The 57,671-nt window shown below is 36.1% G+C and carries 64 protein-coding genes and 1 other annotated feature (2 of these 65 only partly in view); of the genes, 58 read left to right on the top strand and 6 right to left on the bottom strand.

Going from position 1 to position 57,671, the window contains the following annotated elements:
• The 22 genes from D9842_RS13150 to D9842_RS13040 form a co-directional block, all read left to right on the top strand.
• Positions 1–21 carry the end of a YczE/YyaS/YitT family protein gene (locus tag D9842_RS13150; protein ID WP_180320391.1) on the top strand. The gene continues 660 nt to the left of window position 1, outside the view, so 21 of the gene's 681 nt are visible here — the last part of the coding sequence; its start codon lies beyond the left edge, outside the window; the stop codon is at positions 19–21.
• Between the two features lie 10 nt (positions 22–31).
• Complete coding sequence (cymR, locus tag D9842_RS13145) at positions 32–448, top strand: cysteine metabolism transcriptional regulator CymR (RefSeq protein WP_121662937.1); 417 nt, start codon at positions 32–34, stop codon at positions 446–448.
• 45 nt (positions 449–493) lie between these two features.
• Positions 494–1,633 carry a cysteine desulfurase family protein gene (locus tag D9842_RS13140; protein ID WP_121662936.1) on the top strand — a complete coding sequence of 380 codons (1,140 nt, stop codon included), beginning with the start codon at positions 494–496 and terminating at the stop codon, positions 1,631–1,633.
• A gap of 23 nt (positions 1,634–1,656) precedes the next feature.
• On the top strand, positions 1,657–2,769 hold the full coding sequence (gene mnmA, locus D9842_RS13135; RefSeq protein ID WP_121662935.1) for a tRNA 2-thiouridine(34) synthase MnmA: 1,113 nt from the start codon (positions 1,657–1,659) through the stop codon (positions 2,767–2,769).
• Positions 2,770–2,888: 119 nt separating this feature from the next.
• Positions 2,889–3,548 carry a tetratricopeptide repeat protein gene (locus D9842_RS13130; protein WP_121662934.1) on the top strand — a complete coding sequence of 220 codons (660 nt, stop codon included), beginning with the start codon at positions 2,889–2,891 and terminating at the stop codon, positions 3,546–3,548.
• A gap of 25 nt (positions 3,549–3,573) precedes the next feature.
• Entirely contained in the window at positions 3,574–5,958 is a 2,385-nt protein-coding gene (recD2, locus tag D9842_RS13125) for an SF1B family DNA helicase RecD2 (RefSeq protein ID WP_121662933.1), read from the top strand.
• Positions 5,959–5,984: 26 nt separating this feature from the next.
• Positions 5,985–6,461 (top strand): PRC-barrel domain-containing protein, encoded by a 477-nt coding sequence (locus D9842_RS13120; RefSeq protein ID WP_121662932.1) that lies wholly within the window; start codon positions 5,985–5,987, stop codon positions 6,459–6,461.
• A gap of 16 nt (positions 6,462–6,477) precedes the next feature.
• The gene (locus D9842_RS13115; RefSeq protein ID WP_121665060.1) at positions 6,478–6,669 is read left to right on the top strand and encodes a hypothetical protein; all 192 of its coding nucleotides are present in this window, start codon (positions 6,478–6,480) and stop codon (positions 6,667–6,669) included.
• 14 nt (positions 6,670–6,683) lie between these two features.
• Complete coding sequence (locus D9842_RS13110) at positions 6,684–6,815, top strand: YrzQ family protein (RefSeq protein ID WP_121662931.1); 132 nt, start codon at positions 6,684–6,686, stop codon at positions 6,813–6,815.
• 112 nt (positions 6,816–6,927) lie between these two features.
• A complete protein-coding gene (locus D9842_RS13105; protein ID WP_121662930.1) occupies positions 6,928–7,989 on the top strand; it encodes an AI-2E family transporter in 1,062 nt (353 codons plus the stop codon).
• Positions 7,990–8,032: 43 nt separating this feature from the next.
• Positions 8,033–8,237, top strand: a binding site (T-box leader).
• Between the two features lie 85 nt (positions 8,238–8,322).
• Positions 8,323–10,962, top strand: coding sequence for an alanine--tRNA ligase (gene alaS, locus D9842_RS13100; protein WP_121662929.1), 2,640 nt, complete (start codon positions 8,323–8,325; stop codon positions 10,960–10,962).
• 78 nt (positions 10,963–11,040) lie between these two features.
• Positions 11,041–11,307: an IreB family regulatory phosphoprotein gene (locus D9842_RS13095; protein ID WP_026558655.1), complete on the top strand. Its 267-nt coding sequence runs from the start codon at positions 11,041–11,043 to the stop codon at positions 11,305–11,307.
• 1 nt (position 11,308) lies between these two features.
• The gene (gene ruvX / locus D9842_RS13090; RefSeq protein ID WP_121662928.1) at positions 11,309–11,725 is read left to right on the top strand and encodes a Holliday junction resolvase RuvX; all 417 of its coding nucleotides are present in this window, start codon (positions 11,309–11,311) and stop codon (positions 11,723–11,725) included.
• Positions 11,726–11,749: 24 nt separating this feature from the next.
• Positions 11,750–12,037, top strand: coding sequence for a DUF1292 domain-containing protein (locus D9842_RS13085; protein WP_121662927.1), 288 nt, complete (start codon positions 11,750–11,752; stop codon positions 12,035–12,037).
• A gap of 158 nt (positions 12,038–12,195) precedes the next feature.
• Positions 12,196–13,320: an endolytic transglycosylase MltG gene (gene mltG / locus D9842_RS13080; RefSeq protein ID WP_121662926.1), complete on the top strand. Its 1,125-nt coding sequence runs from the start codon at positions 12,196–12,198 to the stop codon at positions 13,318–13,320.
• A 243-nt stretch (positions 13,321–13,563) separates the two neighbouring features.
• Positions 13,564–14,208, top strand: a complete 645-nt coding sequence (locus D9842_RS13070) for an O-methyltransferase (protein ID WP_121662924.1) — start codon at positions 13,564–13,566, stop codon at positions 14,206–14,208.
• A 22-nt stretch (positions 14,209–14,230) separates the two neighbouring features.
• Positions 14,231–15,160, top strand: a complete 930-nt coding sequence (locus D9842_RS13065) for a peptidase U32 family protein (RefSeq protein WP_121662923.1) — start codon at positions 14,231–14,233, stop codon at positions 15,158–15,160.
• Between the two features lie 33 nt (positions 15,161–15,193).
• Positions 15,194–16,462: a peptidase U32 family protein gene (locus D9842_RS13060; RefSeq protein WP_121662922.1), complete on the top strand. Its 1,269-nt coding sequence runs from the start codon at positions 15,194–15,196 to the stop codon at positions 16,460–16,462.
• Between the two features lie 5 nt (positions 16,463–16,467).
• Complete coding sequence (gene udk, locus D9842_RS13055) at positions 16,468–17,103, top strand: uridine kinase (RefSeq protein ID WP_098797911.1); 636 nt, start codon at positions 16,468–16,470, stop codon at positions 17,101–17,103.
• A gap of 297 nt (positions 17,104–17,400) precedes the next feature.
• Positions 17,401–17,874 carry a transcription elongation factor GreA gene (gene greA, locus D9842_RS13050; protein ID WP_098797910.1) on the top strand — a complete coding sequence of 158 codons (474 nt, stop codon included), beginning with the start codon at positions 17,401–17,403 and terminating at the stop codon, positions 17,872–17,874.
• 112 nt (positions 17,875–17,986) lie between these two features.
• Positions 17,987–19,747, top strand: a complete 1,761-nt coding sequence (locus tag D9842_RS13045; RefSeq protein ID WP_121662921.1) for a peptidoglycan D,D-transpeptidase FtsI family protein — start codon at positions 17,987–17,989, stop codon at positions 19,745–19,747.
• A gap of 109 nt (positions 19,748–19,856) precedes the next feature.
• Positions 19,857–20,555, top strand: a complete 699-nt coding sequence (locus D9842_RS13040; RefSeq protein WP_162987424.1) for a YrrS family protein — start codon at positions 19,857–19,859, stop codon at positions 20,553–20,555.
• Between the two features lie 56 nt (positions 20,556–20,611).
• On the opposite strand, the gene D9842_RS13035 is transcribed toward D9842_RS13040, so the two are convergent.
• A complete protein-coding gene (locus D9842_RS13035; protein WP_121662919.1) occupies positions 20,612–20,818 on the bottom strand; it encodes a DUF2536 family protein in 207 nt (68 codons plus the stop codon).
• Positions 20,819–21,009: 191 nt separating this feature from the next.
• Here D9842_RS13035 and mtnN point away from each other — a divergent pair, with 191 nt between their 5' ends.
• The 3 genes from mtnN (at position 21,010) to D9842_RS13020 (ending at position 22,766) form a co-directional block, all read left to right on the top strand.
• Positions 21,010–21,702, top strand: coding sequence for a 5'-methylthioadenosine/S-adenosylhomocysteine nucleosidase (mtnN, locus tag D9842_RS13030; RefSeq protein WP_121662918.1), 693 nt, complete (start codon positions 21,010–21,012; stop codon positions 21,700–21,702).
• Between the two features lie 130 nt (positions 21,703–21,832).
• Positions 21,833–22,066: a YrhC family protein gene (locus D9842_RS13025; protein ID WP_121662917.1), complete on the top strand. Its 234-nt coding sequence runs from the start codon at positions 21,833–21,835 to the stop codon at positions 22,064–22,066.
• 553 nt (positions 22,067–22,619) lie between these two features.
• A complete protein-coding gene (locus tag D9842_RS13020) occupies positions 22,620–22,766 on the top strand; it encodes a YrzI family small protein (protein ID WP_121662916.1) in 147 nt (48 codons plus the stop codon).
• Positions 22,767–22,915: 149 nt separating this feature from the next.
• Here D9842_RS13020 and sigK read toward each other — a convergent pair whose 3' ends face one another.
• Positions 22,916–23,641 carry an RNA polymerase sporulation sigma factor SigK gene (gene sigK, locus D9842_RS13015; protein ID WP_121662915.1) on the bottom strand — a complete coding sequence of 242 codons (726 nt, stop codon included), beginning with the start codon at positions 23,639–23,641 and terminating at the stop codon, positions 22,916–22,918.
• 210 nt (positions 23,642–23,851) lie between these two features.
• Here sigK and D9842_RS25930 point away from each other — a divergent pair, with 210 nt between their 5' ends.
• Positions 23,852–24,010, top strand: a complete 159-nt coding sequence (locus tag D9842_RS25930; protein WP_162987423.1) for a hypothetical protein — start codon at positions 23,852–23,854, stop codon at positions 24,008–24,010.
• 198 nt (positions 24,011–24,208) lie between these two features.
• On the opposite strand, the gene D9842_RS13010 is transcribed toward D9842_RS25930, so the two are convergent.
• Positions 24,209–24,349, bottom strand: coding sequence for a sporulation histidine kinase inhibitor Sda (locus tag D9842_RS13010; protein ID WP_121662914.1), 141 nt, complete (start codon positions 24,347–24,349; stop codon positions 24,209–24,211).
• Between the two features lie 407 nt (positions 24,350–24,756).
• On the opposite strand from D9842_RS13010, the gene D9842_RS13005 reads away from it, so the two are divergent.
• The 8 genes from D9842_RS13005 to D9842_RS12970 are packed head-to-tail and all read left to right on the top strand — an operon-like array spanning position 24,757 to position 29,796.
• Positions 24,757–25,272 carry a YqeG family HAD IIIA-type phosphatase gene (locus tag D9842_RS13005; protein WP_373995109.1) on the top strand — a complete coding sequence of 172 codons (516 nt, stop codon included), beginning with the start codon at positions 24,757–24,759 and terminating at the stop codon, positions 25,270–25,272.
• 4 nt (positions 25,273–25,276) lie between these two features.
• Positions 25,277–26,383: a ribosome biogenesis GTPase YqeH gene (gene yqeH, locus D9842_RS13000; RefSeq protein ID WP_121662912.1), complete on the top strand. Its 1,107-nt coding sequence runs from the start codon at positions 25,277–25,279 to the stop codon at positions 26,381–26,383.
• 19 nt (positions 26,384–26,402) lie between these two features.
• Positions 26,403–27,245, top strand: coding sequence for a shikimate dehydrogenase (gene aroE, locus D9842_RS12995; protein ID WP_121662911.1), 843 nt, complete (start codon positions 26,403–26,405; stop codon positions 27,243–27,245).
• Positions 27,239–27,532 carry a ribosome assembly RNA-binding protein YhbY gene (gene yhbY / locus D9842_RS12990; protein ID WP_121662910.1) on the top strand — a complete coding sequence of 98 codons (294 nt, stop codon included), beginning with the start codon at positions 27,239–27,241 and terminating at the stop codon, positions 27,530–27,532. Before aroE ends, yhbY begins: the two co-directional genes overlap by 7 nt.
• 18 nt (positions 27,533–27,550) lie before the next feature.
• Positions 27,551–28,123 (top strand): nicotinate-nucleotide adenylyltransferase, encoded by a 573-nt coding sequence (locus D9842_RS12985; protein ID WP_121662909.1) that lies wholly within the window; start codon positions 27,551–27,553, stop codon positions 28,121–28,123.
• Positions 28,113–28,685 (top strand): bis(5'-nucleosyl)-tetraphosphatase (symmetrical) YqeK, encoded by a 573-nt coding sequence (gene yqeK / locus D9842_RS12980; protein WP_121662908.1) that lies wholly within the window; start codon positions 28,113–28,115, stop codon positions 28,683–28,685. Before D9842_RS12985 ends, yqeK begins: the two co-directional genes overlap by 11 nt.
• A complete protein-coding gene (rsfS, locus tag D9842_RS12975; RefSeq protein ID WP_121662907.1) occupies positions 28,685–29,041 on the top strand; it encodes a ribosome silencing factor in 357 nt (118 codons plus the stop codon). Before yqeK ends, rsfS begins: the two co-directional genes overlap by 1 nt.
• Positions 29,038–29,796: a class I SAM-dependent DNA methyltransferase gene (locus D9842_RS12970; protein WP_121662906.1), complete on the top strand. Its 759-nt coding sequence runs from the start codon at positions 29,038–29,040 to the stop codon at positions 29,794–29,796. Before rsfS ends, D9842_RS12970 begins: the two co-directional genes overlap by 4 nt.
• A 60-nt stretch (positions 29,797–29,856) precedes the next feature.
• On the opposite strand, the gene comER is transcribed toward D9842_RS12970, so the two are convergent.
• Positions 29,857–30,690, bottom strand: a complete 834-nt coding sequence (gene comER, locus D9842_RS12965) for a late competence protein ComER (protein WP_121662905.1) — start codon at positions 30,688–30,690, stop codon at positions 29,857–29,859.
• Positions 30,691–30,779: 89 nt separating this feature from the next.
• Between comER and D9842_RS12960 the strand changes: the two genes are divergently transcribed.
• The 3 genes from D9842_RS12960 to D9842_RS12950 all read left to right on the top strand — a co-directional run bounded on the left by D9842_RS12960 (position 30,780) and on the right by D9842_RS12950 (position 34,472).
• Positions 30,780–31,412, top strand: coding sequence for a helix-hairpin-helix domain-containing protein (locus D9842_RS12960; protein ID WP_121662904.1), 633 nt, complete (start codon positions 30,780–30,782; stop codon positions 31,410–31,412).
• An 85-nt stretch (positions 31,413–31,497) separates the two neighbouring features.
• Entirely contained in the window at positions 31,498–32,058 is a 561-nt protein-coding gene (locus D9842_RS12955) for a ComE operon protein 2 (protein WP_121662903.1), read from the top strand.
• 149 nt (positions 32,059–32,207) lie between these two features.
• Positions 32,208–34,472, top strand: a complete 2,265-nt coding sequence (locus D9842_RS12950; protein WP_121662902.1) for a DNA internalization-related competence protein ComEC/Rec2 — start codon at positions 32,208–32,210, stop codon at positions 34,470–34,472.
• Positions 34,473–34,522: 50 nt separating this feature from the next.
• On the opposite strand, the gene D9842_RS12945 is transcribed toward D9842_RS12950, so the two are convergent.
• Positions 34,523–34,657: a YqzM family protein gene (locus D9842_RS12945; protein ID WP_121662901.1), complete on the bottom strand. Its 135-nt coding sequence runs from the start codon at positions 34,655–34,657 to the stop codon at positions 34,523–34,525.
• Positions 34,658–35,046: 389 nt separating this feature from the next.
• Between D9842_RS12945 and holA the strand changes: the two genes are divergently transcribed.
• Positions 35,047–36,069, top strand: a complete 1,023-nt coding sequence (holA, locus tag D9842_RS12940; protein WP_121662900.1) for a DNA polymerase III subunit delta — start codon at positions 35,047–35,049, stop codon at positions 36,067–36,069.
• Positions 36,070–36,160: 91 nt separating this feature from the next.
• On the opposite strand, the gene rpsT is transcribed toward holA, so the two are convergent.
• A complete protein-coding gene (rpsT, locus tag D9842_RS12935) occupies positions 36,161–36,427 on the bottom strand; it encodes a 30S ribosomal protein S20 (protein ID WP_121662899.1) in 267 nt (88 codons plus the stop codon).
• Between the two features lie 233 nt (positions 36,428–36,660).
• Here rpsT and gpr point away from each other — a divergent pair, with 233 nt between their 5' ends.
• The 20 genes from gpr to yqfD all read left to right on the top strand — a co-directional run.
• Positions 36,661–37,770: a GPR endopeptidase gene (gene gpr / locus D9842_RS12930; protein ID WP_121662898.1), complete on the top strand. Its 1,110-nt coding sequence runs from the start codon at positions 36,661–36,663 to the stop codon at positions 37,768–37,770.
• A gap of 99 nt (positions 37,771–37,869) precedes the next feature.
• The gene (spoIIP, locus tag D9842_RS12925) at positions 37,870–39,069 is read left to right on the top strand and encodes a stage II sporulation protein P (RefSeq protein WP_121662897.1); all 1,200 of its coding nucleotides are present in this window, start codon (positions 37,870–37,872) and stop codon (positions 39,067–39,069) included.
• A 22-nt stretch (positions 39,070–39,091) separates the two neighbouring features.
• Positions 39,092–39,439: a YqxA family protein gene (locus tag D9842_RS12920; protein ID WP_121665059.1), complete on the top strand. Its 348-nt coding sequence runs from the start codon at positions 39,092–39,094 to the stop codon at positions 39,437–39,439.
• A 170-nt stretch (positions 39,440–39,609) separates the two neighbouring features.
• Positions 39,610–41,433, top strand: a complete 1,824-nt coding sequence (gene lepA / locus D9842_RS12915) for a translation elongation factor 4 (protein ID WP_285843002.1) — start codon at positions 39,610–39,612, stop codon at positions 41,431–41,433.
• A gap of 110 nt (positions 41,434–41,543) precedes the next feature.
• Positions 41,544–42,683, top strand: a complete 1,140-nt coding sequence (gene hemW / locus D9842_RS12910) for a radical SAM family heme chaperone HemW (protein ID WP_257536070.1) — start codon at positions 41,544–41,546, stop codon at positions 42,681–42,683.
• Positions 42,684–42,823: 140 nt separating this feature from the next.
• Positions 42,824–43,855 (top strand): heat-inducible transcriptional repressor HrcA, encoded by a 1,032-nt coding sequence (gene hrcA, locus D9842_RS12905; protein ID WP_121662894.1) that lies wholly within the window; start codon positions 42,824–42,826, stop codon positions 43,853–43,855.
• A 104-nt stretch (positions 43,856–43,959) separates the two neighbouring features.
• Positions 43,960–44,538 carry a nucleotide exchange factor GrpE gene (gene grpE, locus D9842_RS12900; RefSeq protein WP_121662893.1) on the top strand — a complete coding sequence of 193 codons (579 nt, stop codon included), beginning with the start codon at positions 43,960–43,962 and terminating at the stop codon, positions 44,536–44,538.
• A 33-nt stretch (positions 44,539–44,571) separates the two neighbouring features.
• The gene (gene dnaK, locus D9842_RS12895) at positions 44,572–46,401 is read left to right on the top strand and encodes a molecular chaperone DnaK (RefSeq protein WP_121662892.1); all 1,830 of its coding nucleotides are present in this window, start codon (positions 44,572–44,574) and stop codon (positions 46,399–46,401) included.
• A 157-nt stretch (positions 46,402–46,558) separates the two neighbouring features.
• Positions 46,559–47,680, top strand: a complete 1,122-nt coding sequence (dnaJ, locus tag D9842_RS12890; RefSeq protein ID WP_121662891.1) for a molecular chaperone DnaJ — start codon at positions 46,559–46,561, stop codon at positions 47,678–47,680.
• Positions 47,681–47,711: 31 nt separating this feature from the next.
• Complete coding sequence (prmA, locus tag D9842_RS12885) at positions 47,712–48,650, top strand: 50S ribosomal protein L11 methyltransferase (protein ID WP_121662890.1); 939 nt, start codon at positions 47,712–47,714, stop codon at positions 48,648–48,650.
• A gap of 17 nt (positions 48,651–48,667) precedes the next feature.
• Entirely contained in the window at positions 48,668–49,423 is a 756-nt protein-coding gene (locus D9842_RS12880; RefSeq protein WP_121662889.1) for a 16S rRNA (uracil(1498)-N(3))-methyltransferase, read from the top strand.
• A gap of 5 nt (positions 49,424–49,428) precedes the next feature.
• Positions 49,429–50,787 (top strand): tRNA (N(6)-L-threonylcarbamoyladenosine(37)-C(2))-methylthiotransferase MtaB, encoded by a 1,359-nt coding sequence (gene mtaB, locus D9842_RS12875; protein WP_121662888.1) that lies wholly within the window; start codon positions 49,429–49,431, stop codon positions 50,785–50,787.
• Positions 50,788–51,286: 499 nt separating this feature from the next.
• Entirely contained in the window at positions 51,287–51,955 is a 669-nt protein-coding gene (gene deoC / locus D9842_RS12870) for a deoxyribose-phosphate aldolase (RefSeq protein ID WP_180320428.1), read from the top strand.
• Between the two features lie 249 nt (positions 51,956–52,204).
• The gene (rpsU, locus tag D9842_RS12865; protein ID WP_015595024.1) at positions 52,205–52,378 is read left to right on the top strand and encodes a 30S ribosomal protein S21; all 174 of its coding nucleotides are present in this window, start codon (positions 52,205–52,207) and stop codon (positions 52,376–52,378) included.
• 14 nt (positions 52,379–52,392) lie between these two features.
• The gene (locus D9842_RS12860) at positions 52,393–52,839 is read left to right on the top strand and encodes a GatB/YqeY domain-containing protein (RefSeq protein ID WP_121662886.1); all 447 of its coding nucleotides are present in this window, start codon (positions 52,393–52,395) and stop codon (positions 52,837–52,839) included.
• 266 nt (positions 52,840–53,105) lie between these two features.
• Positions 53,106–54,422 carry an NfeD family protein gene (locus tag D9842_RS12855; protein ID WP_373995108.1) on the top strand — a complete coding sequence of 439 codons (1,317 nt, stop codon included), beginning with the start codon at positions 53,106–53,108 and terminating at the stop codon, positions 54,420–54,422.
• Between the two features lie 33 nt (positions 54,423–54,455).
• Complete coding sequence (gene floA / locus D9842_RS12850; protein ID WP_121662885.1) at positions 54,456–55,448, top strand: flotillin-like protein FloA; 993 nt, start codon at positions 54,456–54,458, stop codon at positions 55,446–55,448.
• Between the two features lie 68 nt (positions 55,449–55,516).
• The gene (locus D9842_RS25925) at positions 55,517–56,056 is read left to right on the top strand and encodes a hypothetical protein (protein WP_162987421.1); all 540 of its coding nucleotides are present in this window, start codon (positions 55,517–55,519) and stop codon (positions 56,054–56,056) included.
• A gap of 70 nt (positions 56,057–56,126) precedes the next feature.
• Positions 56,127–56,414, top strand: a complete 288-nt coding sequence (gene yqfC, locus D9842_RS12835; RefSeq protein ID WP_121662882.1) for a sporulation protein YqfC — start codon at positions 56,127–56,129, stop codon at positions 56,412–56,414.
• Between the two features lie 157 nt (positions 56,415–56,571).
• On the top strand, positions 56,572–57,671 hold the 5' portion of the coding sequence (yqfD, locus tag D9842_RS12830) for a sporulation protein YqfD (RefSeq protein ID WP_121662881.1). The gene runs 88 nt beyond the window's last position; 1,100 of the gene's 1,188 nt are visible here — the first part of the coding sequence; its start codon is at positions 56,572–56,574; its stop codon lies beyond the right edge, outside the window.

Raw genomic sequence — 57,671 nt, 5'->3', positions numbered from 1 at the left:
TTACTAGACCGTGGTATGTAGGGGGATTATTATGAAAATATCAACAAAAGGACGATATGGATTAACAATTATGATTGAGCTTGCTAGAAAGCATGGTGAAGGCCCAACTTCATTAAAAAGCATTGCACAGGCTCATGATTTATCAGAGCACTATTTGGAACAATTAATTGCACCTTTAAGAAATGCACGTCTTGTAAAAAGTATTAGGGGGGCTTATGGTGGTTATATTTTAGGTGATGAGCCTTCAAATATTACATCTGGGGATATTATTCGGGTTCTTGAAGGGCCTTTAAGTCCTGTTGAAGTATTAGAGGATGAAGAACCTGCAAAAAGACAGCTTTGGATTCGAATCCGTGACGCTGTAAAAGAAGTGTTAGATAATACAACGCTTGAAGATTTGGCTAGCTATACAGACGGAGATCAAGAGCCGTATATGTTTTATATTTAGAAACTTGTTAACCGACTAGATATTTAATAGGAAGGAGGTAGGGAAATGAAAAAAGTTTATTTAGATCATGCTGCAACTTCTCCTATTCACCCTGATGTTGCAGATCAAATGATGAAGGTGATGACTGATACGTTCGGTAATCCGTCTAGTATTCATTCTTTTGGAAGAGAAGCAAGGAGAATTCTTGATGAGTCAAGAAGAATGCTTGCAAATAGTATTGGTGCAAGTCCAGGAGAATTGATTTTTACAAGTGGTGGGACAGAAGCTGATAATTTAGCTATTATCGGAACAGCACTTGCCAATCAAGAAATCGGTAAACATATTATAACAACTGAAATAGAGCATCATGCAGTTCTACACACTTGTAAATACCTCGAGAAAATGGGTTACGATATTACTTACCTTCCTGTTAATGAAAGTGGATTAATTTCTGTAGATGACCTCAAGCAACACATAACAGACCAAACAGTGCTTGTTTCAATTATGTTTGGTAATAATGAAGTGGGTTCAATTCAGCCAGTACGTGAAATAGGAAAACTTCTAAAAGAATATCCTGCGTATTTTCACACAGATGCTGTTCAAGCTTATGGTATTGAAGAAATCAACGTCCAAGAGTTGGGGGTAGATTTGTTAACTGCATCTGCACATAAGATCAATGGACCTAAAGGTATTGGGTTCTTATATGCAAAGGCCGGAATTAAACTTCAGCCTTCATTATATGGTGGCGAGCAGGAGCTGAAACGACGGGCTGGTACTGAGAATGTTGCAGGAATTAGCGGATTCAGTCGTGCAGCAGAAATTGCTACATCCAATCGCGAAGGTAAGCGAGAAGAATTTATGAAATATAAGCAAGAAATGATCTCCATTTTTAAAGAACATGATATACAATTTGAAGTGAATGGTGAATTGAGTGGTTTACCTCACGTTCTAAATATTTACTTTCCAAAAACTCAAATTGAGTCTCTGTTAGTAAATCTGGATTTGGCAGGTATTGCTGCTTCAAGTGGTTCTGCTTGCACAGCTGGTTCTGTTGATCCATCTCATGTATTAGTATCTATGTTTGGAAAGGATTCGGATCGTATTATATCTTCTGTTCGCTTTAGTTTTGGTTTGGGCGTATCCTTAGAAGATATTAGATATGCTGCTTATGAAATATCAAAGATTGTAAAAAGAGTGACAGCTTAGAGTAACATGGAGGTGAATAATGGATGACAAAAGATCCTAAAGATATAAGAGTAGTCGTAGGAATGTCGGGAGGAGTTGACTCATCTGTTGCTGCTCTACGTTTAAAAGAGCAAGGTTATGATGTTATCGGAATTTTTATGAAAAACTGGGATGACACAGATGAAAATGGTGTATGTACTGCAACAGAGGATTATAATGATGTGATTGAGGTTTGTAATCAAATTGGTATTCCGTATTATGCAGTGAATTTTGAAAAGCAGTATTGGGACAAGGTATTCACATATTTTCTGGATGAATATAAAGCAGGTAGAACGCCAAACCCTGATGTGATGTGTAATAAAGAAATTAAATTCAAGGCATTTTTAGAACATGCCATGTCACTTGGTGCCGATTATTTAGCAACAGGTCATTATGCAAGAGTGGAATATCGAGATGGCGAATATAAAATGCTGCGAGGCGTTGATGAAAATAAGGATCAAACCTATTTTTTAAACCAATTAGGGCAAGAGCAATTGTCTAAGGTCATGTTTCCATTAGGAGATATCGAAAAACCTCTTGTGCGTGAAATGGCAAAGAAAGCTAATCTTGCTACTGCAACGAAGAAAGATAGTACGGGAATTTGCTTTATCGGTGAAAGAAACTTTAAAGAGTTTTTAAGTGGATATCTTCCTGCACAGCCTGGTATGATGAAGACCCTTGACGGAGAAGTGAAGGGAAAACACGATGGACTGATGTATTATACAATTGGTCAAAGACATGGACTAGGAATTGGTGGAAGTGGTGAACCATGGTTTGCTGTAGGTAAAGATCTAAAGAAAAATGTGTTATATGTAGATCAAGGCTTCCACAATGACTTACTATATTCTGATAGCATAACTGCAACAAATATGAGCTGGGTTTCAGATAAACAAGTAACTGATTTAACATGTACAGCTAAATTCCGTTACCGTCAACAAGATAATGAAGTTACAGTCAAAATGATTGATGAAAAAACCGCTAAGGTAACATTTAAAGAACCGATTCGTGCTGTAACACCTGGACAAGCAGTTGTGTTTTATGATGGTGATACATGCTTAGGTGGCGGAACAATCGATGAAGTTTTCAAAAACGGTGAAAAATTATGGTATGTTGGGTAAGGGAGAAAATTTTGGTTTACTAAATGTTTCTGATACTAGAAGGGGTTGACACACAATGAGTCAGCCCTTTTTATCTGTATCCCATATATTACTACATACTAGATAAAGGAAGGATTAAGATGGATATTAATCAACGTGGTATTGAAGCAATGCAAAAAGGAGAATTCGAGGAAGCAGCAACTCTTTTCTCGGAGGCAATTGAGCAAAAACCGAATAACCCAATTAGTTATATTAACTTTGGTAATCTTCTTTCTGCAGTAAATGAACCAGAAAAGGCATTGAAATTTTATGAAAAAGCAATTGAAATAAATGAAGATTCTGCAACAGCTTATTATGGAGCAGGAAATGTCTACTTCAATCAAGAAAACTATGATGAAGCAAAAAATATGTATGAACAAGCATTAAAGAAAGGTCTAGATCAAGGTGATTTACACTTTATGTTAGGAATGTGTTTATTTAACCTTGGTCAAAACCGTTTAGCTCTTCCTTATTTTCAACGAGCAGTAGAGTTAAATGAAAATGATAGTGATGCAAAATTCCAGTATGGTTTATGCTTGGCGCAGCTTGAATTAATTGATGAGGCACTAGTGCAATTTGAAGAAGTAATCGAACTGGACGACCAACATGCCGATGCTTTTTATAATATAGGAGTAGCATATGCCTTTAAAGAAAAAAGTGAAAAAGCAATTGAAATGCTGAATAAAGCATTAGAAATCCAGCCAGACCATATGTTGGCAGGACATGCATTAAAAATTATGAATGGAAATATGGAGAAATAAATTCTCTGAAGGGAGAGGCAAAAAAATGCAGGAGAGTGCAGATTTATTTGGAGAAAAAGAGCGCTATGTCAAAGGACTAGTTAAGGTTGTTATCTTTCATAATGAACAAAATCTTTATTCAGTGCTAAAAGTAAGAGTACATGAAACGAGTGAAGATATAGAAGATAAAGAAATAACTGTTACTGGTTACTTTCCCCTCCTGCATGAAGATGATACCTACACTTTTTTTGGGTCGTTTACAAATCATCCTAAGTTTGGACTACAATTTCAAACCGAACATTTTCGAAAGGAAATTCCTCAAACAAAAGAAGGGATCATACAATATCTTTCAAGTGATCTTTTTAAAGGTATCGGAAAAAAAACAGCGGAAGCAATCGTTGAAAAATTGGGTGAATCCGCTATTTCGAAAATTTTACAAAACCCCTCCATTTTGGATGATATTCCTAAGGTGAATAAAGATAAAGCAAAACAATTGGTTGATGCGCTAATTTCTCATCAAGGTCTTGAGCAAATCATGATTGCGCTAAATCAGTTTGGATTTGGTCCACAGCTTGCGATGAAGATCTATCAAACTTACCAAGATGAAACATTAACCATCATTCAGGAGAATCCTTATCAATTGGTACAGGATGTAGAAGGAATTGGTTTTGTTCGCGCTGATGAGCTTGGAGAACACCTTGGTATTTCGGGGAAAAGTGCTGAACGTATTAAAGCAGCTTGTCATTACAATGTCGAGCACCTTTGCCTACAGGAAGGTCATGTTTATGTGACAACTGAGCAACTAATTGTTAAAACAAAGGAACTCCTTGATCACTCTAAGAAAGAAACCATTCACGAGTCTGATATTGCAAATGAGATCATTGCACTAGGTAAAGAGGGGAAAATGATTGTTGAAGAAAACCGTGCTTACCTTCCATCACTCTATTTTGCTGAACAGGGATTGGTGAAAAATATTAATAAGATCCTTGATCAAACAGAATACGAGGATTTATTTCCTGAATCTGAATTTTTATTATCTCTGGGGAACCTCGAGGAAAGAATGAATGTGCAGTATGCACCAACACAAAAAGATGCTATTCAGAAGGCGCTAATGTCACCAATGTTACTACTAACTGGAGGCCCTGGTACAGGAAAAACAACCGTTATAAAAGGGATTGTAGAATTGTATTCAGATTTACATGGATGTTCTCTTGATCCTAAAGATTACAAAAAGGAAGAGCCTTTTCCAATTGTACTCGTAGCTCCAACAGGGAGAGCGGCAAAACGTATGAGTGAAGCCACAGGAATGCCGGCGGTCACGATTCACCGTCTTTTAAAATGGAATGGTGCGGATGGTTTTGAACACGATGAAGAAAACCCGATTGCAGGCAAACTTCTGATCATTGATGAGGTCTCAATGGTTGATATATGGATTGCCAACCAATTATTTAAAGCTTTGCCTAAAGAAATTCAGGTTATCATGGTAGGCGATGAGGATCAGCTTCCTTCAGTTGGTCCTGGTCAAGTGCTTCGTGATTTATTGGCCTCTCAAGTGATACCAACGGTTCGTCTGACAGATATTTACCGTCAGGCAGAGGGATCTTCTATTATTGAACTTGCCCACGATATAAAGGAAGGAAGACTTCCACAAAATATTGCGGCACCAACTTCGGACCGTTCGTTTATTAGATGCTCACAAGTTCAGATGAAAGAAGTCATAGGTAAAATCATACAAAGTGCACTGAAAAAAGGATATACAGCGAGAGATATACAAATCCTGGCACCAATGTATAGAGGACCTGCTGGTATTGATCAGCTAAATAAATTACTTCAAGAGCTTTTTAATCCAAAAGCATCTGGTAAAAGAGAATTGAAGTTCGGGGATGTTGTGTACCGAAATGGTGATAAAGTACTGCAGCTCGTGAATCAGCCAGATAGCAACGTATTTAATGGAGATATTGGAGAGATTGTATCCATTTTTTATGCAAAAGAAAATACCGAAAAAGAAGATATGATCGTAGTTTCATTCGATGGTAATGAAGTAACGTATACGAAACAAGATTTTAATCAATTTACGCATGCCTTTTGTTGCTCCATTCATAAATCACAAGGAAGTGAGTTTCCAATTGTGATTATGCCTATTGTTAAAGGATACTATCGAATGCTAAGACGAAACTTAATTTATACAGCAGTAACAAGAAGTAAAAAATCTCTTGTTTTATGTGGGGAGTTAGATGCTTTAGAGTGGGGCATTAAAAATAATGAAAGTTCCGAAAGACAAACAAGCTTAATGTTAAAGCTTGGAGCGGATCAAATAAAAGATCTAGAACTTGATGAATTACAAAAACAATTGCCATTCCCTCTTGAGGATGCAAATATTGGCATGGAAAACCTTACACCGTATGACTTTATGGAAGCTAGCGAAATATAAAAATGTTCGGAAAGGTGGAGATGACTTTGCGGACATTTTCGAAGCTAAAGGGACTTCCAGTATATTGTAGCAGTAGTGCGGACCTTCTTGGTCATGTAACGAATGTTTGCTTATCTTCCAAGGGATTTATACTCGGACTTATGATGGACGGCAAGGGCCTTTTTCAGCGTGATCGCTTTGTTCCTCTTGATTCAATTTATGCAGTAGGAGACAACGGCGTTATGGTTGAAGAAAGAGACAAGCTTCTATCAATACATGAAATGAAAAAACAATATACGTATAACACTTATGATGATCTTTGTAATAAAGCAGTTCTCACCAAAGAAGGGGAAAAGCTTGGATTATTAGAAGACGTATATTTTTCAGAAAAAATGGACACAATTGAGGCATACGAACTGACGGACGGATTTTTTGCTGACATCGCTGAAGGTAAAAAGGTGGTTAAGGCTTCCGGTGAACCACTATCGATTGGCAAAGATGCGATCGTCATTGAACTTTATTAAAAGAGGTGTGCTTAGATTGTTTTCATGTCCGAATTGTAGAAGTAAAGACCTTGGAAAGATCGGTGTAAACCAATATTACTGCTGGAGTTGCTTTATTGAACTATCTGTTTCAAAAGGAAAAATATTAACACATCAAGTTGAGGAAGATGGGACACTTAGCTCACTTGATGATTTATTTTCTGAGGATGAACGATCAATAAGCATGTAAAGGGGAGATTGGTCTTGAATCGAACTTTAACCTCATTAATAACTATGGGTGTAGGGGCAGCAGCATATCATTTATCACGTAATACAAACATGATGAATAATCGTTCTATGAAGAAAATGAGAAAACGTGTTATGAAAATGTTTTAATTGTAAGGAGCTGGCGAATTCGTCAGCTCCTCTTTTCTTAAAGATTACATGAACCTTGTACATAAAAAACGTAATCACCCTCCACAATAAATAAGAAAGAGGGGGAGTGACTATGAGAGACAATCAAATAAAATGGTTGTTGCGGATTACCATTTTATTATTAGGCTTGTTAACAGTATTTGTGTTTTTTAAGCTATATTCTATTTGGGCTCCGTTTTTTCTAATGTTTAAAGCTATTTTTATCCCTTTTCTTATTAGTGCATTTATAACATATTTACTGCATCCGGTCATAGAAAAGCTACATCGAACTGGAATGCCGAGACCCATTTCAATATTAATCATTTATTTATTATTTTTTGGTTTGCTAGGATACGGTTTTTATAAAGGTGTACCTGTATTGGTTAATCAATTACGAGATTTATCTGAAAACTTCCCACAGTTCTCAGCAACTTACAACAGATGGATTGATTCTATTCATGATCAAACAGACCGTTGGCCAGATGGAATACATGATCGAATTGAACGGATGTTTGAGCAGACAGAAGAGTGGTTAGCATTAACAATCGAAAGAGTGATCAATAGCTTAAGGAGCTTATTTGATTATGTGCTTCTTCTTGCGATTATCCCGTTTTTAGTTTTTTATATGTTGAAAGATTATGATCAAATTAAAAAAGCTGGTTGGTATCTTACCCCGCGAAGATGGAGAAATGAAGCGATTCAATTTCTAAAAGATATAGATCATTCATTAGGAAGCTATATTCGTGGCCAGCTGTTTGTTTGTTTGATCATTGGAACAGTTGCATTTTTATCTCTTTGGTTTTTTCATGTGAAATATCCATTAATACTTGGCTTATTAATTGGTGTAACAAATATCATCCCTTATTTTGGACCAGTGATTGGAGCGGTACCAGCCTTAATTATTGCTGCTACAATGTCAACAAAAACAGTCATTATAGTAGTGATCATCATTTTTGGGCTGCAATTTATAGAAGGAAATATTCTAGGGCCCTTAATAGTTGGGAAAAGCCTCCATATGCATCCAATCGTCATTATGTTAGCCTTATTGGCTGGTGGAGAAATAGCGGGTGTTGTAGGATTAATGCTCGCTGTTCCTATTGTAGTCATTTTAAGGGTTGTTATTGTTCACCTGGCACAATTTAGACGACAACATTGACATTTGAATAAGGCTTGTCTATAATTCTCGATAGTACAATAATGAAAAAACAATGAAGGAAAAAAGTACGTTGTGACCGCTTTAAAGAGAGGAATTTCCCTGGCTGAAAGAAATTCTAGAGTAAGGACAGCTGAAAGCTATTCCTAAGTGCAGAAAAACCTGCCGTCAAAACCACGTTACGGTTTTTAAAGTGATGGACTTTTGGTCCATAATCAGGGTGGTACCGCGAGCTAACTCTCGTCCCTGTGCAAAGAGGTAATTCTTTACACAGAGACGAGAGTTTTTTGTGTTAAGAAAATTCTAAAATAACACCTAATTTTAAGGAGGATACATATGAAACACTTACAATCTGCAGAAGTACGTCAAATGTTTTTAGACTTCTTTAAGGAGAAAGGTCATACTGTTGAACCTAGTGCATCTCTAGTTCCGCATGAAGATCCAACATTACTTTGGATTAACAGTGGGGTTGCCACATTAAAAAAATATTTCGATGGTCGTGTGATTCCAGCAAATCCGAGAATTTGTAATGCACAAAAATCAATTCGAACGAATGATATTGAAAACGTAGGAAAAACTGCTAGACATCATACATTTTTTGAGATGCTTGGTAATTTCTCAATTGGCGATTACTTTAAGGTAGAATCAATCGAATGGGCATGGGAATTCTTAACAGACGAAAACTGGATTGGGTTTGATCCTGAAAAATTATCAGTAACGATTCATCCTGAGGACAACGAAGCATTCGATATTTGGAAAGATAAAATTGGTATTCCTGAAGAGAGAATTATTCGTTTAGAGGGGAACTTCTGGGATATTGGTGAAGGACCTAGTGGACCAAATACCGAGATCTTCTATGATCGTGGTGAAGAATACGGAAATGACCCTGAAGATCCTGAGTTATATCCTGGTGGAGAAAATGAACGTTATCTTGAGGTATGGAACTTGGTATTCTCACAATTTAACCACAATCCTGATGGTACATATACACCACTTCCTAAGAAAAACATTGATACAGGAATGGGACTTGAGCGTATGGTCTCTGTCATTCAAAATGTACAAACAAATTTTGATACAGATTTATTCATTCCAATTATTAAAGCAACTGAGCAAATTTCAGGTGAAGAATACCGTAAAGATAAAGAAAAAGATGTGTCATTTAAAGTTATTGCCGACCATGTTCGAACAGTAAGCTTTGCGATAAGTGATGGGGCTCTCCCTTCTAATGAAGGTCGTGGATATGTATTGCGACGCCTGTTAAGAAGAGCGGTACGCTATGCAAAGCAAATTAATATAAACCGTCCATTCATGTATGAGCTTGTTCCAGTTGTTGCTGAAATTATGGTTGATTTTTATCCAGAAGTCAAAACAAAGACTGAATTCATTCAAAAAGTGATTAAAAATGAAGAAGAGCGTTTCCATGAAACATTAAATGAAGGGCTAGCCATCCTTAGTGAAGTAATCAAAACGCAAAAAGAAAAAGGAAATAATGAAATTCCAGGAGAGGATGTATTCCGTCTATATGATACGTATGGATTCCCTGTTGAGTTAACTGAGGAATATGCTGAAGAAGAAGGCATGAAAGTTGATCATGCTGGCTTTGAAGAAGAAATGGGTAGACAACGTGAACGAGCTCGTGCAGCTATGCAAAAGGTTGATTCTATGCAGGTTCAAGGTGGCATGCTTGGGGAAATTAAAACGGAAAGTGAATTTGTTGGATACAATCAGCTAACTGTAAACAATTCAGAAGCTGTTGTAATTGTGAAAAACGGTGAAGTTGTTCAAGAAGCACACGAAGGTGAAGAAGTCCAAGTAATCCTTAATAAAACACCATTTTATGCTGAAAGTGGCGGACAAATTGCTGATGAAGGAACGCTTACTAGTGATAAAGCAATGATCAAAGTGAAAGATGTTCAAAAAGCTCCTAACGGCCAGAACCTTCATAATGTTATTGTAGAAAGTGGTACCCTTCAAACTGGGGATACATTAACAGCCTCAGTAGCTGAAGAAAATCGTACTGGTATTGTAAAAAATCACACAGCAACACATTTATTACATCAAGCACTTAAAGATGTGCTTGGTACTCATGTAAATCAGGCAGGTTCGTTAGTAACAGTTGATCGTCTTCGATTTGACTTCTCACATTTTGGGCAAGTGAGCCAAGAAGAGCTGTCACGAATTGAACAGATTGTAAATGAGCAAATCTGGAAAAGTATTGATGTAAATATTGACTTTAAATCTTTAAATGAAGCCAAAGAAATGGGAGCAATGGCACTATTTGGTGAGAAGTACGGGGAAATTGTTCGTGTTGTTCAAGTTGGAGACTACAGCTTAGAGCTATGTGGAGGATGTCATGTCGATAATACATCTTCAATTGGTCTATTCAAAATTGTAACAGAAACAGGTATCGGCGCTGGAACTAGACGTATTGAAGCTGTTACAGGAAAAGCAGCATATCAATATATGAATGAGCAATATGAAAAATTAAAAGAGGCTGCTGAGTTATTAAAAGCAAATCCAAAAGAAATTGTTTCAAGAATCAGCGGTTTATTACAAGATTACCGTGCACTTCAACGCGAAAATGAATCATTAACAACTAAGCTCGGAAATTTAGAAGCTGGTAGCATCGTTGATCAAGCTAAAACGATAAATGGAGTAACGGTACTAGCTGCAAAAGTTAATGCAAAAGACATGAACAGCCTGCGTGGCATGATGGATGACTTGAAAAATAAGCTCCAATCAGCTATTGTAGTTCTCGGAGCGGCTGAAGATGGAAAAGTAAACCTGATTGCTGGTGTTACAAAGGATTTAGTTGATAAAGGATATCATGCTGGTAAATTAATTAAAGAAGTAGCGGAACGTTGTGGTGGAAAAGGCGGCGGACGCCCTGACATGGCACAAGCAGGTGCAAAACAACCAGAAAAATTGGAAGAAGCGCTAAAACTTGTCGATGAATGGGTTGATTCCGTTTTATAATTACGAAAAGTAGTGTAAAATGTAGGTAAGATTGGACAAGCAGATTCCGATTATGAATCTGAGAAAGAGGTGCGAACGGTGAGTTCATTTGATAAAACAATGAAATTTAATTTTTCTGATGAAACGGTCGAAACCAATGTAAATGAAGTTCTTTATACTGTATACGATGCGTTACAAGAAAAAGGCTATAATCCAATTAATCAAATTGTTGGATATTTACTTTCGGGTGATCCTGCCTATATTCCCCGTCATCGCGACGCACGGAATTTAATTCGCAAACTTGAGCGAGATGAATTAATTGAGGAGCTAGTAAAATCTTACTTACAAAAAAACCGAGAGGCATAATATGCGAATTTTAGGATTAGATTTAGGCTCAAAAACACTTGGAGTTGCTGTGAGTGATGAGCTAGGGTGGACAGCCCAGGGAATTGAGACGATTAAAATAAATGAGGAAAGTCGAGACTATAAATTAGGACGACTTGCTGAAATCATTGAGCAGCATAATGTAGAAAAGATTGTTCTAGGAATGCCCAAAAATATGAATGGGACAATAGGACCAAGAGCTGAAGCAAGTCAGCGATTTGCTGATATTTTGACAAAGAAATTTGGTCTCCCTGTCGTACTCTGGGATGAACGCTTAACAACAATGGCTGCTGAAAGAATGCTCATTTCTGCTGACGTTAGTCGTAAGAAAAGGAAACAAGTCATTGATAAAATGGCTGCTGTTATGATTTTACAAGGCTACTTAGATAGTCTAAATTAACAAAATATACTATGAGGTGAAAAAATGGATCACGGTGAAAAACAAATTACAGTAATTGATGAAAATGGAAATGAACAGCTTTGCGAGGTATTATTTACGTTTGAATCAGAAGAATTCAAAAAATCTTATGTACTTTATTATCCAGTAGGCGCTGATGAAGATGACAGCGAAGAGATTGAAATTCATGCATCAAGCTTTAATCCCCATGCTGATGGAGAAGATGGTGATCTAGAACCAATCGAAACTGACGAAGAGTGGGACTTAATTGAAGAAATGTTAAATACGTTTCTGGATGAAGAAGAGGAAGAATAAAATGTTAGGGACAAAAGAAATCATTCTTTTGTCCCTTTTTCTTTGTTTTTTTTTCGGATCATTGTGCTAATACTATGAATTTTCTCCTTGTCTTAAAAAAATTGCCGAAACATCATGAACATTGTAGTATAATAATTGGGATGAGAGGGGGATACAACATGTCTGATGATTCGAAAAAAGATACATTCCGCGAAAAGTTACTGGAAAAACAAAGTGAAGCGAAGGTTGTAAGAAAGATTGTTTTAACAGTATTCATCGTTCTTCTAATTGTTTTTTCAGGGGTAATCGGTGGCGGATATCTATATATTAAGTCTTCGTTACAGCCGATAGATCCTAACGATCAAACAGCAATTGATGTCACTATACCGATTGGATCATCTGTTTCTAGTATTTCAAAAATATTAGAAGAGAGCGGCATTATTAAAGATGATCGAGTCTTTAAATATTATATAAAATTCAAAAATGAATCAGGTTTTCAGGCTGGTGACTATCAGCTATCAAAATCAATGACAATTACAGATATTATTTCAACACTAAAAAAAGGGAAAGTCATGGATGAGGCTGTTTTTCAAATTACCATACCCGAAGGAAGACAACTTACAGAGATTGCCTCTATTATTGCAAACAATACACCTTATACAGAAAAAGAGGTTTTATCCACTCTAACGGACAAGACTTTTATTGATTCAATGAAGGCAAAATATCCAGACTTATTAACAGATGATATTTATCAAGAGAATATTAAGTATGCTTTGGAAGGATATTTATTTCCTGCAACTTACCCATACTATACAGAAAAACCAACATTAGAAGAAGTTCTGGAACCAATGGTACAAAAAATGAGTGAAGTTGTAGCAAAGTATATTCCGCAATTACAGGAAAAAAATATGACTGTGCACAGATTAGTTACAATGGCTTCATTAATTGAAGAAGAGGCAACAGAAAAAGCTGATCGTGAAAAAATATCAAGTGTATTTTATAATCGAATGGAAATAAAAATGCCATTGCAAACAGATCCGACGGTGTTATATGCATTAGGAGAACATAAAGATCGTGTATTATATGCCGACTTAGAGGTGGATTCACCTTATAACACCTACCAAAATCGTGGATTACCTCCGGGACCGATTGCAAATGCCGGAGAAGTTTCATTTATCGCTGCGCTTAACCCGGAAGAAACAGACTTCTTATACTTTCTTGCTACAAAGCAAGGAGACGTCATTTTTACTAAGAGTCTAGATGAGCATAACAAAGAAAAAAATAAGCACATTACAAATCAATAGAGGAAAAGAAAGGGATCGTGAATTAACTATTCGCTTTCCCTTTCTTATTGTGGTAAAATATATCGAGTTGTTAATTGAAACCAAAATTTTAATAAATGCTAAAACAAGAGTTCTCATGTATGGGGCTCTTCTTTTCGTGATTTGATATCATCTTAGTTTATATTAGCGCTATATGACTCTTGCAGGTATAAGTCGATCTTCCTCAAGTTTTCAATTGGCGCTTTAAATCTGCAGGAGGGCAACATGTTACCTAATGACGTGATCATGTATGTGGAGAACTTAATTCCTGAAAGTCCACAATTTGTTAAAGAAATAGAACAGTATGCACAAGAGCATGAAGTACCGATAATGGAGAAGATAGGTATAGAAGTACTTTTGTTGCTTTTATCTATGCAAAAGCCAACGAAAATTTTTGAAATTGGAACGGCTATCGGTTATTCAGCTATTCGTATGGCACTACAATTGCCACAAACACAGATTATTAGTGTTGAAATGGATGAAGAACGCTTTGAAGTAGCTCAACAAAATATTAAACAACTTGGACTAGAGAATAGGATTATCACCTATCTTGGAGATGCCTTAACACTAGCTGATGAGATAGAGAAACATGGTCCATTTGATGCTATGTTTATAGATGCTACAAAAGCTAAATATAAGAAGTTTTATGATTTATATGAACCAATGCTGTCTAAAACAGGGATGATTTATACGGATAATGTGCTATTTAAAGGAACCGTTGCAAGAGATCGTTCAGAACTGAGCACAAGAAGACAACGTACACTTGTTAGGAAATTAGATGAATATAACAAAATGTTGTCTACGTTAGAAGGCTATGAAACAACATTCATTCCAGTTGGAGACGGAATTGCCGTAACTAGAAGAAAATGAAAGGTAACGAGGTGGTTGGAAAATGACTAAACCAGAATTATTAGTAACACCAAAACAAGTAGACGATATTCTCCCTTTAATTCATGCTGGTGCAGATGCATTTGTTATTGGTGAACAAAAGTTTGGTCTTCGACTTGCAGGTGAATTCTCACAAGACCAAGTGAGAGAAACAATTAATATCGCTCATAAACATAATAAAAAAGTGTACGTTGCAATGAATGCGGTTTTTCATAATGAATCAATAGAAGAGGTTGAAAAATATTTATCCTTTTTAAATGAGATTAAGCCAGACGCTGTTATTTTCGGTGATCCAGCTGTGCTAATGGCTGCTAAAGAGGTAGCTCCAGAGTTAAAACTCCATTGGAATACTGAAACAACAGCAACTAACTGGTATACATGTAATTATTGGGGAAGAAAGGGTGCAAAACGCGCTGTACTTGCAAGAGAATTAAGTATGGATGCTATTGTGGAAATAAAAGAGAATGCAGAAGTTGAGATTGAAGTACAAGTTCATGGCATGACTTGTATGTTCCAATCTAAACGAAATCTTTTAGGAAACTATTTTGAATACCAAGGTAAAGCATTGAAGGTAGAAAAACGTGATCAGAACGAATCAATGTTTCTATTTGATCCAGAACGAGATAATAAGTATCCGATTTTTGAAGACGTGAATGGCACACATATTATGAGTCCAAATGATATGTGTATTATTGATGAGCTCGGAGAAATGATTGATGCAGGTGTTGATTCATTTAAGATTGATGGAGTTCTTCAAACTCCTGAATATATTATTGAAGTAACAAAAAAATACCGAAAAGCAATTGATCTTTGTGTTGAGAATAATGCTGAATATGAAGAGGTAAAAGATACGTTATTGGAAGAAATAGAAGAATTACAGGCGAAAAACCGTCCTTTAGATACAGGATTTTTCTTTAAAGAAACAGTGTACTAATTCTTTTATAAAATGAACAAAGGAGTGAAAAAAGTGACTGCAGTTATTGATAAAATTTCAGAAATCGTTGATGGAAAACGAGTCATTACGAAAAAACCAGAATTATTAGCACCCGCTGGTAATTTAGAAAAATTAAAGATCGCTGTTCATTATGGTGCGGATGCGGTTTTTATTGGTGGACAAGAGTATGGTTTACGTTCAAATGCAGGTAATTTCTCCTTAGAGGAAATGGCAGAGGGTGTACAGTTTGCCAATAAATATGGTGCTAAAATTTATGTAACAACAAACATATTTGCACATAATGAAAACATTGACGGTCTCGATGAATATTTAATGGGGCTTCAAGGTGCAGGTGTAACAGGAATCATTGTAGCTGATCCATTGATTATCGAAACATGTCGTCGTGTTGCACCAAAGCTTGAGGTACATTTAAGTACTCAGCAATCTCTTTCAAACTGGAAAGCAGTTCAGTTTTGGAAAGAAGAAGGACTCGAGCGTGTTGTGTTAGCTCGTGAGACTAGTGCAGAAGAAATTAAGGAAATGAAAGAAAAGGTTGATATTGAAATCGAAGCGTTTATCCATGGTGCAATGTGTATTGCCTACTCCGGTCGTTGTACTTTAAGTAATCATATGACTGCACGTGACTCAAATCGTGGTGGTTGTTGTCAATCTTGTCGATGGGATTATGATCTCTTTAAGTTGAAAGATAATGAGGAAGTAGCTTTATTTGAAGAAAAAGATGCACATTTTGCTATGAGTCCAAAAGATTTAAACTTAATTGAATCAATTCCTAAGATGATAGAGCTAGGAATTGATAGTCTGAAAATTGAAGGTCGAATGAAGTCTATTCATTATGTAGCTACAGTAGTTAGCGTTTATCGCAAAGTGATTGATGCATACTGTGCAGATCCTGATAACTTTAAAATTGACCCAGAATGGCTAAAAGAGCTGGACAAATGTGCAAATCGCGAAACTGCTTCTGCTTTCTTTGAAGGCGTTCCTGGTTTTCAACAACAAATGTTTGGTAACCACAGCAAAAAAACGGAATATGATTTTGCAGGACTTGTATTGGATTATGACAACGAAACGCAAATGATTACACTGCAGCAGCGTAATCATTTTAAGCCTGGTGAAACAGTCGAATTCTTCGGTCCAGAAATCGATAACTTTACACAAAAGATTGAGAAGATTTGGGATGAAGATGGAAAAGAGCTTGATGCGGCCCGTCATCCATTGCAAATTGTGAAATTCAAAGTGGATAAACCAGTCTTCAGAAACAACATGATGCGAAAGGGGTTCTAATACAAATGGCAAAAAAACCGGTTGTCATTGGGGTTGCTGGAGGCTCAGGTTCTGGTAAGACGAGCGTAACTAAAGCAATCTACGAACATTTTAAAGGACACTCAATTTTAATGCTTGAACAAGATTTCTATTATAAAGATCAAAGTCATTTACCCTTTGAACAAAGGTTAAATACAAACTATGATCATCCCTTTGCTTTTGATAATGATTTATTGATTGAGCATTTAAATATGTTACTACATCATGAAGCCATTGAAAAACCGGTTTATGACTATAAATTGCATACAAGATCTGAAGATGTTATTGTAGTAGAGCCAAAGGATGTTATCATCTTAGAAGGAATCCTTATCCTTGAGGATGAACGTTTACGTGATTTAATGGATATTAAGCTTTTCGTCGATACAGACGCAGACCTTAGAATTATTCGACGTATCCTACGTGATATAAAAGAGCGTGGGCGTTCTATTGACTCAGTTATTGAACAATATATTTCTGTCGTCAGGCCCATGCATAATCAATTCATTGAACCTACGAAAAGATATGCAGATATTATCATCCCTGAGGGTGGACAAAATATGGTTGCAATCGACTTAATGGTAACAAAAATTCAAACAATTCTTGAACTAAATGCAATTTTGTAATAACATAGCATAGATAAAGTCTACTGTGATCATATTATGTATAGGTAATCATTTTCTTTTTTTATGTGAGGATTTGATAGGTGAAGGGCACACACATTGTTGCCCTTGCTTTTTTACATACTATCAAGTGAATACGATGCCTGATAATATCAGACGAAATTATGCTTCAACATCTTTCTTACTTAAGGCAATGAGATGCCTTAGCTTTACATATTTATTTTCATTAAAGATAAAGAAAGTAACAAGCATGAATGATTCAGTACGACGGGGAAGTCTACTAGAAGGAGTGGAACAAACATGGCACAAGAAAAAGTTTTTCCTATGACTCAGGAAGGTAAAGATAAGCTTGAGCAAGAGCTTGAATATTTGAAAACGGTTAAGAGAAAAGAAGTAGTAGAAAGAATTAAAATTGCGCGTAGCTTTGGAGATCTATCTGAGAACTCTGAGTATGATTCTGCAAAAGAGGAACAAGCTTTTGTTGAAGGCCGTATTACAACATTAGAAAATATGATCCGAAATGCAAAAATCATCGAAGGTGAAGCAGATACAAGCTCCGTTTCTTTAGGACGAACTGTTACATTTACAGAGCTTCCAGACGGTGAGGAAGAAACATACACAATTGTTGGTAGTGCTGAAGCTGATCCTTTTGAAGGTAAAATTTCAAATGATTCTCCAATTGCCAAAAGTTTATTAGGTAAAAAGGTTGATGATGAAGTAACTGTTCAAACACCAGGCGGAGAAATGCTTGTTAAAATTGTGAACATTAGCTAATAAAAGGTTTATATACGAAACACCTCGTCCAAAATGGAGACGAGGTGTTTTTTATTTAATGGTGCATTATACCGTTATAAATGGGATCTATAAACACCTACAGGAGGTTTTTATGAATCCAAATAGAAGAATGCTTGTATTAGGTATTTTCTTTATATTAATGCTATGTGCTATTTTATACAGGTTAGCGGATATCCAATTAATTCACACAGAATCATTTTCGAAAAAGGGAGTAAATCTTGTTCAGGAAAGTGTGAATCAAAGAACACAGGAAGTTGTTATTGATGACGGTAGAGGTCGCTTCGTGGACCGAAATGGAGAATCAATTCAAAAACACGCAGAACCTTCGCTTGTATTATTTCCCTTTTTAAAAGAAATTTCATGGCCGGCAGAGGAACTGTCTAATATTGTTAACATCTCAAGTAATGAACTAAAGGGACTAGTTTCAGATACAAAAGAGCCAGTGGTCCTGTCTAAAGACGATGGAGTCAAATTAACAAAAGCAGAATTAGAAAAAATAAATAAACTTGAGATACCTGGAGTGTTTGGGATATATCGACAAACCCTCTTAGACGAATCATTAGGTGAGCATATAATTGGAATTACCGGAGAAAACGCTGAACGCCTGAGGGAAAAGTATCCAGATCGTACTGACTTATCTTATAAAACAAAAATTGGTGTAACAGGGCTTGAAAAGGCATTTGATGAATTCTTATTGCCAGATGCAGAAACAAAGCTTCTATACCATGTTGATGGAGACGGTCATCCTTTATTTGGAATTAATGTAAAATACATTGCTGACTCAAACCCTTTTTATCCTGTAACCGTTCAAACGACAATCGATAAAAATATACAGGAGATGGCGGAAAAAGTATTGGATCAACAAAAAGTTGAAAAAGGTGGACTTGTTTTACTGGACATTGAAAATAATGAGATTTTGTCAATGGTAAGTAGGCCAACATTAAATCGTTCTGAATCAAGTACGTTAACAAATTATATGTTGCAACCTCTTTTTCCTGGTTCAGTATTTAAAACTGTCATTTCTGCAGCAGCAATTGAATATGGTTTAGATGATGCTACAAGACAATTTAATTGTAGCTTAAATTTATATGGAGAAGATGATGGTGGTCAGGATGATGGACAACTTTCTTTTGAAAGAAGCTTCGCAAAAAGCTGTAATTATACTTTTACAACTTTAGCAGAGGAATTAATGGAAAAAGATAAAAATGTAATTGAAAATACAGCGGATAAATTAGGATTAATCGGTCCAGTTGGCTGGAGTGGTGAAGTATTCCATTATGAAAATTTTAAACAGCTACCTGATGAAAAAACAGGTAATATTTGGGGAGATGAAAAAGATAAAAGTGTAGAAAAAGCTATTGATCAAACGGCTATTGGTCAAAAAAATGTAAAAATTACACCGCTAGCTATCGCAAATATGATGGCAACAATCGCAAGAGGCGGTCAAAAAGAACAAATAAAAATCGTAAAAAATATATTATATAAAAATGGAACTAATATGTTCTCATTTACGTCTAATTCTTTAGGAGGAGAAAAACTTTCACCAATTACTGCATCTAAGCTACAAAAACTTCTTCGATTAGTCGTCACAGACCCTGAGGGGACAGGTAGAAGGTTTCAAGCTTCTTCTTTTGAGGTATCAGGTAAATCAGGAACAGCACAAACAGGGAAAAAAGATGAGGATGGTCACACATTATACAACAAATGGTTTGCGGGCTACTTTCCATCTTCTAATCCTAGATATGCACTGGTCGTAGTTGAAATGGATACAACAAGTGCTGAGGCCGGTACAAATGCAGCATTTTATGATGTTGTAGAAGAGATGTCTAAAATTGACGAACGAAAAAACTAGTTTAGGAGTGGAAATCCTTGGGATTAAGCTTTATGATACGACTAGATAGAAAATAGTACTAATGCTAGAATAAAGACTGAAGGTTTGAGGGATAAAGGAGTGTAGGGCATTGAGTAATCAACATTTAAACAGCTCTCGTTATGAAAAAAGAGATAAGAAAAGAAAAACAAATATAGTACTAAACACTTTAATTGGTATTGTATTAGTCCTGATTTTTGTTATTGGCTCTCAACTTATCTTGGGTGCAAACCAAACTGAAAAAACAGCTAAATACAATGAACAACCAGACATACAAGTAGCTAGTGAAGAAAATAAAGCTGAAGAGGAAAACCCTGATACCGATAAAGAAGAAAATCAAAAAGAGAATCAAGATAAAAACACCGAAGATGGTAGCGAGGAAGCAAAACAGAAAGAAACTGATGAAAACATGGATCAAAAAGAAGGAACTGAATCAGAAGAAGAAGATTCATTTGATGAAGCAACTATTACCGAGGGAGATCCAGAATCAGGTATTGCAGAAACAATTGAAAGTTCTGGATGGGAACCAATTGGGACTTCTCAATCAGAGCCGCATTCAGCAAACTATACTAAGGGTTCACAGGATTGGAATGAGATGACAAAGGCTTTGAGCTATGCAACAGGTATTCCTGAATCAGATATGATTATTTGGTATCTTGGTAATAATGGTGGACCAAATGATGCAGCAGGAACAATTTCACCAAAAGATCAATCTGTAAAATATAAAGTGTATATTACATGGGTTGAGAATGAAGGCTGGATGCCAACAAAAATTGAAAAATTACAATAATAAAAAAGGATGTTTATACGGTTAATTGTGACCGTACAAACATCCCTTTTTAATTATTAAAAGTTTGCTTTAAAATGAACAACAGCACTATAAAATTTTTTCCCTTCCTCGTTCACGTGCATCTGATGTGATACAGAGTGAACATGTAACAAAATAGCTTGGTTATGAACAATTTGTTCATTTATTTTCTTCTCAAGGTCTTTTATCGTATGTCCCTCAAAAAATTCTATCTTATCTTTAAGTAAATCTAATTGTAAATTCATTCATATCCACCTCAAAACTAGTTGATTTTATCTACCATAAATAGTACCAAAAGAGTAGCTTCAACACCATAATGATGATGCTAGACCTGTTTGACCTTGCTTTAAGGACTCGAAATGGGTAAACTCTATTAGGAGACTTCATAACTACATAGCATAATGTTTATAGATACACAAGGAAGGAATGAAATGAAATGAAAGTTGCGATTATTGGAGCGATGGAAGAAGAGGTTACCATCCTAAGAGATAAACTGGATAACAAAGAGCAGCAAGTGATAGCTGGAAGTGAATTTACAAAGGGGCTTTACAAAGGGATTGAAGTTATTCTTTTAAAATCCGGAATTGGAAAAGTAAATGCAGCATTAAGTACTACTTTGCTTTTGGATCGTTATCAGCCTGATTACGTTATTAATACCGGATCTGCAGGTGGATTTCATTCTTCATTAAATGTAGGAGATGTTGTTATTTCTACTGAAGTTCGACACAACGACGTTGATGTTACAGCATTCGGTTATGAGTATGGACAAGTACCAGGACTACCTGCAGCATATACTCCTGATGCTAAGCTTGTTGAAATTGCAACAAAAAAAGCAGAAGAAATAACAGACATACAGGTAGCAAAAGGATTGATTGTAACAGGTGACTCTTTTTTAAGCGATCCAGATAAAGTTGAGTTTATCCGAAGTAAATTTCAAAACCTATATGCCGGTGAAATGGAAGCTGCTGCAATTGCTCAGGTATGTCATCAATTTGAAGTACCTTTTGTAGTGATAAGAGCACTATCTGATATTGCGGGTAAAGAATCTAATATCTCTTTTGATCAATTTTTAAATCAAGCTGCTAAGCACTCAGCTAATTTAGTCTTAAAGATTGTTGAGTCCATTTAAAGAAGACGATCATGAATATTCGTTCATGATCGTCTTTTTTATAGGTTCCCTTATTTGGATTTATTTACTTGATTAATAGTCTACTAGTCTGTGTTATTGTGTTTGTATAACACTTTTAGTAGGTGATGAAATGACTAAGAAAAAGCTACAAGCACTTATGATGGATTTTAAGCACTATGCCTTTATTCTATTAGCTGTAAGTGTTTTCTTATATATTGGCGTTGTACTTCCTGACGAGGGAAAACAAGAACTATATGACACTATCCTAATGGTTACTACTGTATTGTTTTTAATTGGATCTTTCCTATGTTTTAAAAAGTCATTACATTTTAAAAAACAGTTAGATGAAATAGAGGAACGTTAAAAACCGATCTTTAAATGGATCGGTTTTTTTGTTATAGACTGTTCATATCGAGGTTAATTTTCAGAAAATATAAACTTTAATAAATGTAAAAAATGTTGTTTACAGAAATGGAAATTGTGGATATAATTACCATTGTAATAAATAAACTTAAGGAGGTCGAAGAAAATGATCAAATGTATTGCTGTATCGAAAAAACAAAACAACAAAATATTAAAAGATCTACTCGACCGCACTGGTGTATCTCAATAGTAGTTTATTTTTACATTTCATGATAAAAGTAACCACACGCCACAGGTTGATAGGTTTAACTTGTGGCGTTTTATATGTCTTTATTTCGTCACAGGTTGCCCCTGTGGCGTTTTTATTTACTTTTTTCAGTAATTATGGAGGATCGTTAAGCATTAGACGTTCTTCAAGTACCCATGTGTTCTTACTTCCTACCTTTACTGTTAAAGAAAATAAAAGACTCCTACAAAGGAGTGTCCTCTTAAAGATTTGGCAACCTGTGTAAAGACAGCAAGAGGTGTTAAATGCTTTAAAGGAGGTGATACACATGACAATTAACTTATTTTTTATCACATTGACCCTTTCAGTTTCAAAAAGAAAAAATTCAAAAAATGATGTTGAAAGAAATCAAGAGATCCAAAAAAGAATGGATGAAATGAAAGAAAAACAATTTGGAGTTTATCGTGAAATGTAATTATAACAACTTACTAAAAATTTGGAGGCGATGAAAATGATGAAGATAGAACTATTACTACATTTAACTGTTGAGAAGGACACTGCCTAGCTAAGCAGTAAATAAAAATGAAAAGAGAAGGGGACCTCCCTTCTCTTTTTATGTTACTTTTATTTTTCCTTTAATCGGTTTCTCTTCTCTTTTTCAGCTCGGTAAAATTCGTGGAACATCTTCATTAAAGCTCGCTTTTCGATTCTAGATACATAGCTCCTTGATATACCTAATTCTTTTGCAATCTCACGTTGAGTTTTTTCCTTTTTAAGATCAAGACCAAACCTGCCAACAATAACTTCTCGTTCTCTTCCGTCAAGAATATCAATATATTCCTTAACCTTTTCTAGTTCCATATTTAGTTGGATTGTTTCAATTACATCTTCATTTTCAGATTTCAACACGTCAATTAAGCTAATTTCGTTACCCTCTTTATCTTGACCGATTGGATCGTGTAAGGAAACGTCTTTTTTGGTTTTCTTTAATGCCCGTAAGTGCATCAAAATTTCATTTTCAATACATCTAGCCGCATACGTGGCTAATTTTGTTCCTTTACCTTGTGAGTAGCTTTCTATTGCTTTTATTAAGCCGATTGTTCCAATTGAAATTAAATCTTCCGAGTCTTCCCCGGTGTTTTCGAATTTTTTTACAATATGGGCAACGAGACGCAAGTTGTGTTCAATTAAAAGATTTCTTGCGTATTCATCACCCTCAGACATTTTTTCTAAATACTTCTTTTCGTCTGACGCAGACAAAGGCTGTGGAAAGGCATTATTTTTCACATAAGATACTAAGAACACTAATTCTTTAACAAAAAAGCCAAGTGCTGTTATGAGCCCTGTCATACCTCCACCTCCAGTAATACTTTATGTAGGCAAGTGCCTATAAGTCATGTGTATGTAAGTAGAGGCTTGTTCGTGTCTGTACACATAAAAAAGCCAATAATAAGTTTTAACAGAATATTTTTTGGACGATTTATGGATAGTAGCCTAAACGATATGGGTGGAATGTTCATATTTATAAAGTAGTTAACATCATAGAGGGAGGAAATAAGGATGTACGGATATTCACCATATGGACCGGCACCATACCCATATTACGCAAATGCAGCAGGGGGAACTGGATATGGGTATTGGTATGCATTTATCGTCGTGCTGCTAATCTTACTTTTGGTTATTGGTGGAGGTTACTATTATTACAACTATTATAAGTAAAGTGATGAACCCCCAGCACGATGGGGGTTATTTCATGTACCCTTGATAAATAATGATAGTGGTACCTGTGAACTAATGGTATAATAACATTCACAAATTAGAAGATACATAATAAGAATGCGTGTAGTGTGAAATTTGATTGGATAACATAGTAAGAGCAAAGATAAAAAAAGAGCCGTCTAAGCGGCATGTAGAAGCTTATGAAGAAGCTTTTAATACATGTCCCAAAGAACGGCGTTTAATTTCCATTATAATTAGTTCTATAAAATCATCATTTAGTTTCATTTCAGTTGCTTTAAAATACGATTCAATTAATAACTCGTCAGAAAGTTTGCGCATGTTGGGTGGCCAATTAAGTTGGCTCTACACCTCCTAACATTTTTCATATCTTTTAAAGGTGAAGCAGTCATTCAATCTTGCTTAATTAGTCATTGTTAAAATGTTATATTTTGCTATTGATTTAAATCTAACATGAATAATTTGTGAGAACAACCGTTCTGTTATCCACATTTAATAGTGGATAAATTGTGGGTATGTTGTTTATAAGGTGGATAAAATGAGGTATTTCAAGGGGGATAATGTGTATAATATTATCCACACCTGTTGAAGAGGGTCGGAATTTGTCGAAAAGTTTTTGGTATTTTTTCTAGCTTTTGTACATATACTTTAATTTTGTTTTGAAAGTATGTGTCAAATTCGTTATGATGTAAGATGGCAAAAAAATGAATAATGAGGTGTCAAAACTCATGCTACAGTTATTTTTACCAGGTGAATATGTAAAAAGTATTTTTCATATTTCTCCTAAGAAATTAAAAGATAGTGGAATAAAGGGAATTATTACAGACTTAGATAATACACTTGTCGAATGGGACCGCCCAAATGCAACTCCACAGTTGCTCCAATGGTTTAAAGAGGTAAAAGATCTAGGAATGAAGATTACAATTGTTTCCAATAATAACGAACAACGTGTAAAGGCATTCTCGGAGCCTCATTCAATCCCTTTTATATATAAGGCTAGAAAACCAATGGGCAAGGCATTTTTAAAAGCTGTAAGGGATATGAACTTAAAAAAAGATGAAGTCGTTGTGATTGGTGACCAGCTTTTAACAGATGTGTTAGGTGGAAACCGTAATGGCTTTCAAACGATTTTGGTCGTTCCAGTTGCTTCAACAGATGGTTTTTTCACAAGAATTAATCGCATGATAGAACGGAGAATCATGGAAAACTTGAAGCGAAAAGGTATGATTCAATGGGAGGAATAAAAACGTGTCAGAGCAACAATTTTCATGTATAGGTTGTGGAGTAGCCATTCAAACCGAAGACTCTAAGATTTTGGGGTATGCTCCACCGAGTGCATTAGAAAAAGAAGAGATCATTTGCCAAAGATGTTTTCGCTTAAAAAATTATAATGAAATACAGGATGTTTCACTTACAGATGATGATTTTTTAAAGATTTTACATGGCATAGGTGAAACAAATGGATTAATTGTAAAAATTGTTGATATATTTGATTTTAGCGGAAGTTGGTTGCAAGGAATTCAACGCTTTGTAAAAGGTAATCCAATATTATTAGTAGGAAACAAAAGTGATATATTACCGAAATCAGTTAAAAAACAAAAGCTGATCAATTGGATGAAGAGAGAAGCAAAGGAATTAGGCTTAAAGCCAATCGATGTTTGTTTAGTAAGCTCTGCAAGAGGCCACGGTATTAGAGAGGTTGCTGAATTAATTGATGAATACCGTGATGGACAAGATGTGTATGTAGTAGGCTGTACAAATGTTGGAAAGTCGACCTTTATTAATCGAATGATTAAAGAAGTAGCAGGTGTCAATGATGTCATCACAACTTCACATTATCCAGGTACAACATTAGATTTGATAGAAATTCCACTGGACAATGGGGCATCTTTATACGACACTCCAGGAATCATTAATCACCACCAAATGGCTCATTATGTTGATAAACGCGATTTAAAGCTTTTAAGTCCAAAAAAAGAAATCAAACCAAAAGTTTTTCAATTAAATGAAAGTCAAACATTGTATTTCGGTGGGTTGGCTCGACTGGATTATGTAGCAGGTGGAAGAGAAGCATTGGTTTGCTATATTCCGAATGAATTAACAATCCATCGAACAAAGCTAGAAAATGCAGATTCTTTGTATGAAAAGCATGCAGGAGAATTATTAACACCACCACGAAAAGAAGAGGTTGAAACCTTTCCGAAACTAATTCCTCATGAATTTTCAATTAGTGAAGGGAAAACAGATGTGGTCTTTTCAGGTTTGGGGTGGGTGACTGTTAATAATCCTGGAAAAAAAATCGTTGCCTATGCCCCAAAGGGAGTTAATGTTACGTTAAGAAAATCATTAATTTAATCGGGGAGAGATGATAGATATGGGGAAGTTATACGGTTTAATTGGGTGTCCGGTTGAGCATTCGATGTCACCAGCTATTCATAATGATGCATTCAAAGAAAATAATTTAGATGGTCATTATCATGCGTTTCATGTTGAGCCAGACCGTCTAGAAGAAGCTGTTCAAGCATTGAAAACCCTTGATATTAAGGGGTTTAATGTAACAATTCCACATAAAATATCAATTATTCCTTATTTAGATCAACTGGATGAAACTGCAAAGATTGCAGGAGCAGTTAATACAGTAGTTAATGAAAATGGACAATTGATTGGTCATAATACAGATGGTAATGGATATGTTCAGTCATTAAAAGAAGTAATTAAAAAACCTCTCTCAGAGAATAAGGTACTAATTATTGGTGCAGGGGGAGCAGCTCGAGGAATTTATCTCACACTTACGAATTCTGGATCTCAACATGTTGATGTATGTAATCGGACGATTTCAAAAGCTGAGGAATTAATTGAAGAATGCCCTTTTTTAAACACAAGCAAAGCCTTATCATTAGAAGAGGCTAAAGCAACGATTCAAGAGTATGACATTATTATTCAAACCACTGCCGTTGGGCTTCATCCAAATGTTGATCAAAAACCAATCTCATTGAATAATGCCAAAAAATCTGCGGTAGTAAGTGATATTATTTATAATCCAATTCAAACCGCCCTTTTAAAAGAGGCAAAATCCCTTGGATTAACCGTTCATACGGGTGTTGGGATGTTTGTTCATCAAGCAGCCCTTGCGTTTGACTTATGGACAGGAAAAACTCCATCAATTGAAAAAATGTCAGCAATTGTTCATAACAAACTAGGAGGTACATCATGCTAACAGGAAAGCAAAAAAGATTTTTACGTTCAGAAGCCCATCATTTAAACCCAATTTTTCAAGTTGGAAAAGGTGGCGTGAATGAAAATATGATTAATCAACTATCAGATGCACTAGAAGCACGTGAGTTATTTAAAGTATCTGTACTACAAAATTGTGAAGAAGATAAAAATACAGTCGCTGAACAGATTGTAGAAGGTACAGGAGCTGAACTTGTACAAATCATCGGAAACACGATTGTTTTGTATAAAGAATCTAGAGAGAATAAACAAATCCGTTTACCAAATTAATCTATGGGGGGATGGGGAATGAAAAAGAAAATAGGAATACTAGGTGGAACATTTGATCCACCGCATTTGGGCCACCTATTAATTGCTAGTGAAGTCTTACATGCTTTGCAATTATCGGAAATATGGTTTATTCCTAACCAAATTCCTCCTCATAAACAAACTGAGCATTTTACTGATAGTAAACATCGGCTTAATATGCTTAAGCTTGCTATTAAAGATCATCAACATTTTGAAGTAAATACAATTGAATTAGAACGTGAAGGTCCATCTTATACATATGATACATTAAGATTGCTGCTTGAAGAATTTCCTGAATATGGTTTTTATTTTATAATAGGGGCAGATATGATTGAGTATTTACCAAAATGGCATCAAATAGATGAGATTATTAAGCTAGTTACTTTTGTTGGAGTGAAAAGAGCTGGATTTAAGACAAGCACTTTATACCCGGTTACTGAGGTTGAAATTCCTCAGTTTGAGGTATCTTCAACAATGTTGAGAGAACGTTTAAGAAAAAATGGAAATACTGATTATCTTCTGCCGAACAATGTGAAAAGATATATAGAGGAGAATCATTTATATGGAACGTGATAAAGCCTTGAAAATTGTTGCTGAGCAATTAACAGAGCATCGTTATGTTCATACACTGGGTGTCATGGAGACAGCTATTTCCTTGGCTGAATTGTACGGGGGAGATGTCAAGAAGGCAGAAACAGCAGCTATTTTTCACGATTATGCTAAGTTCAGACCAAAAAAAGAAATGAAAAAAATTATTGAAGAACAAGATATGCCCCAAAAATTGTTAGAACATAATAGTGAGCTTTGGCATGCTCCCGTTGGTGCCTATCTTGTAAAAAAAGAAGTAGGCATTAAAGATAAAGAGGTTTTAAAGGCAATTAAATACCACACATCTGGGCGTCCTGATATGACATTGCTTGAAAAAATCATTTATGTGGCAGACTATATAGAACCAGGTAGACAATTTCCTGGTGTGGAGGAAGTAAGAGAGCTTGCTAAGACCAGTCTGGATCAGGCATTAATCAAATCTTTACAAAATACGATTACATTCTTACTTAAAAAAAATCAAGCTATTTATCCAGATACGATTAAAACATACAATTCTTTAGTTTTAAAAGGAGGAAAATCGAGTTAATGACAGGTAGAGATATTTTAACAACAGTAGCAAAAGCAGCAGACAGTAAGCGTGCAGAGGACATTATTGCACTAAACATGAATGGAATTTCCCTTATAGCCGATTATTTCTTTATTTGCCACGGAAACTCAGATAAACAGGTACAAGCTATTGCTAGAGAAATAAAAGAACAAGCGGAAGAAACAGGTATGAATGTCAAACGACTTGAAGGCTTTGATGAAGCTCGATGGATTCTAATTGACTTAGGTGATGTCGTTGCCCATGTCTTTCATAAAGATGAAAGAGGCTATTATAATTTAGAGCGTTTATGGGGAGATGCTCCAACAGAGGATCTCACTAGTGAGCTAGAACAATGATTTATAAAGGCTTTGCCTATATTTATGATCATCTAATGAAAGATGCTCCCTATGATCAGTGGGTTGGGTTTATTCAGGACTCTATAGCAAAGTATCATAAGGGAGCAACTACTCTTTTAGATGTAGCCTGTGGAACAGGTGAAATAGCGGTATCCTTAGCGAAAAATAATTTAGAGGTAACAGGTGTCGATCTTAGTGAAGATATGCTGACCGTTGCACAATCAAAGGCTGAGAGGAACAAAGTCAATTTATTATTTCTCAAGCAGGATATGCGAAAATTAAATGGTTTTCCTAAGCTTTTTGATGTTGTGACAATCTGTTGTGATTCTTTAAATTATTTAGAAACAAAAGAGGATATTAAGGCAACCTTTCACTCTGTTTTTGAACAGCTTGAAGAGGATGGTTTATTTATTTTTGATGTCCATTCTATACATAAAATTCATCATGTTTTTGCAAACCATACTTTTGCTGATCAAGATGAAGAAGTTAGCTTTATTTGGAATTCCTTTTTAGGCGACGAAGAACACAGTATTGAACACGATATGACGTTTTTTGTTAGACGTGAACAACTCTATGAGCGCTATGATGAAGTACACTACCAACGAACATACTCAATTGAGGAATATACTTCTTTATTAGCGGCAGCTTCTTTTCAGGTTTTAAAAATTTGTAGTGATTTTCAAGTAGAAAGTCAACCGCATTCTTCAGCAGAAAGAATTTTCTTTATTTGTAAAAAAACAAAGGTGAACTCTTAATAAGAGTTCACCTGAAAATTTTTTTATAACATAGAAGGAGTTTATCTTTCTGATAGAGAATTACTTATTTGGAATCTTGCTAAACTGAACAGACACTTCTTCTATATCTTCATAATACTTTTCGTGTGTTGCTTGAAATATTTTTTCAAACATTTCTCCCACTTCATCTTCCAATACTTTGATTCCTTTACCAGTAACCCCACCTTTTACACATACTTTATCTTGTAGAGTAGGAAGGGTATATATTTCTGTTTCCAACAACTTGCCCATACCAACGATCATTTCACTTGCCAAAAGAACAGCCTGCTCTTTGGTTATATTCGTTTCCGCAACTGCACCATCTACAAATCGTTGAAGTAAATAGCTGAAAAAAGCTGGCCCACAGCTAACGATATCAGAAGATACTCTGGTAATATCATCTTCAATTTGAACAGGATTTGAAATTTGTTCAAATAATTCTTCAATTGTTGTTTTTGTCTCCTTATGACACGAATTTCCGTAAGTAATTAGCGAAACCCCGGAGAAAGCCCGGTTCGTTATACTTGGTATCACTCTTGTAACCTGACATTCTACAAGTGATTCTAGTTGATCAACATTAATAGGACTAGTTATGGATATTATGCATTTATTAGGTGTTAAAAGGTGGTCAAGACTCTTTAAAAGGGGGTGAATATCTAATGGTTTGACACAAATGAAAATTAAATCAGAATGTTTTACTACTTCCTCAGCTGTTTCTACCACATTTGTTTTTGGATATAAACTCTTTATCGCTTCAGCTTTAGACATCGTTCGATTCATCATATAAATGAATGAGGGTTTAATTGCACCCGACTCAATAAATGATTCAATTAATATTCTCCCCATATTTCCTGTTCCAACAAAACCTACATTCAAAGTATATCCCCTCCTTAGAATGCAATTCTCTCATACACGATATGTTTTGTAGTGATGTTTTATGATTAATTTTTAAAGGAGTTTTATTGATGAGTATCGTCCAAAAATACAAAAAATGGATTATCCTGTTAGTTAGTTTATTAGCAGTAACTATACTTTATTATTATTTTTTTAATATCCAAGCCTCATCTGAACTTGTGACAACAAATGTTGAAGGTGCCTATATGGAAACAAGTGTGCCGGATGAAACAACTAAGGGTGAACAGAAAACAAGTGAGAATTCAGAAGCATCCACCATCGTTATTGATGTAAAGGGGGCTGTTCAAACACCTGGGGTTTATGAGATTTCAGCTAATGCAAGAGTACATGAAATTATTGAAAAAGCTGGAGGATTGAGTGATCAAGCTGATGAAGCGGCCGTAAATCTTGCTTCTTCATTAGAAGATGGGATGGTAGTTTATATTCCGCAAATCGGTGAAAATAAGGAAAATCCATTTCAGACTACTAACGAAGATAAGGACAGCCCTAAGAAAATCAATATTAACCTTGCAACAAGTGAGGAGCTTCAAACACTGTCAGGTATTGGACCTGCAAAGGCTGAGGCTATTATTTCATATAGAGAAGAAAACGGTCACTTTAAATCGATTGAAGGGTTATTAGAAGTATCGGGAATTGGAGAAAAATCATTAGAGAAATTAAAAGAAGAAGTTACTGTTAATTAAACTTAACAAAAGTTTGAATTGACGAATATTTGCATTTCCCGATAAACTAGGTTTAAGAAAAATGTCGAGTGGGGGAAGTAGCAGCATGAGTCGAATATCCTGGAATCAATATTTTATGTCACAAAGTCATTTACTAGCCATGAGGAGTACATGCACGAGGCTAGCCGTTGGAGCCACAATCGTTAGAGATAAAAGAATAATAGCAGGTGGTTATAATGGTTCTATAGCAGGTGGTGTACATTGTTCAGATGAGGGCTGTTATGTTATTGATAATCATTGTGTTAGAACCATACATGCTGAAATGAATGCACTGCTGCAATGTGCGAAGTTTGGGGTACCAACAGATGGGGCTGAGATTTACGTGACTCATTTTCCATGTCTTCAATGTTGTAAAGCACTTATTCAGGCTGGTATTAAAACCGTATACTATGCGGTTGACTATAAAAACCATCCTTATGCAATTGAGTTATTTCAACAAGCAAATGTGAAAGTAGAGCATGTTAATCTAGAGAACACATCTTTTGAGAACAAAAATAAGGAAAAAGAAGCGTTTGTGTTTGAACTACTGGACAAGCTGGAGAAATCACAGAAGAGTGACGAAGAGATAAAACGCTTAAAAAAGGAAGCAAAAGCCTTATTTTCGTAATAAAACAGTTTAAGAAAGCAATTGTTTAATGGCAATTGCTTTCTAATAAATCTTTTATCCAAAGTTAACAAATTCATCATATTAAGGTGGTTAAGCTTATTAAAGGTCATTTTCTTTTCCTCGCAATAGCAGCTTGTTTAGCCATAACAATGGGGCGTTTTCATTTCCACCCGCTCTCTCTTTTCTTTACAATTACCTTTCTTATTTATCTCCATTTAAAGTTTAAATCTCCCCTCAGTTTCCTTAGTTTGATCGTCATTCTTATCTATCTTTCCACCTATTTTCTTACAGAATCTCAAAATCAAACAAAGCTGAATGAAGGAGAGTATCAGGCTACGGGCACGGTCAACTCAACTCCGGTAATTGATGGGAATTATGTGAAAGGAATCATTAAAACTGAAATAGGGGAGAAATTAACTTATTCCTATTTAATCAAGTCATTGGAAGTGAAAAACTCCTTACAGAAAATAAAAACAGGTGATGTTTGCGTTTTTAAAGGTGAATTAGAAGGACCAAAATCCCCAACAATGCCTAACGCTTTTGATTATAAACAATATCTTCATGACCACCATATTCATTGGGAATTTAAAATAGCTGATATTCACAGTTGTCACGCAGGTGAATTTAACGTGATGACTCTACTTCAAAAGTATCGAGAAAAAGGACTAACGTTAATTGAGGAGAAATTTCCGAGTTCGTCCGAAGGAATTGTACAAGCCCTCCTTTTTGGAGAAAGGCGTTTACTTGATGAAAAAGTGGAAGTCGCTTACCAAAAATTAGGTATTGTCCATCTGTTAGCGATATCTGGCTTACATGTGGGTTTATTAGTCGGTGGAGCTTACTTTCTATTCATTTATTTAGGTATAACACATGAAAATTCAAAGAAAATCTTGATTATATTACTTCCGGTTTATATGATTTTAACCGGTGGCTCACCATCTGTTATAAGAGCATCCTTTATGGTTGTCCTTTATTTTATCATTGGGCTTGTTCATAAAAAGTTTACTGCAACAGATGTGATCAGTTTTACATGTTTAGTTTTACTTTTGATTAATCCATATTATTTGTTTCAAGTTGGTTTTCAATTATCATATATTGTTAGTCTTGGATTATTACTTTCATCAAAAGTAATTTCATTGTTTTCCAATGCCTTTGTAAGGCTGTTCATTGTTTCAGCTGTTGCTCAACTTTGTGCGATGCCTCTCATCCTGTATCATTTTTTTGAGGTATCACTCATTAGTTTACCTTTGAATATGATTTTTGTACCTTTTTATTCAATATGTATTTTGCCTTTATCTATTCTGGCAACCGTTTTAGTTTCATTTTCATCAACACTTGGAATGCCACTGGTTTCACTATTACACATTATCTTGGATTATTCCCATCGGCTTGTCTTAAATGCTGCTAACATATCTTTTACCACATTGACGACTGGAAAGCCTTCACTCTTTTTTATTATCCTCTATTGTATGACATCAATTGTTTTATTCCTTCGTTTTGAAAAGAATCCCACATTAAAGTCTTTGTATAAACCGTTTTGTGGATTGCTCCTTCTTTTTTTCATACATTTGCACCTCTCATATATCAATCCTCAGGGAAGAGTTATGGTGATCAATGTTGGACAAGGTGACTCTATTTTTATTCAACTTCCATTCAACAAAGGGAATTTTTTGATTGATACAGGTGGGAAAATGACTTTTCCATCAGAAGACTGGGAGTTAAGAAGGAATGTTTATTCTATAGCTGAAGACACTACCATTCCTTATTTAAAGTCAATAGGGGTAACAAAACTTCATGGAATATTTTTATCACATGGCGACCTGGATCATATTGGGGAAGCCTTAAGAATCATAAATAAATTAAATGTGGATGAGCTTGTTATACCAAAAGGATTTATAAGGGGAGAGCTTGAAAATGAGATTGTTAAGATTGCGACAGAGAAGAAAATGAACATAAGAGTTGTTGAAGCTGGTGATCAATTACTATATAAGGGTTTTATGTTTCGTATTTTGTCTCCTTCTACCTTAACTGATAGTAAGAATGATGATTCCATGGTGTTGGTAGCGGAAATAGGTGGCTTAAAATGGTTATTTACCGGAGATGCTGAAATGAAAAGTGAAGAGAAAATGATGTTGGCATATCCAAATTTAAAAGTAGATGTATTGAAAATTGGCCATCATGGAAGTAGAGGTTCAACTTCTGATCAACTATTAGATCAATTAAGACCATCCATTGCGATCATTTCGGCTGGTTATCAAAACCGATATCAACACCCGCATGATGAAGTAATGGAAAAGTTGAGAAGAAGACAAATATCTATTTTTAGAACCGATCTTCAAGGTGGAATTTTATACGAATATAAAGGAAATGCAGGAACGTTTTTTACTCATCCGCCATACGATGAAGTAAAATGATAAACGAAAAAGAGACTGCAGCAGCAGTCTCTATGTAATCGTGTCATCACTTAAGCAGAGATTAATTTAACAACAGTCGCAATGATGAAAATTGTCGCGAAAAATCCAAATGAAACAACGAATCCCACACCTGAATCAATAGCATCATTACGTTTACTTTGGACGTTCTTTTCAAATTCGTTCACTGTTACCCCTCCTATATCAATTTTAGTATAAGCGATTACTATAAAAAAATCTACACCATCTTCCCATTAAAGGCTCGAGTTGATATGGTGACTGAGCGAATAACAAAAGGCGGCAATTTCCAACAATGTTAGTAACAATCAATTATAGTTCATTTTATATTGGTCACAATAAATAACACTTACATTGGAGCATCGCTTCGAATTCTGGTACCTAGGCCCTGAATCGAAGCGTTCACATAGATAAAAGGGAACTAAAGTGTTTTTAGTTCCCTTATTCATTTTGTATAAAAGAACACCCTTATAAAGTATCCACTTTTTCTTTACTACTTGCCAAAGCTGTTGTTTCATTTTACGATAAATAAAGTGAAACGAACGATTGGAGAATGAACATGATTTTTAATGTATGGAAAGATATTCAGAATAAAAAAGTACAACCAGTTTATCTATTAGTTGGAGAAGAGTCGTTTTTGATGCAGGAAACACTTCGTCATATCGTACAAGCTTCTCTTTTGGAAGAAGAAAAGGATTTTAATCTTTCTGTATATGATATGGAAGAAACACCAGTGGAAACGGCAATTGAAGATGCGGAAACGTTACCTTTTATGGGGGAAAAGCGTGTTGTTATTATAAAAAATCCAGTCTTTTTAACGAGTGAAAAGAAAAAAGAAAAGCTAGAACATCGTGTTGAAAAACTTGAACAATACATAAATTCTCCTGCCCCCTACACAATTGTTGTGTTTGTTGCTCCATATGAAAAATTAGATGAGCGAAAGAAAATAACAAAATTATTGAAAAAGCAATCTGTTGTGATTGAGATGAAATCACTATCTGATGATGAAGCAATAAAGTGGATGCTGAACGTGGCACAGGAACAAAGAGTGGAGTTAGAAAAGGCAGCAGTAGAACAATTGCTTGTGTTAACTGCTGGAGACCTGATGGCGATCCACCAAGAGCTACAAAAGCTTAGCACTTACGTAGGTGAGGGTGGAATCATTTCAGTTGAAACGGTAAACTTACTAGTGGCACGTACCTTAGAGCAAAACATTTTTGATTTAATTGAGCATGTTATTTACCGAAGAAGCAAAGAGGCCTTACAAATATTTTATGATTTATTAAAAAATAATGAAGAACCCATTAAAATTCTTTCCTTGCTTGTAACACAATTTCGCTTAATTTTACATGTGAAAGAGCTGTCAACTGTTGGGTACGGTCAACAGCAGATTGCTTCGACCGTAAAAGTCCATCCATTTAGAGTAAAGCTTGCATTACAACAGGCTCGACTATTTCAAACAGAGGAATTGGCGCATATATTAATGGAGCTTGCTGAGGCTGATTATGAAATGAAAACAGGGAAAAAAGATAAACAACTTTTACTAGAGTTGTTTTTGTTAAAATTATTTAAAAACGATTAAACAAAAAACGATCCTCTTATTGGATCGTTTTTTATGTATAAGAAAGGGTTGTCTAGGTTTGCATGAAGCAAATTGACAACCATTCTTATCATTATGCAGTTAATCCGTTAACAGCTTTCGCTAAACGAGATTTGTAGCGAGCAGCAGTGTTTTTATGAACTAAACCACTTTGTGCAGCTTTATCGATTTGCTTGTTAGCTTCAACAAGTGCAGCTTTTGCATTATCAGCATCGTTATTTAAAACTAAAGCATCTACTCTTTTAATTGCAGTACGCATTGTAGATTTAATAGCAGAGTTATGTGCATTACGCTCATTGCTAGTTTTAACACGCTTGATTGCAGATTTAATATTTGGCATATCTTTCACCTCCTAAGAAGTTCATCGAGATCTATTTAGCTCGATCATTTCCTTTACATGAACAAAAGATATTCTATCAAACAGCCACTCATATTGCAATACTAATGTAAAGGAAAATACATTGAAAGCATGTAATTTTTTATCTTTCAGCGAAACGATCTCCATTCCAAAAGAATGTTTCACCAGAATAATGGAAAAGATAAGCAGTAGGAATGAATTTGGGAGGTATAGTTATGGGTAAATCACTAGATTTAAGTAATTATTCTGTTCGAACAGATTTAGCGGTAGAAGCACGAGCGATGGCGCTTGAGCAAACTGAAGCAGAAAATTCATCAGATATTTCTGGTGTTGTAATTAAGGAATGGGACGAAGAAGGAGTTAGTATCTCTTCCTTGGATATTGATGAAGAAGGGTCAAAAATTGTTGGGAAAAAGCCTGGCAAATATTTAACCTTGGAAGTCCAAGGAATTAGACAGAAAGATACTGAACTGCAAGAAAAAGTGATAGATGTGTTTGCGAAATTATTTAGTCAATTTCTTGCAGATAGTAATATCCCAAAAGATGCTAGCTGTTTAGTTGTTGGGTTGGGAAATTGGAATGTCACACCAGATGCACTTGGTCCGTTAGCAGTTGAAAATTTACTAATTACAAGACATTTGTTTAAATTACAGCCTGAAAATGTAGAAGAAGGCTTTCGTCCTGTTAGTGCATTAGCACCTGGAGTCATGGGGTTAACAGGTATTGAGACAAGCGATATTATCTCAGGAGTCATTGAGCAATCAAAGCCTGATTTTGTTATTGCGATTGATGCCTTAGCGGCTAGATCAATTGAGCGAGTAAATACAACAATTCAAATATCTGATACAGGCATCCATCCTGGTTCGGGTGTTGGCAATAAGCGAAAAGCGCTAAGTAAGGAAACTTTTGGCATTCCTGTCATTGCAATCGGTATTCCAACAGTAGTTGATGCTGTTTCAATTACAAGTGATACCATTGACTATATTTTAAAGCATTTTGGGAGAGAGTTAAATGAAGGGAATAAACCGTCAAGATCGTTAACACCAGCAGGAATGAGCTTTGGAGAACGTCGAGTACTAACGGATGATGACTTACCAAGTGATGAGCATCGTCAACAATTTTTAGGAATAGTCGGAGGACTAGAGGAAGACGAAAAAAGGAAGCTTATTCATGAAGTGCTATCACCACTTGGGCATAATTTAATGGTCACGCCGAAGGAAGTCGATATGTTCATTGACGATATGGCGAATGTTATAGCTAGTGGATTAAATTCTGCACTTCATCAGCAGGTTGACCAAGATAATTCAGGTGCTTATACACACTAGTTAAAATAGAATGGTTCATAAGAAAAAAAACAGATTGTTCTACTTTCTTATGCTTTGTCATACATTTTAGTAGACAAGCATAAGGAGGTTTTTTATGAAATGAAGCGTTCTAGTACAAGTCGCAATATGGTTGTAACCTTAAATGGGACAAGCATAAAAAAAGGAATCGTTGTTAGCTTCATTGTTTTGTTCATGACCTTTTTACTTTCAGGTATTTTAACGTCATTAAAACCTGAATATCGTTTAACCTCCTCATCAATCAATGATTTAACACGAAATATTGATAGTGAGGCTTTTCTTCAATTATTAGGTGCTGAAAACCGCTTTTTTAGTTCTGCATTACCGGAACATGCAGAACCAATTAAGTTATCTTCGATTATGTTTAAAGTTGCCACGAGTATTAACCCTGATGACCCACGCAGCTTGCTAGGACGAGAGCTACCAGGATTCTCTCTGTTTGATAGTGAAATTGTTGTGGCTGGGGACGGGACAAACTATACAAATATGCCATACGAATCTCCACCGCCTACAGAGGTGTTAGAACAAGAAAGAGAAGCATCTATTACAAAGAATGAAGCTGTAAATTCTGGAGACGAAGAGCCAAAAGCTCCTCCTTCTCTTACTACAGGAGATAAAAAGGTCGTTTATATATATAACACTCATAACACTGAATCATATCTTCCGTTACTAGAAGGAGAAAGTGACCCTAATCGCGCTATTCACTCTAAAGCAAACGTCACAATTGTTAGCGAGTTATTAGGTAAAGCTCTTCAAGATGAAGGAATAGGTTCACATGTAGAAAAAACAGATGTACAAGCCAGCTTAAAGCAAAAAGGTTGGAATTATGCAAAGTCATATACTGCCTCAAGGCCAATCGTTGAAAGTGCAATGGCTAGTAATCGTAACTTAAATTATATGATCGATATTCATCGTGATTCACAAAGAAAAGGTGTCACTACTATAAAAATTGGGGATAAATCATATGCCAAACTAGCATTTGTGATTGGTGGAGATAATCCAACAGCTGACAAAAATGAAAAGTTAGCTAAAGACCTTCATGACTTATTGGAAAAGAAATACCCTGGATTAAGTCGCGGGATCTTCGAGCAAGGAGGAAAAGGATATAACGGAGTTTATAATCAGGATCTCTCTAAAAACGCTATGCTCTTAGAATTTGGTGGGGTTGACAATAATCTGGAGGAACTTAAAAACACAGTTTCAGCTGTAGCTGATGTATTTAGCGAGTATTATTGGCAAGCAGAAAAAGTAAATGGTGATTCATCAGCTGAAAAAAAGTAAAACACATTGTGAGGGAAGTAAGATGATTAAATTCATGTTTAAATGCTTTGTTTTATGTTCTGTGCTTTTATTTGGCGTGTTAGTTGGCATGCAGCAAGCAAACCAAGGCATGATCAAAATGAAAGGATACAATGATCCTGATTTGCAAGGTGCTTTTCAAGTTGACAGTGAATCAGGTGATGTCGCTGCCTCTATTCTAGGAAACGAAGTAACCAGTCAGGATCTTGAAAAAAAACAGGAGCAGCTTGAACAAATTGAAGCCTTTAACTTCTTCTCTCAAATCGGTAAACAGCTTGCAGGTATTGTTAGTAATGGAGTATCGACAATATTGGATATGGTAACGAATTGGTTAAGTGGTTTACTAGAATAATAAGAAAGCCGACAAATAATCGCCATGCTAGACTAATGGCAATTAATAACTGTCGGCTTTTTTAGTACAACAACGGTTCATCCTCCGTTTTTATCCATTGAATCTTGATATGTCAATTGATATAATGAGAAATAGTGTATTTGTAAGCTATGTAGGAGTGAAAACATATTATGAATAGAGAAGAAAAATTAAAAAGGCAGTCGAAAATCCGGAATTTTTCGATTATTGCTCATATTGACCACGGTAAATCGACTCTAGCAGATCGTATTTTAGAAAAAACATCAGCTTTAACTCAGCGTGAAATGAAGAATCAGCTGTTAGATTCAATGGATCTTGAACGCGAGCGTGGAATAACGATTAAATTAAATGCCGTTCAATTAAAATATAAAGCGAAAGATGGAGAGGAATACACTTTCCATTTAATCGATACTCCAGGACATGTCGACTTTACGTACGAGGTTTCACGAAGCCTTGCAGCATGTGAAGGAGCAATTCTTGTAGTTGATGCAGCTCAGGGAATTGAAGCTCAAACTCTTGCAAATGTATATTTAGCGCTTGATAATGATTTGGAAATCCTTCCTGTTATTAACAAAATTGACTTACCAAGTGCTGACCCTGAACGTGTTCGTCAAGAGGTTGAAGACGTAATCGGTTTAGATGCATCTGAAGCAGTTTTAGCATCTGCTAAAGCTGGAATTGGTATTGAAGAGATATTAGAGCAGGTTGTAGAAAAAGTACCTGCACCACAAGGTGACCCTGAAGGGCCGTTAAAAGCTCTTATCTTTGACTCCTTATATGACGCTTACCGCGGTGTTGTTGCATACATTCGTGTTGTGGAAGGAACGGTTAAAGTAGGGCAAAAAATTAAAATGATGGCAACTGGTAAAGAATTTGAAGTAACTGAGGTAGGGGTATTCAATCCTAAACCTGTCCAGTTAAAAGAATTAAATGTAGGAGATGTTGGCTTTTTAACAGCTGCTATTAAAAACGTAGGAGACACTCGTGTTGGTGATACAATTACGAATGCAAAAAATGGGGCAACTGAGGCACTTCCGGGTTATCGTAAGTTAAATCCAATGGTGTTTTGTGGTCTTTACCCAATTGATACGGCTAAATATAATGATTTACGTGATGCATTAGAAAAGCTTGAGCTAAACGATTCGTCTCTTCAATTTGAGCCAGAAACGTCACAGGCTTTAGGATTTGGTTTCCGATGTGGATTTTTAGGACTACTTCATATGGAAATTATACAAGAACGCATTGAACGTGAATTCAAAATTGATTTAATTACTACAGCTCCAAGTGTTATCTATGATGTTCATTTAACAGATGGTGAAACTTTAAGAGTCGATAATCCAGCAAATATGCCTGATCCGCAAAAGATTGACCGTATTGAAGAGCCTTATGTAAAAGCGTCAATAATGGTTCCAAATGATTATGTTGGTGCTGTCATGGAGCTTTGTCAGAAGAAACGTGGAAATTTCATTGATATGCAATATCTTGATGAAAATCGGGTTAATATTAATTACGAAATCCCATTATCTGAAATTGTTTATGATTTCTTTGATCAATTAAAATCGAATACAAAAGGTTATGCTTCCTTTGACTATGAATTAATTGGTTATAAAACATCAACTCTAGTTAAAATGGACATACTATTGAATGGTGAGAAGATTGATGCGTTATCATTTATTGTGCACCGTGACTCATCATATGACCGTGGAAAAATTATTGTTGAAAAACTAAAAGAACTCATCCCGCGTCAACATTTCGAAGTGCCGATTCAAGCTGCGATTGGTCAAAAGATTGTGGCAAGATCGACAATCAAAGCGATGCGTAAAAACGTACTTGCTAAATGTTACGGTGGCGACATTTCACGTAAGCGTAAGTTATTAGAAAAACAAAAAGAAGGTAAAAAGAGAATGAAGCAAGTTGGTTCTGTTGAAGTACCACAAGAAGCCTTTATGGCTGTATTGCGTATGGATGAAAGCTGATTCTTTTAGATAGTATCGGATACATGCTATAATAAGTTCTCTTAGTTATATGAAAGAAAATGGATGCCGCAGCGATGTCTGCGGCTTCTTAATTAGAAGGTGAAAAAATGATTAGATCCGCGTACATTCATATTCCTTTTTGCCATCATATTTGTCATTATTGTGATTTTAATAAGGTCTTCTTCAAACAACAACCAGTTGATGAATATATTGAAAGTCTTATAACAGAAATGCATCACGCTAAGGAAATTAATAAACAACAGGAGCCGCTTAAAACCATTTTTATTGGTGGTGGTACTCCTACAGCCTTATCGGCAAAGCAACTTGATCGACTTCTTGAAGGTATTTCGACCGAGCTGCTGTCAACAAATGAACTTGTTGAATTCGCAGTTGAAGCAAACCCTGGGGAACTTTCTATAGAAAAATTGGAAGTGTTAAAAAATGCAGGAGTTAATCGCTTAAGTATTGGGGTTCAAAGTTTTGACAATGAGCTTCTCAATAAAATTGGACGAGTACATCGAAAAGATGATGTATTTCGTACAATAAAACAAGCTGAACAGGTAGGGTTTGATAATTTAAGTCTCGATTTAATGTATGCACTGCCTGGACAAACAATCGAGCAATTTAGAGAAACGCTGGAAACTGCATTTACCCTAAATGTAAAACACTTCTCCGCATATTCTTTAATCATTGAACCGAAAACAGTGTTTTATAATTTAATGCAAAAAGGAAAATTAACACTGCCACCTCAGGAGCATGAGGCGCAAATGTATGAATTGGCAATGGAAGAAATGGAGAAGCATGGCTATAAGCAATATGAAATAAGTAATTACGCCATTCCAGGATATGAAAGTCAGCATAATCTAACGTATTGGAACAACGAATATTACTATGGTTTTGGTGCAGGTGCACATGGATATGTTAATGGAGTAAGAACATCCAATGTTGGTCCAATTAGAAAGTATATGGAGAAAATTGATGAATCTGGGACAGCTTTTTCTACACAAACAGAAGTGAGCAAAGAAGAAGAAATGGAAGAGCAAATGTTTCTTGGGTTACGAATAGTAAAAGGTGTTAACAAGGAAATTTTTTATGAAAGATTTTCAGTTAAATTGGAAGAAAAATTCGGTAGCCAAATCCAAAAACTCGTTAAACAAGGACTACTAGTAAATGACGATGAATCCCTTTTTCTTACTCATAAAGGAAAGCTATTAGGCAATGAAGTTTTCCAAGAATTTTTAATTTCGTAATAACCACAACTTTATTAAAAAATGTGAGCTTTTCATTGATAAATCAAGTATTTTATAATTGACAATTTATTTTGGTTTTGATAACTTTTTATATATATTTAGCACTCGCTATATAAGAGTGCTAACAGAGGTGATGAATAGTGCTTACAGATCGCCAATTGTTGGTTCTTCAAGTCATCATTGATGATTTTATTCATTCAGCTCAGCCTGTTGGTTCTCGATCATTAGCGAAAAAAGACGAAATTACGTTTAGCTCGGCTACTATAAGGAACGATATGGCTGACTTAGAGGACCTGGGATTTATCGAGAAAACACACAGTTCCTCAGGACGTGTTCCTTCTGAGAAGGGATATCGCTATTATGTGGACCATTTACTTTCTCCACAGAGATTAACAAAAACAGAAGTAACTCAAATTAAATCTATATATGCTGAGAAAATTTTTGAACTGGAAAAGGTTGTTCAAAAATCAGCACAAATTTTGTCGGAAATGACAAATTATACATCGATTGTATTAGGACCGAAAGTGAATGAAAATCGATTAAAGCGAATCCAAATTGTGCCAATTAGTAAGGAAACTGCAGTTGCGATCATTGTCACAAATACTGGACATGTTGAAAATCGTACAATTACTTTCCCAGATTCACTAGAGCCAAGTGATATTGAAAAGATGGTAAACATTCTTAACGAAAGATTAGTAGGTGTACCACTGGTTGATCTCCAGAATAAGATCTTTAAAGAGGTTGTTACTGTCTTGAAGAATCATATTGAGAACTATGACATGCTATTAAAGATCATGGCTGGTTCATTAAACTTAGAGTCAAATGAGAAAATTTATTTTGGTGGTAAAACAAATATGCTCAGTCAACCGGAGTTTTCAGATATTGGGAGAATCCGGTCACTTTTAACAATGATTGAGCAAGAAAAAGAGTTGTATGGACTATTAAAAGCAAATTCTGCAGGTATTTCGATAAAAATTGGTAAGGAAAATGACCTTTCAGCAATGGAAAACTGCAGTCTAATTACCGCCACCTATTCATTAGGAGATAACCAGTTAGGTACAATAGCGGTGCTTGGTCCTACTCGAATGGAGTATTCTCGTGTTGTAAGTTTATTAACTAGAATGACACGCGACCTGTCTAAAACTCTTACTGACTTGTATCATGGTTCATAAGCTTGGTTATATTGATAAGGATGGAATGAGTGCTATTCCATCCGATTCCCATGCTTATAAATACTAGATATATATATATCTTTCTTTAAGGGAGGTGAAAGATCGTGTCAAATGAAAAAAACGTTGCAGAACAAGAAGAAACAGTAGATACAGTTGAAAATGTCGAATCAGATGCTGAAATTGTAGATGCAGATGATGTTCAAGTAGAAGAAACTGAAGTAGTTGATGAGTCAGCTGCTAAAATTTCTGAACTACAAGCAAAGCTTGATGAAACAGAAAACAAAATGCTTCGAGCTCAAGCAGACTTTGACAACTTTAGAAGACGTGCTCGCTTAGATCAAGAGGCTGCTCAAAAGTATCGTGCACAAAGCTTAGTTTCTGAAATTTTACCTGCTCTTGATAACTTTGAAAGAGCGTTACAAATAGAAGCAAGCAATGATCAAACCAAATCATTGCTACAAGGAATGAACATGGTGTACAACCAATTAGTTCAAGCTTTACAAAATGAAGGTGTAGAAACAATCAAATCAGTTGGTGAACAATTTGATCCACATCTACATCAAGCAGTTATGCAAGTTGAGGATGAAAACTATGATTCTAATACTGTCATTGAAGAACTGCAAAAAGGATATAGATTGAAGGATCGAGTCATTCGACCTGCAATGGTTAAAGTAAATCAATAATTATCATAACTTACATATTAGGAGGTTCTATCTATGAGTAAAATTATCGGTATCGACTTAGGTACAACAAACTCATGTGTCGCAGTTTTAGAAGGCGGAGAACCGAAAGTGATCCCAAATCCAGAAGGTAACCGTACAACTCCTTCTGTAGTTGCTTTCAAAAACGGCGAACGTCAAGTTGGAGAGGTAGCAAAACGACAAGCTATCACAAACCCTAACACAATTATCTCAATCAAACGTCATATGGGTACTGACCATAAAGTAGAAGTTGAAGGGAAAAATTACACACCACAAGAACTTTCAGCCATTATTCTTCAACACTTAAAATCTTATGCAGAAGAATATTTAGGTGAGCCGGTAACAAAAGCAGTTATCACGGTTCCAGCTTATTTCAATGATGCTGAGCGTCAAGCAACAAAAGATGCTGGTAAAATTGCTGGTTTAGAAGTTGAACGTATTATCAACGAACCAACTGCTGCGGCTTTAGCATATGGTTTAGATAAAACAGATGAAGATCAAACAATTCTTGTTTATGACTTAGGTGGCGGTACGTTTGACGTATCAGTACTTGAGCTTGGTGATGGTGTATTTGAAGTTCGCTCTACTGCTGGGGACAACCGTTTAGGTGGAGATGACTTTGACCAAGTTATCATTGATTACTTAGTAGCTGAATTCAAAAAAGAAAACGGCATTGACCTGTCTAAAGATAAAATGGCCCTGCAACGTTTAAAAGATGCTGCTGAGAAAGCGAAAAAAGATCTTTCAGGTGTAACATCAACTCAAATCTCATTACCATTTATCACAGCTGGAGAAGCTGGTCCACTTCACTTAGAAGTAAGCCTTTCACGTGCTAAATTTGACGAGTTATCTTCAGACTTAGTTGAAAGAACAATGGGACCTGTCCGCCAAGCGTTAAGCGATGCTGATCTTTCAGCTAGTGAAATTGATAAAGTTATCCTTGTTGGTGGATCAACTCGTATTCCGGCTGTACAAGAAGCAATTAAAAAAGCATTAGGAAAAGAGCCTCATAAAGGCGTAAACCCTGATGAAGTTGTAGCACTTGGTGCATCAATTCAAGGTGGAGTTATTACTGGAGACGTAAAAGACGTAGTATTACTTGACGTTACTCCACTTTCACTTGGAATTGAAACGATGGGTGGCGTATTTACGAAGCTTATTGAACGTAATACAACAATCCCAACAAGTAAATCACAGGTGTTCTCAACTGCAGCTGATAGCCAAACAGCAGTAGATATTCATGTACTTCAAGGTGAGCGTCCAATGTCAGCTGACAACAAAACTTTAGGTCGCTTCCAATTAACAGATATTCCGCCAGCACCACGTGGAGTACCTCAAATTGAAGTATCATTTGATATCGACAAAAATGGTATCGTTAATGTTCGTGCAAAAGACTTAGGCACAAACAAAGAACAAGCGATCACAATCAAATCAAACACTGGTTTATCAGATGATGAAATCGACCGTATGGTTAAAGAAGCTGAAGAAAACGCAGATGCAGATAAAGCACGTAAAGAAGAAGTAGAACTTCGTAACGAAGCAGATCAATTAGTGTTCCAAACAGAAAAAACACTAAAAGATCTTGAAGGTAAAGTAGACGAAGCTGAGGTTGCAAAAGCGAATGAAGCAAAAGATGCTTTAAAAGCAGCAATTGAGAAAAACGAATTAGAAGAAATCAAAGCGAAAAAAGAGGCTCTTCAAACAATTGTACAAGAGCTTTCAGTGAAACTATATGAGCAAGCACAACAAGCTCAGGCTCAGCAAGGTGGAGAAGCTGGTAATAAAACAGCTGACGATGTTGTTGACGCAGAGTTTGAAGAAGTAAATGATGACGACAAAAAATAAGTCATATTAAGGTGAAAAGTCAAAGTCAGGGTAGGTCTTGACTTTGACTTTTTTTGTAAAAGTGAAAGGCTTGTTATAAGCAGTAACAATATGTTGCTTTTCTTCTCTTTTGAGTGATACAATTTACCTTATGTGAGAAAATCGGGAGTGAGAAATTATGAGCAAGCGTGATTACTATGATGTGCTCGGTTTAGGTAAGAACGCCAGTAAGGATGAGATAAAAAAGGCTTATCGTAAGCTTTCAAAGAAATACCATCCAGACATCAACAAAGAAGCAGATGCAGACGAAAAATTCAAAGAAATTACAGAAGCCTATGAAACATTAAGTGATGATCAAAAGAAAGCTCATTATGATCAATTTGGACATACTGATCCAAATCAAGGCTTTGGTGGCGGCGCTGGTTTCGGTGGCGATGGTTTTGGCTTTGAAGATATTTTTAGCTCAATCTTTGGCGGTGGCACAAGAAGAAGAGATCCTAACGCTCCAAGACAAGGTGCCGACTTACAATATACTATGACGCTGGATTTTGAAGAAGCTGTTTTTGGTAAAGAAACTACAATTGAAATCCCACGTGAAGAAACGTGTGAAACATGTGATGGCTCGGGTGCTCAAAAAGGAACGTCCCCTGAGACATGTTCGCATTGTGGCGGTAGCGGTCAACAAAGTGTTGAACAAAATACCCCGTTCGGTCGTATTGTCAATCGAAGAGTTTGTCACTACTGTGAAGGAACAGGTAAAATCATTAAGCATAAATGTGGAACTTGTCGTGGAGCAGGTAAAGTGAAAAAACGCAAAAAAATTCAAGTGAAAATTCCTGCAGGTGTTGATGATGGTCAACAGCTACGTGTCTCTGCACAAGGGGAGCCAGGAGTAAATGGTGGACCTCCAGGGGACCTGTATGTTGTTTTCCATGTGAGAGAACATGAATTCTTTGAAAGAGATGGCGACGACATCTATTGTGAAATGCCATTAACCTTTGCTCAAGCTGCACTTGGAGATGAAATTGAGGTTCCAACATTACACGGTAAGGTAAAACTTAAAGTACCTGCTGGAACACAAACAGGTAAAAAATTCCGTCTTTCTGGTAAGGGAGTACCGAATGTAAGAGGCTATGGCCAAGGAGATCAATATGTGATTTTACGTGTGCTAACTCCTACGAATTTATCAGAAAAACAAAAAGATTTGTTGAGAGAATTTGCTGAAATCAGTGGGGCAAAACCTGATGAACATGAAGAAAGCTTTTTTGATAAAGTAAAACGAGCGTTCAAAGGTGACTAATATTTAAGGTTAAGGATTGGAGTTGGTAGATATGAAATGGTCTGAATTAAGCATCCATACAACACAAGAAGCGGTGGAACCCATTTCTAATATTTTGCATGAAGCTGGAGCAAGTGGTGTGGTCATTGAGGATTTAGCTGACTTAATGAAGGAACGGAGTACATCCCTCGGCGAAATCTACCAACTAGATCCAACCGATTATCCAGAAGAAGGTGTTGTTGTAAAGGCTTATTTACCTGTTAATAGTTTTCTTGGTGAAACCGTTGAGGGCATAAAAGCTGGTATCAATAATCTACTGGTATATGATATCGATCTCGGAAGAAATCATATTACAATAAGTGAAGTAAATGAAGAAGAATGGGCAACAGCTTGGAAAAAATATTACCACCCTGTTAAAATTTCTGAAAAGTTTACGATTGTTCCAACTTGGGAGATCTATGAACCTGTAAGTTCAGATGAATTAATCATAGAGCTAGATCCAGGAATGGCCTTTGGAACAGGAACACATCCTACTACTGTATTATGTATACAAGCATTAGAACGTACTGTTCAAAAGGACGATACAGTTATTGACGTAGGAACAGGATCTGGTGTTTTAAGTATTGCTGCTGGTTTACTTGGTGCCAAAAGTATTGATGCATATGACTTAGATCAAGTGGCAGTTGATAGTGCCCGCTTAAATTGTAAGATTAACAAAGTACAAAACATTGTCAATGTTTCTCAAAAAAATCTCCTTGACGGTGTTGAAGGCCCAGTTGATTTAATTGTATCCAATATTCTTGCTGAAATTATCGTTCGCTTTATTGATAAAGCATATGAAGTATTGAAACAAGACGGAACTTTTATTACATCAGGTATTATTCAAAACAAGAAAAATGAAGTAAAAGATGCTCTGCAAAATGCTGGTTTTGTGATTGAAGAAACAATGGTCATGGAAGATTGGGTTGCGTTTATCGCGAAAAAGAAGTAAAGAAAGAGGGAATCCCTTTGCAACGATATTTTATAAATACAGCAAAAGAAAATATTGAGGGAGATATCTTTATTACAGGTGACGACGTACACCATATCTCACGTGTATTGCGTATGCAACCAGGTAATAAGGTTGTCTGCTGTACAAAGGATGGTTTTGAAGCACTTTGTGAAATTGTTGAAATTACCAATGACCAAGTGAGTTGTTCTGTATTAGAATGGATGACAGTGAATCATGAATTACCAGTTTCTATTTCCATTGCGAGCGGGTTGCCTAAAGGGGATAAGCTTGAGTGGATTATTCAAAAGGGCACCGAATTAGGTGCTTCTTCATTTATCCCTTTTAATGCTGCTCGTTCAATTGTAAAGCTTGAGACTAAAAAGGTCGGCAAAAAGCTTGAGCGTTGGTCCAAGATCGCAAAGGAAGCATCAGAGCAATCATACCGCAATATAATTCCAACAATTAGTGAACCATGTGATTTTCACGAACTGATTTCTCTAGCAAAAGGCTTCGATGTAAAAATTGTGGCTTATGAAGAGTCTGCTAAACAGGGAGAAAAGAAAAACCTGGCTAAAGCCTTTGATGAACTTCAGGTTGGAGGATCCATGCTTGCTGTGTTTGGACCTGAGGGTGGATTAACAGAAAAAGAGGTTTCAAAACTCGAGGAAGCTGGTTTTATTATTTGTAGTTTTGGCCCAAGAATATTAAGAACTGAGACAGCACCGTTGTATTTATTATCTGCTGTTTCCTATAATTTCGAACTATCGAGGTGAAGATCATGCCTACAGTTGCATTTCATACATTAGGTTGTAAAGTAAATCATTACGAAACAGAAGCGATATGGCAGCTCTTTAAAGAAGCTGGCTATGAACGTACTGACTATGAACGTGTTGCAGACGTATATGTTATTAATACTTGTACAGTTACCAACACTGGTGATAAAAAAAGTCGTCAAGTGATTCGTCGTGCCATTCGAAAAAATCCGGATGGTGTTATTTGTGTAACAGGATGTTATGCCCAAACTTCTCCAGCTGAAATCATGGCAATTCCAGGTGTTGATATTGTGGTTGGAACTCAAGACCGTGTAAAAATGCTAGAGTATATTGAGCAATACAAAGAAGAAAGAAAGCCAATTAACGGCGTTAGAAACATTATGAAAACACGTGTTTATGAAGAACTTGATGTTCCTTCATTCACAGACCGTACAAGAGCTTCATTAAAAATTCAAGAAGGCTGCAACAACTTCTGTACTTTTTGTATTATTCCTTGGGCTCGCGGTTTAATGCGTTCTCGTGACCCTAAAGAGGTAGTTGCACAAGCTCAACAACTCGTAGATGCGGGTTATAAAGAAATCGTCTTAACAGGAATTCACACAGGTGGATATGGTGAGGACTTAAAGGACTATAACCTAGCTATGCTTTTAAGAGACTTAGACGAGCAAGTAGAAGGTCTAAAACGTATCCGTATTTCTTCGATTGAAGCAAGTCAGATTTCTGATGAAGTCATTGAGGTACTTCAAAACTCTGACAAAGTGGTTCGTCATCTACACATTCCAATTCAGTCAGGCTCTGATACTGTCCTAAAACGCATGCGTAGAAAATATACGATGGAATTCTTTGCTGAGCGCATTGAGCGTTTAAAAGAAGCATTACCTGGCTTAGCGATTACATCTGACGTTATCGTTGGCTTCCCAGGTGAAACGGAAGAAGAGTTTATGGAAACTTATAACTTTATTAAAAAACATAAGTTTTCTGAGCTACATGTGTTCCCTTATTCTAAACGTACAGGCACACCTGCCGCACGTATGGAAGATCAAGTAGACGAGGACATAAAAAATGAACGTGTTCACCGTCTTATTGAACTTTCAGATCAATTAGCTAAAGAATATGCTTCACAATTTGAAAATGAAGTATTAGAAATAATTCCTGAAGAAAGATACAAAGAAGAAACAAACGAAAACTTATATGTTGGATATACAGACAATTATTTAAAAGTTGTATTCCCAGCAAATGAGGAAATGGTCGGAAAAATCGTCAAGGTCAAAATCACAAAAGCCGGCTACCCATTCAATGAGGGTCAGTTTGTAAGAGTGATGGAAGAGACTGTAAAGGTAGAAGAAGTTCGTTTAACTTCATGATAAGAGACTATAGATTAGGCGCGGATTCTTAGGAATTCGCGCCTAATTTTTTGGGGAGAGTATTTGGATCTGTACGGCAAGATGAGGAGGAAATCCCAGTGGAGGTCGAAGAGGGATGAACGACAAGACGAAGAGGAAAGAGAGGTGAAGTGTCGTTCATAAGGGGGATGAACGACAGAGCGAAGAGGAAAGGCCGTTGTAGTGTCGTTCATAAGGTCGATGAAGACCAAAAGCTAGAGAAAAGTAAAGGAATACGATCTTCATACGTACCACTTTTAAAGGCTACTAAAATTAAAATCCAAGTGTATCTACTCGCTCTCTCTATATCAACGTAATTCCGCCCCATGCTATACAGAATTGACTTTTATCTTTCCTCTAACCATAAAAATGACTAAATTTCTCTTACTAGCACAAATTATTTTTATACTCGTTTTTATACATGATAAATGATAAGATGTAAGATGTCGGACAACCATCAAATTAAAGGAGAAGATACATAATGTCTAAAATTGCAAAAATGATAGATCATACAGCTTTAAAAGCGGATACAACAAAAGAAACAGTAGAAAAGCTATGTCATGAAGCAATTGAATTCCAGTTTGCATCTGTTTGTGTAAATCCAACTTGGGTTGAAATAGCTGCCCAACTTTTAAAAGATTCAGAAGTAAAGGTTTGTACTGTTATAGGTTTCCCGCTAGGTGCAAACACTCCTGAGACAAAGGGTTTTGAAACGAAGGATGCTATCTCAAAGGGTGCAACAGAAGTTGATATGGTCATAAATATCGGTGCTTTAAAAGATAAAAATGATGAGCTTGTTCAGCGTGATATTGAAGCAGTTGTGGAAGCGGCAAAAGGAAAGGCTCTAACAAAGGTTATTATAGAGACGAGTCTTTTAACTGAAGAAGAAAAGGTAAGAGCTTGTGAACTTGCTGTTAAAGCAGGAGCTGACTTTGTAAAAACATCAACAGGCTTCTCTACTGGCGGAGCTACTGTTGAAGATATTGCTTTAATGAGAAAAACAGTAGGTCCTGATATTGGAGTTAAGGCATCAGGTGGGGTTAGAGATACTGAAGGTGCAGAGGCATTAATCGCTGCAGGAGCTACTCGTATCGGAGCAAGTTCCGGTGTTGCAATCGTTAAAGGTGAAGTATCCACATCTGATTATTAAAATAAAGGGCTATATTTACCGAAAAATAATAACAACCAATTTATTCCTTTTTAAGCATTAGTACAAACAAATGACAGGTATATTCATAAGATAGCCTTAAGATAAAGGTTTTTAATAAAAGAATAAGAATTTATTATATGAGTTGACCTGTTTTAGTCATTATATTATAATGTCAAAGTACATGTTTATCTATAGGCATGTTTTATTTACAAGTAGTCGATTGGTTGTATTCGGAGGGAGGGAAAGAGAATGTCAAAAACGGTCGTTCGTAAAAACGAGTCGCTTGAAGATGCTCTTCGTCGTTTCAAACGTACTGTATCAAAAAGTGGTACAATACAAGAAGCAAGAAAGCGCGAATTCTATGAAAAGCCTAGCGTAAAGCGTAAGAAAAAGTCTGAAGCAGCTAGAAAGCGCAAATTCTAAAAGAGGGTGTACGTATGAGTCTTCTTGATCATTTGAATCAAGATATGAAACAAGCGATGAAAAACAAGGAAAAAGAAAAATTAGTTGTCATTCGTATGGTCAAAGCTGCTTTACAAAATGAAGCGATAAAGCTTGGCAATAATGAATTGTCTGCTGAAGAAGAATTGACGGTTCTTTCTCGCGAATTAAAACAACGTAAAGACTCCCTCCAGGAATTTAAAAATGCTGATCGTTTGGACTTAGTTGAAAAAACACAAGCAGAGATTGATGTACTGGTCAAATATATGCCTGAGCAGCTTTCCGAAGAAGAAGTTGCAGAAATTGTTAAGCAAACAATTTCTGAGGTAAATGCTACTTCTAAAGCCGATATGGGGAAAGTCATGGGAGCACTTATGCCCAAAGTAAAAGGTAAAGCAGACGGAAGTCTTGTTAACAAGCTTGTGCAACAACAACTATCATAAATGACAAAAAGACATCTTGCTCTGCAAGGTGTCTTTTATTTTTTGTTTGTGAATTTATAACCTGCTTTAATCTTGGATAACGCTTTGACATCCAGCCTGAACGAGGCACTTGTGCTTTTGTTCATACATAAGAAAATCATTACATGACAATAAAAAAATAGCAAAGAATAAATATGTTTATAATATAATCATCTTTTACAAAAAAGATGAAACTAATTCATGTGCATAACCGTATTACTAATAGGATATAGAAAGGGGGGTGTAAAGTGAGAAAAAGGTTTTCTCTTTTCTTGATTGTCTTCGCTTTTATATTAAGTATTTATCAAGGTTTTACTTCTATTATTAGTGCAGAATCAAATGAAAAGGTTTATATTATTCCTGTAGAAAAAACAGTTGAAAAAGGTCTATCGCAATATATTAAAAGAACCGTGTCCGATGCACAGTCTCAAAAAGTTGACCACATTATTTTAGAGATTGATACACTTGGAGGGGCTGTTGATGGAGCTATGGAAATAGCTGATACTCTTCGTTCAAGTGAGATCCCGATTACTGCTTATATTAATAGAAGAGCAATCTCTGCAGGCGCTTATATAGCTCTTAACGCGAATCAAATATACATGGCGCCAGGTAGTCAAATGGGATCAGCTGCTATTATCACAGGTGATGGAAATGCGGCAGATGATAAAGCCCAGTCTTTATGGTTATCAGAAATGAGAGAGTCAGCAGAACGTAATGGTCGTGACCCCAAATATGCGCTGGCAATGGCTGATAAAGATGTAGATATCCCTGAATACGGAGCAGGAAAAGGTGATTTGTTAACTTTAGAGACAAAACAAGCACTCGAAGTTGGATATTCAGAAGGAACGGCTATTGATCGAGATGATCTACTAAAACAATTAGGCTACAATAATGCCGCGGAGATTGTAGCTGAAGAAAGCTTTGCTGAGAAAGTTGCAAGGTTTCTAACGAATCCGGTTGTTGTTCCAATTCTTCTTTCAATAGGAAGTCTAGGGTTGGTTGTGGAGCTTTATTCACCTGGATTTGGTGTTCCGGGAAGCATGGGACTTGCAGCACTTCTTTTATTCTTTTATGGTCACTTAGTAGCGGGATTAGCTGGAATGGAATCCATTATTCTATTTATTCTTGGGATTATCTTGATAATAGCCGAGTTTTTTGTACCAGGTGGTATATTGGGAATAGTAGGTTTTGTTAGCATTATCACTAGCTTATATGTAGCTTCAGGTGATTTTGTTCACATGACGATTTCACTTTTAATTTCCTTTGCTGTTTCAGTAACAGCATCCATTCTATTAGTAAAGGTGTTTGGAAAGCGTATGAATATATTTAAAAAGCTAATTTTGCGTGATTCAACAAATACCGAAAGTGGTTATGTATCCAATGTATCTAGAGCTGAATTAGTTGGTGCTGAAGGAGTAGCGCTAACAACTTTGAGGCCTTCAGGTACAGCTATTTTTAGTGATGAACGCCTTGATGTAGTGACAGAAGGCGGATATATTACAAAAGGAAACAAGGTAAAAGTAGTAAAAGTAGAAGGCTCACGTATTGTTGTGAGAGAACTATAAAGAAAAAACATTAACATTAGGAGGAATAACATAATGGATGCTTCTGCAATCTTATTAATTGGACTTGTCATATTGGGGCTAATCGTTTTAGGTGTTTTCTTTACATTTGTACCGATTGCCCTCTGGATTTCTGCCTTAGCAGCAGGTGTAAGGATAAGTATTTTTACGCTAATCGGAATGAGATTACGTCGTGTCATTCCAAGTAGAGTTGTCAACCCATTGATCAAAGCACATAAAGCAGGTCTTGATGTGACAACTAACCAACTAGAAAGTCACTATTTAGCAGGTGGTAATGTTGACCGAGTTGTAAATGCGTTAATTGCCGCAGAACGTGCAAACATTGAATTAACATTTGAACGCTGTGCTGCAATCGATCTAGCTGGTCGTGACGTACTAGAAGCTGTACAAATGAGTGTAAACCCAAAAGTTATCGAAACACCGTTTATCGCTGGTGTTGCGATGGATGGTATTGAAGTAAAAGCTAAAGCTAGAATTACTGTTAGAGCAAATATTGAACGACTTGTCGGTGGTGCTGGTGAAGACACAATTATCGCCCGTGTTGGTGAAGGGATCGTAAGTACAATTGGTTCATCAGATAATCACAAAAAAGTTCTTGAAAACCCTGATTTGATTTCTCAAACTGTTTTAGGAAAAGGACTTGACTCAGGTACAGCCTTTGAAATTCTCTCGATTGATATTGCGGATGTTGATATCGGTAAAAACATTGGTGCAGAATTGCAAACAGAGCAAGCAGAAGCAGACAAAAAGATTGCTCAGGCAAAGGCAGAAGAACGAAGAGCAATGGCTGTTGCACAAGAACAAGAAATGCTTGCACGTGTTCAGGAAATGAAAGCTAAGGTTGTGGAAGCAGAAGCGAAAGTTCCTCTTGCTATGTCTGAGGCTCTTCGTTCAGGTAATATTGGTGTAATGGACTATATGAACATTAAAAATATATCTGCAGATACAGACATGAGAGATTCAATTGGAAAAACAAATAAAGATCATAATGATTCAGATCAGTACTAAGAAGTGTTATCAAATAAAAGGGATTGAGTTTTCAATCCCTATTCCTCATTCAAAAGGAGGGAGTAAGAGTGGATATAACAGAAATTTTCACAAACCCTCTTGTCTGGGCGGCTTTAGCATGGCTGTTCTCTCGGGTTTTCACTTCTAAGACAAAAGAAGATGAAACGAAACAAAAACAACCAACTAAACAAACAGTTTCTCCGCAGGATACTCGGCAAGACTCTAGACCAAATCCAAGGCCGAACCCAAGGCCAAATCCAAGGACTAGCTCTAGACCAAATCCAAGGCCCGTGCCGAAGCCGGTCATGACTACGGTAGAAACGAACCAAAGAGAAGAAAACAAACCACCTCTTCAAACCGTACAAGAGGCTTATGAGAAGATGAAACGCACTCCTGTTAAAGAAGATAGGGTAAATATCGTAAAAGAGCGTCTTGATAAACCTCGAGCTGTAAAAGAAGAGAAGTTACCAAAAGTTAACCGAAACGTAAATCGTAATCAGCTTATTGTTGATCAGGAAAGTGCTGCTCAAGGTGTTATTTGGAGTGAAATTCTTGGGGCACCTCGTTCAAAAAATCCACATTATACCCAAAATAGAAGACGATTGTAACTTAACAAATAAACGTGTTATAAGACTCCGGTTTCTCTCATACATATGAGATGAAAGGGGGTCTTTTTTTATGGCAAAAAAATGGCGCCAGCAATTAACGAGATGGATAACAAATAACATTGAACTACCGCCGGATGTCATGATGGATCTTCCTAGAATTACGATGGTTGGACAGCTACATATTTACATAGAGAATCATCGAGGACTCCTTACATTTACTGATACTGAGCTCCGCCTATTACTAAAGCAGGGTCAGCTTTTAATTAAAGGTGAAGCCTTTGTCATAAAAACGATTCTTCCGGAAGAAATTTTATTAGAAGGTAAAATCAACCAAGTTTTATACCTTGATGAGTCTTAAATGTTTTTACTCCTATCGTTCGTAATTGTAAAGAACTTCATGTAATCATAAGGAATATTTGGGTGAAATTGTCTAGTTGTCTGCTGTGTTTCAGCAACACGGCAGACAAGTATATATCTCTTTTTTATTGATGTGTTTCTTAAACAGGGGGATGAGTATGAAGAATCAATGGACGAGTTATTTGTTTGGTGTAGTTAAAGTGAGTATTAGCGGAAGAGGTACAGAGAGGTTTTTAAACGACTGTATCCGAAATAATATTGTTGTGTGGAATGTTAAACGATATGAGTCAGAAAGTTTAAGTTTTTTTATACGCCTTCAAGATGTACATGCTTTACGAGCTGTTGTAAAGAAAAATGAGTGTAAATGTAGGTTTGAAAAGAGGTTGGGCTTTCCTTTTTTCGTTAAAAAGTCATGGAGAAATAATGGTTTCGTTTTAGGATTGCTTGCCTTTTTAATGGTCATTTTTGTTTTATCTAATATGATTTGGGGAATAAAGGTCGAAGGTGCATCACCTGAAACAGAACACTTAATTAAAAAAGAATTATCCAGTATCGGAGTTAAAACCGGTAAGTTCCAATTTTTGGTTGAAAATCCAGATGATATTCAGAAGACTTTAACAGATAATATACAACAAATCACATGGGTTGGAGTAGAATTAACAGGTACAACCTATCATCTAAAAGTTGTAGAGAAAAACCAGCCTGAGGAAGAAGAGCTAGTAAGTCCAAGACATATTGTTGCACAGAAGGAAGCTGTAATTAAAAAGATGTTCGTTGAGCAAGGTCAACCGCTAACAACCCTAAATGAACATGTTTCAAAGGGGCAGGTATTAGTATCCGGTTTGATTGGTAAAGAAGATGAACAAAAGAAAGTTGCTGCTAAGGCTGAGATATTCGGGGAAACTTGGTATAAATCTTCAATAACAATTCCATTAAAAACGACTTTTGATGTGTTAACTGGGGAAGCTAAAGTTAAACATTATCTTCAACTGGGTTCCTTAAAAATCCCAATATGGGGATTTGGAGCTAGTAAATTTAAATCTTTTGAAGTTGAAGATGATGTTTATCATGTGAAATTTTTGAAATTTACACTTCCTATTGCCTATGTGAATGAAACACATCGTGAAAAGGAACAGATAAAAAGAGAGTATAGTGTTGAGCAAGCAAAAGAAGCTGCATTAGATAGAGGACGTAAAGATATTGAAGACAAATTGGATGAAGAAGAAAAGGTCATAGGTGAAAAAGTTTTGCACCAATC

It is taken from the genome of Metabacillus litoralis, from assembly GCF_003667825.1.
Taxonomy (GTDB): domain Bacteria; phylum Bacillota; class Bacilli; order Bacillales; family Bacillaceae; genus Metabacillus; species Metabacillus litoralis_B.
Note: the sequence above shows the minus strand (reverse complement) of the source record. Positions and strands in the feature narration are given on the sequence as shown.

Coding starts and splice junctions, on each gene's coding strand:
- mtnN (WP_121662918.1), top strand. CDS start 21,010: ATGAAAGTTGCGATTATTGGAGCGATGGAAGAAGAGGTTACCATCCTA.
- spoIIP (WP_121662897.1), top strand. CDS start 37,870: ATGAAGCGTTCTAGTACAAGTCGCAATATGGTTGTAACCTTAAATGGG.
- rpsU (WP_015595024.1), top strand. CDS start 52,205: ATGTCAAAAACGGTCGTTCGTAAAAACGAGTCGCTTGAAGATGCTCTT.
- D9842_RS12985 (WP_121662909.1), top strand. CDS start 27,551: ATGAAAAAGAAAATAGGAATACTAGGTGGAACATTTGATCCACCGCAT.
- rsfS (WP_121662907.1), top strand. CDS start 28,685: ATGACAGGTAGAGATATTTTAACAACAGTAGCAAAAGCAGCAGACAGT.
- yhbY (WP_121662910.1), top strand. CDS start 27,239: ATGCTAACAGGAAAGCAAAAAAGATTTTTACGTTCAGAAGCCCATCAT.
- D9842_RS12960 (WP_121662904.1), top strand. CDS start 30,780: ATGAGTATCGTCCAAAAATACAAAAAATGGATTATCCTGTTAGTTAGT.
- D9842_RS13025 (WP_121662917.1), top strand. CDS start 21,833: ATGACTAAGAAAAAGCTACAAGCACTTATGATGGATTTTAAGCACTAT.
- D9842_RS13130 (WP_121662934.1), top strand. CDS start 2,889: ATGGATATTAATCAACGTGGTATTGAAGCAATGCAAAAAGGAGAATTC.
- recD2 (WP_121662933.1), top strand. CDS start 3,574: ATGCAGGAGAGTGCAGATTTATTTGGAGAAAAAGAGCGCTATGTCAAA.
- cymR (WP_121662937.1), top strand. CDS start 32: ATGAAAATATCAACAAAAGGACGATATGGATTAACAATTATGATTGAG.
- D9842_RS25930 (WP_162987423.1), top strand. CDS start 23,852: ATGTACGGATATTCACCATATGGACCGGCACCATACCCATATTACGCA.
- prmA (WP_121662890.1), top strand. CDS start 47,712: ATGAAATGGTCTGAATTAAGCATCCATACAACACAAGAAGCGGTGGAA.
- D9842_RS13065 (WP_121662923.1), top strand. CDS start 14,231: ATGACTAAACCAGAATTATTAGTAACACCAAAACAAGTAGACGATATT.
- D9842_RS12970 (WP_121662906.1), top strand. CDS start 29,038: ATGATTTATAAAGGCTTTGCCTATATTTATGATCATCTAATGAAAGAT.
- rpsT (WP_121662899.1), bottom strand. CDS start 36,427: ATGCCAAATATTAAATCTGCAATCAAGCGTGTTAAAACTAGCAATGAG.
- sigK (WP_121662915.1), bottom strand. CDS start 23,641: ATGACAGGGCTCATAACAGCACTTGGCTTTTTTGTTAAAGAATTAGTG.
- D9842_RS13105 (WP_121662930.1), top strand. CDS start 6,928: ATGAGAGACAATCAAATAAAATGGTTGTTGCGGATTACCATTTTATTA.
- udk (WP_098797911.1), top strand. CDS start 16,468: ATGGCAAAAAAACCGGTTGTCATTGGGGTTGCTGGAGGCTCAGGTTCT.
- alaS (WP_121662929.1), top strand. CDS start 8,323: ATGAAACACTTACAATCTGCAGAAGTACGTCAAATGTTTTTAGACTTC.
- greA (WP_098797910.1), top strand. CDS start 17,401: ATGGCACAAGAAAAAGTTTTTCCTATGACTCAGGAAGGTAAAGATAAG.
- D9842_RS13010 (WP_121662914.1), bottom strand. CDS start 24,349: ATGCGCAAACTTTCTGACGAGTTATTAATTGAATCGTATTTTAAAGCA.
- D9842_RS13070 (WP_121662924.1), top strand. CDS start 13,564: ATGTTACCTAATGACGTGATCATGTATGTGGAGAACTTAATTCCTGAA.
- mnmA (WP_121662935.1), top strand. CDS start 1,657: ATGACAAAAGATCCTAAAGATATAAGAGTAGTCGTAGGAATGTCGGGA.
- gpr (WP_121662898.1), top strand. CDS start 36,661: ATGGGTAAATCACTAGATTTAAGTAATTATTCTGTTCGAACAGATTTA.
- D9842_RS13005 (WP_373995109.1), top strand. CDS start 24,757: ATGCTACAGTTATTTTTACCAGGTGAATATGTAAAAAGTATTTTTCAT.
- lepA (WP_285843002.1), top strand. CDS start 39,610: ATGAATAGAGAAGAAAAATTAAAAAGGCAGTCGAAAATCCGGAATTTT.
- D9842_RS13045 (WP_121662921.1), top strand. CDS start 17,987: ATGAATCCAAATAGAAGAATGCTTGTATTAGGTATTTTCTTTATATTA.
- D9842_RS13085 (WP_121662927.1), top strand. CDS start 11,750: ATGGATCACGGTGAAAAACAAATTACAGTAATTGATGAAAATGGAAAT.
- aroE (WP_121662911.1), top strand. CDS start 26,403: ATGGGGAAGTTATACGGTTTAATTGGGTGTCCGGTTGAGCATTCGATG.
- yqfC (WP_121662882.1), top strand. CDS start 56,127: ATGGCAAAAAAATGGCGCCAGCAATTAACGAGATGGATAACAAATAAC.
- ruvX (WP_121662928.1), top strand. CDS start 11,309: ATGCGAATTTTAGGATTAGATTTAGGCTCAAAAACACTTGGAGTTGCT.
- floA (WP_121662885.1), top strand. CDS start 54,456: ATGGATGCTTCTGCAATCTTATTAATTGGACTTGTCATATTGGGGCTA.
- D9842_RS13140 (WP_121662936.1), top strand. CDS start 494: ATGAAAAAAGTTTATTTAGATCATGCTGCAACTTCTCCTATTCACCCT.
- yqeK (WP_121662908.1), top strand. CDS start 28,113: ATGGAACGTGATAAAGCCTTGAAAATTGTTGCTGAGCAATTAACAGAG.
- D9842_RS13020 (WP_121662916.1), top strand. CDS start 22,620: ATGACAATTAACTTATTTTTTATCACATTGACCCTTTCAGTTTCAAAA.
- dnaJ (WP_121662891.1), top strand. CDS start 46,559: ATGAGCAAGCGTGATTACTATGATGTGCTCGGTTTAGGTAAGAACGCC.
- dnaK (WP_121662892.1), top strand. CDS start 44,572: ATGAGTAAAATTATCGGTATCGACTTAGGTACAACAAACTCATGTGTC.
- mtaB (WP_121662888.1), top strand. CDS start 49,429: ATGCCTACAGTTGCATTTCATACATTAGGTTGTAAAGTAAATCATTAC.
- D9842_RS12950 (WP_121662902.1), top strand. CDS start 32,208: ATGGGGCGTTTTCATTTCCACCCGCTCTCTCTTTTCTTTACAATTACC.
- D9842_RS12860 (WP_121662886.1), top strand. CDS start 52,393: ATGAGTCTTCTTGATCATTTGAATCAAGATATGAAACAAGCGATGAAA.
- D9842_RS13035 (WP_121662919.1), bottom strand. CDS start 20,818: ATGAATTTACAATTAGATTTACTTAAAGATAAGATAGAATTTTTTGAG.
- D9842_RS12955 (WP_121662903.1), top strand. CDS start 31,498: ATGAGTCGAATATCCTGGAATCAATATTTTATGTCACAAAGTCATTTA.
- holA (WP_121662900.1), top strand. CDS start 35,047: ATGATTTTTAATGTATGGAAAGATATTCAGAATAAAAAAGTACAACCA.
- mltG (WP_121662926.1), top strand. CDS start 12,196: ATGTCTGATGATTCGAAAAAAGATACATTCCGCGAAAAGTTACTGGAA.
- deoC (WP_180320428.1), top strand. CDS start 51,287: ATGTCTAAAATTGCAAAAATGATAGATCATACAGCTTTAAAAGCGGAT.
- D9842_RS12920 (WP_121665059.1), top strand. CDS start 39,092: ATGATTAAATTCATGTTTAAATGCTTTGTTTTATGTTCTGTGCTTTTA.